Source organism: Leifsonia sp. GW821-FHT13C09 (assembly GCF_058806435.1).
The window spans coordinates 1-55,186 of sequence record NZ_JBXAPS010000001.1; the positions used below are offsets into that span (position 1 = coordinate 1).

The window sequence follows — 55,186 nt, forward strand, 5'->3', positions numbered from 1 at the left end:
CAACCTAGACAGAGCCCACCTCGGCATCGCAGGCCACGCCCCCATCGACCGAATCAACAACGGTCGAGGTCAGTACATCTAGAGCGGACGAGTACCGGCCTGAAGGCCGGGCGGGCCCCTCTGTGTCACTAGATGACGCAGTGGGTTCCGCCCGGCCTTCGTCGTTGTTACTGTGTCTCCACAACCGAAGCGGGCGACCGCTGACGTGGTGCGACAGCCGAGCCCGGCACCCGCCCGCCCCCTCCCTTTTCGACGGCCTCCGCCGGCGGAGCGAGGGCGCCCGTGACGCTGATCGACACCCGAGGGACCATGGACTGTACCGACGCGCGGTTCTCATTCGAGCTGTATCCGCCGCGCAACGAACGCGCCGCCGCCGCACTGCCGGCGACGATCGACCGCCTCGCCGCCGCCGGTCCCGACTTCATCTCGGTGACCTACGGGGCGAACGGCTCGTCGCGCGCGTCGTCGCTGGAGGTGCTGCGCTACATCCTCGAGCGCACCGATGTGAGCCCGATGGCGCACCTGACCTGCGTCGGCTCCACGCACGCCGAGGCGAACCGGCTCATCCGCGAGTTCCTCGACGCCGGGATCCGGCGCTTCCTCGCGATCCGCGGCGACCCGCCCGCGGGGCTGGCGCCGGGGGAGGACGGGCTCGGCGACATCAAGAGCTCCTCCGAGCTCGTCCAGCTCATTCACCGGGTGCAGGCCGAGCGCGTCCCGTACGGCGCCCTGCCGGTGCCCGGGCTCCCGGCTCAGGCCGTGCTCTCGCATCGCGAGCGCGTGCAGATCGCGGTCGCGGCGTTCCCGCACGGGCACCCGTCGCGTACCGTGTCGCAGGACATCGACGCCCTCCTCGCCAAGCAGGCGGCCGGCGCGAACCTGGGGATCACCCAGCTCTTCTTCCACGCCGAGGACTACCTCTCGTTCGCGCAGCGGGCGAAGGACGCCGGTGTGACGTTCCCGATCCTGCCCGGCATCATGCCGGTCACCTCGCCGGCGCGGCTCGCCCGCATGCTGGAGCTCAGCGGCGAGGACCTCCCGAGCGACCTCGCCATCCAGCTCGAGGTCGAACCGGACGACGAGGGCCGCCGCGAGCTCGGCATCGCCTGGACCGCGCGCCTGGCCCAGCGGCTGCTCGACGGCGGCGCTCCGGGTATCCACCTCTACACGTTCAACCAGCACAGCGCCGTCCTCTCGGTCCTCGAGAGGGTGGGGCTGCTGGATCCGACCCCCTCCACCATTTCCACCACCTCCGCCACCTCGCAGAAAGCAGGCGACCCCGCATGACCGACACCACCACCGAACGTCCCGCCTTCCCGGTGGGCACCATCATCGGCTATCCGCGCATCGGCCGGCGCCGCGAGCTCAAGAAGGCCGTCGAGGCGTTCTGGGCCGGGCAGAGCACGGCTGACGAGCTGGAGGCCACGGCCGCCGCGCTGCGCGCCTCCACCCGCGAGCGGCTGGCCGCGCTCGGCCTCGGCCGCGACGACGCCGCGATCCCGGAGAGCTTCAGCTACTACGACCAGGTGCTCGACGCCGCGGTGACCGTCGGGGCCGTCCCGTCCCGGTTCGCCGGCCTCGCCGCGGCCGACGGCTCGGTCGATCTCGCGGGCTACTTCACCATCGCCCGCGGCGAGGGCGACAAGGCGCCGCTGGAGATGACCAAGTGGTTCGACTCCAACTACCACTACCTCGTGCCGGAGATCGGGCCGGAGACGGACTTCCGGCTCGCGTCCGACCGCATCGTCCGCGAGTTCGAGGAGGCCCGCGCCGCCGGGTTCGTCACGCGCCCGGTGATCGTCGGCCCGGTGACCTTCCTGCTGCTGAGCAAGCCGAGCGACGAGGCGCCGGAGGGCTTCCGCCCGCTGTCGCGGCTGGGCGACCTGCTGCCGGTCTACCGCGAGCTGCTGGCCCGCCTCGCCGCCGCCGGCGCGCCGTGGGTGCAGCTGGACGAGCCCGCGCTCGTCTCCGAGAGCATCGAGGAGCCGCGCACGGAGGTCCTCGAGGCCACCCGTGCGGCCTACGCCGAGCTGGGCGGCGCCACCGAGCGCCCGGCGATCTTCGTCGCTGCGCCGTACGGCAGCCTGGACGACGCCCTCCCGGTGCTCGCCGTGGCTCCGGTGGAGGCGATCTCCCTCGACCTGGTGAAGGGCGCCATCCCGACCGGCCTCGACGCAGCCGCCCGAACCGGCCTGGCCGGCAAGACGCTCGTCGGCGGCGTGATCGACGGCCACAACATCTGGCGAGGCGACCTGGAGGCCGCCTTCGGGAAGCTGACCGAGCTGCTCTCGTTGAGCCCCGATGTCGCCGTGTCGACGTCCACGTCGCTGCAGCACGTCCCGCACGATGTCGAGGACGAGCCGGACCTCGACGCCCGGCTGAAGACCTGGCTCGCGTTCGCCGACCAGAAGGTCGGCCAGGTTGCCGTGCTCGCGCGCGGGATCGTGGACGGCCACGAGGCGGTGCAGGACGAGCTGACCGCGGCGACCGCGGCGCTCGCCGACCGTGCCGCCGCACCGGGCGTGCGCGTCGAGGCCGTGCGCACCCGCGAGGCCGCGCTGACCCGCGCGGACTTCCGCCGCGGCGAGTACGGCGACCGGCAGGCCGCGCAGGACGAGGCGCTTCACCTGCCGTTCCTGCCGACCACCACGATCGGGTCGTTCCCGCAGACGGCGGACATCCGCCGCTCGCGCGCGCAGCTGGCCAAGGGCGTCATCGACGAGGCGGAGTACCTGGGCCGCATGCAGGCGGAGATCAAGCGCGTGGTCGACCTCCAGGAGGAGATCGGCCTGGACGTGATCGTGCACGGCGAGCCCGAGCGCAACGACATGGTGCAGTACTTCGCCGAGAACCTGGACGGCTTCGCGGTCACCCAGAACGGCTGGGTGCAGTCGTACGGGTCGCGCTGCACGCGCCCGTCGATCCTGTGGGGCGACGTGTCGCGGCCGAAGCCGATCACGGTGGACTGGTCGACCTACACGCAGACGCTGACCGAGAAGCCGGTCAAGGGCATGCTGACCGGGCCGGTCACGATCCTCGCGTGGTCGTTCGTGCGAGACGACCAGCCGCTCGGCGAGACCGCGCGTCAGGTGGCCCTGGCGCTCCGCGACGAGATCGCGGACCTGGAGGCCGCGGGCATCCGCGTCGTGCAGGTGGACGAGCCGGCCCTGCGCGAGCTGCTGCCGCTCAAGCGCGCCGACCAGCCCGGGTACCTGGAGTGGTCGGTGGGGTCGTTCCGGCTCGCGACCTCCGGGGTGGCGGACGCGACCCAGATCCACACGCACCTCTGCTACTCGGAGTTCGGCGTGGTCATCGACGCGATCCGCAACCTGGACGCGGACGTGACCAGCATCGAGGCCGCCCGCAGCCGCATGGAGGTCGTGCACGACATCCAGCGCTCCGGCTTCGAGCACGGGATCGGCCCGGGCGTCTACGACATCCACTCGCCGCGCGTGCCGTCGGTCGCCGAGGTGACGGAGCTGCTGGAGACGGCGCTCAGCGCCATCCCGGGCCGTCAGCTCTGGGTGAACCCGGACTGCGGGCTCAAGACCCGCGGCTACGACGAGACCGTGGCCTCGCTGCGCAACATCATCGCGGCGACGCGCGACGTGCGGGAGCGCGTGGGCGTGAACGCCTGACCTTCGCGCCGGCCGAGGCCGCGCTACCCCTGTTCCGCTCTCCGCGGACGGGGGAGCGCGGCCTCTGCCGTTCGGGGATGATGAGCGCATGGTGCGCATCGCGGACGACGAGTTCGAGCGGCTCGTGGACGACGTCTTCGACGGTCTGCCTGACGACATGGTGCGGCCGCTGGAGAACGTGGCCTTCATCATCCAGGATCAGCCGCCCGGCGCTCGGCCGCGGCTGTACGGGCTGTACACCGGCCATCCGCTGACGCGGCGCGGGGTCTACGGGTTCGGGGAGCTGCCGGACCGGATCACGCTGTTCCGCAACAACCTCGAGGCGTCATGCGAGACGGTCGAGCAGCTCCGCGAGCGAGTGCGCGTCACCCTCGTGCACGAGATCGGCCACTACTTCGGCCTCACCGACGCCCGCCTCCAGGAACTCGGCTGGGCCTGACCCCACCCCTCCGCAGCCGAGACGTGACTAATCGCGGAAATCGCCGTGGCGATTCCCGCAACTAGTCACGTCTCGGGTCAGACGGCGCGGAGGACGGCGACGACTTTGCCGAGGATTGTGGAGTAGTCGCCGAGGATCGGCTCGAAGTTGGAGTTGCGGGGGAGCAGCCAGGTGTGGCCGTCGCGCTGGCGGAACACCTTGACGGTGGCCTCCTCGTCGAGCATGGCCGCGACGATGTCGCCGTTCTCCGCGGTGTTCTGCGCGCGGACGACCACCCAGTCGCCGTCGCAGATGGCGGCGTCGATCATGGACTCGCCGATCACCTTGAGCATGAAGAGCTCGCCGTTTCCGACGAGCTGGCGGGGGAGCGGGAACACCTCCTCCACCTGCTGCTCGGCGGTGATCGGGACGCCGGCGGCGATGCGGCCGACGAGCGGTACCATCGCGGCGTCGCCGACCGGGGTCTGGCTCTCGAAGTCGGGGGTGGCCGACGGCAGGTCGATGAGGATCTCCAGCGCACGCGGCCGGTTCGGGTCGCGGCGGAGGTAGCCGCTGAGCTCGAGCTGGTTGAGCTGGTGGGTGACGGACGAGAGGCTGGAGAGGCCGACGGCGTCGCCGATCTCGCGCATGCTCGGCGGGTAGCCGCGCTGGCTCACCGACCGCTGGATCACGTCGAGGATGGCGAGCTGCTTCTCGCTGAGGTTCTTGCGGCGCCGCGTGCGCGGAGCCTGGTTCTCGTTCGACACGCTCGTCCCTTCGTGACCGTCGCCGGCACCCGGGGGAACCGAATGTCGGTGGTGCCTGGTTGTCTTACGTCCAGACAATCGAAACTGTATCCACAGTACGGCTGCCCGACAAACATGTGTTCGAGTGTGTCTCGAAATACGTGCGGGTTTTTTCGCCGGCCCGAGGATTGCGGTCTCGAACATTCGAAGATATATTCGGAACAGAGCTTCGACCGGAGCCTTTGGAGGTCACGATGAGCACAGCAGTGATTCACAGCGTTGGTATGAACAACGTCGAGGTGGGTGGCGCGCAGGCGGCCGGGCGTGTTCGGCTGCGGCTCACGCGGCGCGGGCGCGTCGTGCTGACGATGCTCGTGGCGCTGCCGATCGTGATCGGTGCGATGGTGTTCGCGCTCAACGGCGGGGGTGCGGCTGCGACCGGCGAGCAGACGCACGTGACCTTCCACTACGTGACGGTCCAGTCGGGCGACTCGCTGTGGTCGGTGGCGTCGCGGATCGCGCCCAAGGCCGACCCGCGCGATGTGATCGCGGAGCTGGTGAGCCTGAATGGGTTGTCGTCGGCGGTTGTGACGCCGGGGCAGCAGTTGGCGATTCCTACGCGGTACGAGAAGTAGGGGGGGCTCGGGCGCGTCAGAACCGCCGGCGCTGCCGACCAAGGGGGGGAAAGAACGTGGGGGACATCGCCAACCTGCCTAGCGCCGCGTAGCTGCCCCGCGTGAGCGAGGTGGTTACCGCCCCCCACTCCTCACCACCCCAGGCCGCCGCCAAGGCAGGAGATTTGGTGCGACAGGCCGGGCGATTTCCTGCGGAAGGGGGTTCGGCAGGAGATTCGGGCGAGTTTTCCTGCGGGGCGGGGGATACCACCTCCACGGTCCGCCGCGACAGCGCCACCCCTGGGTGAAGGAGATTTGGTGCGACTGGCCGGGCAAACTCCTGCGGAAGGGGGTACGGCAGGAGATTCGGGCCGGTTCTCCCTTTTGCGGGGCGCAGTGGCGCGGCGGGTGTCGGGTCGCGGAGGGGGCGCCCCGGGGCGTCACACGGCGGAAGCGCCCAGCGGCGCTGACTACCATTGAAGGGTGACTTCTCTCTCCGATCTTCCGATCCGTGACGACCTGCGCGGCCGCACTCCGTACGGGGCGCCGCAGAAGGTCGTGCCCGTCGCGTTGAACGTGAACGAGAACACGCATCCGGTTCCGGAGGACGTCGCCGCCGACATCGTCGCGCGGGTCGCCGTCGCGGTGACCGGGGTGAACCGCTACCCCGACCGCGAGTTCACCGAGCTGCGCGAGGCGTTCGCCCGGTACCTCGGGCACGGACTCACGGCCGAGCAGCTCTGGGCCGCGAACGGGTCCAACGAGGTGCTCCAGCACATCCTGCAGGCTTTCGGCGGACCCGGGCGCAGCCTCCTGGGCTTCGCTCCGACGTACTCCATGTACCCGCTGCTCGCCTCCGGCACCGGCACGAGCTGGATCGCTGCCGGACGCGACGACGATTTCGAACTGTCCCCCGAGACCGCGGCGGCCGCCGTGCGCGAGCACGACCCGGACATCGTCATCCTCTGCTCGCCGAACAACCCGACCGGGACCCCGCTGTCGCTCGAGACGGTCGAGGCCGTCTACGCCGCGGCGCGCGGCATCGTGATCGTGGACGAGGCGTACGCGGAGTTCATGCCGGAGGGCGAGCCGTCGGCGCTCACGCTGCTCCCCGGGCGCGAGCGGCTGCTGATCTCGCGGACGATGAGCAAGGCGTTCGCGTTCGCGGGCGCGCGCGTCGGCTACCTGGCCGCCGATCCCGCCGTGGTGGACGCCCTGCGGCTGGTACGCCTGCCGTACCACCTGTCCGCTCTGACGCAGGCGGCAGCGCTCGGCGCGCTCGCGCATGCGGACGAGATGCTCGCGATGGTCGGCGAGATCCGGACGCAGCGTGACCGGCTCGTCGTGGAGCTCGCCGAGCTCGGCTACCTCCCGCACCGCAGCGGCAGCAACTTCGTGCTCTTCGGGGGTGTCGACGACCCGCATGCGGTGTTCGAGGCGCTCCTGGAGCGGGGCGTCCTCATCCGGGACGTCGGCATCCCGAACCACCTGCGCGTCACCGCGGGCACCGAGACCGAGACCACCGCGTTCCTGGAGGCGCTGCGCGCTCTCGGCCGCCCCTCCGGAGCCGCGACGGCCGGCGCCCAGTCGGTAAGCTCGCAGTCATGACGAATCGGACCGCCCAGCTTCAGCGCGCGACCAGCGAGTCGAGCATCGAGCTCAGCCTCGACCTCGACGGCACCGGGAAGTCCGACATCCACACGTCGGTCCCGTTCTACGACCACCTGCTGACCGCGTTCGCCAAGCACTCGCTCACCGACCTGACGGTGCGCGCGAGCGGCGACACCGACATCGACGTGCACCACACGGTGGAGGACGTCGCGATCGTCCTCGGTCAGGCCATCAAGAAGGCGCTCGGCGACAAGTCCAGCATCTCCCGCTACGGCGACGCGCTGGTCCCGCTCGACGAGGCGCTCGTGCAGGCCGTGGTCGACATCTCCGGACGCCCCTACCTCGTGCACGGCGGCGAGCCGACCGGGTTCGAGTTCCACCTGATCGGCGGCCACTTCACCGGGTCGATGGTGCGGCACGTCTTCGAGGCGATCGCGTTCAACGCCGGGCTGACCGTGCACGTCACGGTCGTCGGCGGCCGCGACCCGCACCACATCGCGGAAGCCGAGTTCAAGGCGTTCGCGCGCGCGTTCCGCCAGGCGAAAGCACTCGACCCGCTGGTGTCCGGCATCCCCTCCACCAAGGGCGCGCTGTGAGCGCACCCGACGTCGTCGTCTTCGACTACGGGACCGGCAACGTCCACTCCGCGGTCAAGGCGCTGGAGGCCGCCGGCGCGAACGTCGAGCTCACCGGCAACCGCCGTCGTGCGCAGGAGGCCGACGGACTCCTCGTCCCCGGCGTCGGCGCCTTCGCCGCGGTCATCGACGCGCTGCGCCGCTCGCACGGCGACGAGGTCATCGACCGGCGGCTCGCGGGCGGACGACCGGTGCTCGGCATCTGCGTCGGCATGCAGGTGCTGTTCGAGCGCGGCGTCGAGCACGGCATCGAAAGCGAAGGGCTCGGCGAGTGGCCGGGCACGGTCGACCGGCTGCGCGCCGACGTCGTCCCGCACATGGGCTGGAACACCGTCCAGGCGCCGGAGGACTCCGTGCTGTTCGACGGCATCCGCGACGAGCGCTTCTACTTCGTGCACTCATACGCGGCGCAGGACTGGACGCTGGAGGCCACGGGTCCGTTCCCGCAGCCGCGGGTGACCTGGGCCGAGCACGGCTCGCGTTTCGTGGCGGCGGTGGAGAACGGGCCGCTCACCGCGACCCAGTTCCACCCGGAGAAGTCCGGTGAGGCGGGCCTGAAGCTGCTGCGCAACTGGATCGGCTCGCTCTAGCGCCATCCCCGTCCGTCACGCGGACCCGAACGACCCCGACAGAGGAAACCCACACCGACATGAGCGAACTCACGCAATCTCCCAAGCTCGTACTGCTGCCCGCCGTCGACGTCGCCGACGGCAAGGCCGTCCGACTGACGCAGGGCGAAGCCGGCAGCGAGACCAGCTACGGCGACCCGGTCGACGCCGCCGCCGAATGGGTGGACGCCGGCGCCGAGTGGATCCACCTGGTCGACCTGGACGCCGCGTTCGGCCGCGGCGACAACCGCGACCTCCTGAAGAAGGTCATCGACCAGACCGACGGCGTCAACATCGAGCTCTCCGGCGGCATCCGCGACGACGCGTCGCTGGAGCACGCGCTGGCGATCGGCGCGACCCGCGTCAACCTCGGTACGGCGGCGCTGGAGAACCCGGAGTGGGCGGCCGACGCGATCGCCCGCTACGGCGAGGCGATCGCGGTCGGCCTGGACGTGCGCGGGACGACGCTCGCGGCGCGCGGCTGGACGCGCGAAGGCGGCGACCTGTGGGAGGTGCTGGACCGCCTCGAGCAGGCCGGCTGCGCCCGCTACGTCGTCACCGACGTGACCAAGGACGGCACGCTCAAGGGCCCGAATCTGGACCTGCTGCGCCAGGTGATGGAGCGCACCGAGCGACCGGTGGTGGCCTCCGGCGGCATCTCCAGCCTCGACGACATCGCCGCGCTGCGCGCGCTGGTGCCGCTGGGACTGGAGGGCGCTATCGTCGGCAAGGCGCTCTACTCCGGAGCGTTCACCCTGCCCGAGGCGCTGGATGTCGCCGGCGACTGAGCCCGAGGAGGGCGACCGCGGGCCCGAGGGCGGTCGCAGGGAGCCGTCCTCCGGATCTGCCTCGCCCGGCCCCACCTCCACTGGCGCCGACCGGCTGGCCGGGTTCGCGGCGACGCTCGCCGGATTCGCCGCCTCACCCGGTGACTCCGCAGGGCAGCCCTGGGCGGGCCGCGAGTTCGACGACAACCCGTTCGGTGACGACGACGGGTCCGCGCCTCCCGAACTGCTCGGGGCGCTCGCCGCGTTCCGGGCGGGCGAGGTCGGAGCCGAGGCCGTGGTGGACGCCGTGCGCGCGGTGCGCCTCCTCATCCCGCTCGTCGCCGAGCTGGGCGAGGAGGGCGTCAGCGACGCCGGGCTCGCGGTCGACAAGACCCAGGAGCTGTCCCTCGTCACCGTCGCGGGCCCGGACGGGCGCCGCGTCCTTCCCGTGTTCTCGTCGGTGACGGCGATGCAGGCCTGGAATCCGCTGGCGCGACCGGTCCCGGCCGCCGGTCCGCGCGCAGCGCTCGCCGCCGCGTCGGAGGAGACCGAGCTGCTGGTGCTCGACCCCACCTCCGAGACCGAGTTCGTCCTGCGGCGGCCCGCGGTCTGGGCGCTCGCGCAGGGGCAGCCCTGGCTGCCGAGCCACCGCGACCCCGTCGTGGTGACGGCGTTCCGGGCGTCGATCGCGTCCGAGCTCGGCGTGCTCGACGTGGAGCTGGCGGCGGGCGACCCGGACTACCGCCTCGCCGGTGACGAGCTCGTGGTGCGGCTCACGCTCGCCGCGGGCCTGACCGCCGAGGAGCTGAACGCCATCCTGTCCCGGCTCGCACAGCGCTGGGCCGCCGACGATGCGATCGCGACCCGGGTCGACTCCCTCCGCGTCCAACTCACCGCCGGCCCCTGACACGCGAGTACGCGGATAATCTGGCTACTCGGCGGCTTCTGACCGATTATGCGCGTACTCGATGGGCGGCCACCGGGCGCGAACGGTGGCGGTCGGGCGGGGTCAGGCGGCCGTGGGGAGCATGCGGAGGACGGCGACGACGGACAGAACCGCAACGATCGCGACGAACCCCACCAGCACCGGGACGAGCGGCCAGAGGGTGAGCGCGACGCCGACCAGCAGCACCGGCAACGCCAGCCCGATGTAGGCGATCAGGAAGATCGCCGCCAGCACCTCGCCGCGCCGCTCGGGTGCGGCGAGCGAGCCGGCGACCAGGATGGACGCCCGGAACAGCATCCCGACCCCCGCGCCGGCCAGCACGCCCGCGACCAGGAACACCGGCAGCGAGTCGCCCAGCACGCCGACCGCCAATCCCGCGAGGCCGACGACCACGAGCGGCACGGCGACGATCAGCGTCGTGCGCGACCGCAACGGTGCGAAAACGATCTGCGACACCGCGGACGCCGCGAACACCGAGAACGGCACGACGCCGGCGACGAGGTGCGACGCGACATGGAAGGTCCCGGCCAGGACGCTCGGCGCAAGCGATGTGAACAGGCCGAACACGGCGAAGCCCGCGAAGGCGGCGACGGCGGCGGCGGAGAACGCGCCGCGGGACGCCGCGGGCACCGAGATGCGCTGCGGCCGGTACGCGGGGCGCTCCTCCGCGCGCTCCACCGTCTCCGGCACCAGGGCGACCGCCAGCGCGGCCAGAGCCAGGACCACCAGGAACACGGCGTACGGCAGCAGCAGCGGCGCGGGCAGGAACTGCGCGAACACGCCGCCGATCAACGGTCCGAGCGCCAGGCCGCCGGTGTTGACGACCGTGGAGACCGTGCTCGCCAGCCGCGACCCCTCTGCCGGTCGGGCGACCGACCTCAGCTCGCCGAGATGCGCCGTCGCGCTCGCCGTGAGCGCCCCGACGCCGACGCCGGAGATCAGGCGGGCGACGATCAGGCCGCTCACGTCGTTCCAGACCAGGAACACTGCCGCCGCCACGATCTCCAGCACGATCGCGACGAGCACCATCCGGCGCCGGCCGGCCCAATCGCTCAGGTGGCCGATCAGGAAGAGGCTCGCGATCACGCCGACCGCGTACGCCGCGAAGATCACCGTGACGACCCAGGTCGGGAAGCCGTTCCGCTGCTGGTACAGCGCATACAGCGGGGTGGGGATGGTCGAGAACGCCATGACGGCGAGGAACGCCGCGGCGACGATCCAGAAGCCGGCGCCGTGACGGAGACGCCACGGCCGTGCGGCCGAAGGCGTCGTCGCGGAGCGCGGGAGGGTGGCGGGGGCTTTCATCGACATGCCCACATCCTCCGCCCCGAGCGGCAATCGTGTCCAACGAAGGCAGGCGATGGTTGCGATCGGTCAAGACGATCGAGAACATGGTCGCATGGACACCCGTCAGCTCGAGTACTTCGTGGCCGTTGCCGAGGAGCTCAACTTCACGCGTGCGGCCGCGCGCGTCTTCGCCGCCCAGTCCACCGTCTCGGCCGGGGTGGCCGCCCTGGAGCGCGAGCTCGGCGCCCGGCTGTTCGAGCGCGACGCGCACGGCGTCACCCTCACGAGCACGGGGGAGGCCGCGCTCGCCGAGGCGCGCGTCGGCCTCCAGTCGGTCGAGCGGCTGCGTGACCTCGCGGCCGGCGACGGACCGCTGCGGGGTGTGGTCCGGGTGGGGATCTTCACCAATCTGACCTCCATCGACCTCCCGGGGATCATGGGCGAGTTCCGCCGCAGGCACCCCGCCGTCGACCTCCGGCTCGGACCGTCGCCGAGCGGCTCCACCGGGCTGGCGGACGACGTCCGGCAGGGGCGGCTGGATGTCGCCTTCTACGGTCTCCCTGACCCGGTGCTCGGCGCGACGATGCTGCCGCTCGCCGACGTGCCGTTCGTCGCAGTGCTCCCCGAGGGCCATCCGCTCGCGGCCCGCGCCGCCGTCCCGCTCGCGGAGCTGGCCGCCGAGCGCTGGGTGGACGCGCGCGAGGGCTTCGGCAACCGGGTCGTGCTCGACCGCGCGCTCGCCGCCGCGGGGCTCGGCCGCGAGGTCGCGACGGAGGTGTCCGACCTGGGCGAGATCCCGCGGTTCGTGGCCGCAGGGCTCGGCGTCGGCGCCCTGCCGGAGCTCACGGTCAATCGTGCGGAGGGCGTCGTGATCCGCCCGCTGACGCCGCGCGTGGACTGGCGGCTGAGCGTGCTGGCGCATCCCCGCCCCGGCGCGGCCGCCCGCGCCCTGCTCACGCTCATCGCGGAGCGGTTCGGCCGGCCGGTTCCGCCTACGCTGGAGGGACCATGACCGTCTTCGCCGCCCTCGTCCTGTTCGTCAACGCCGTCTTCAACGTGATCGCCTGGCCGCGCTTCTTCGCCCGGGTGCGTTCCGACCAGCGTGCCAGGGACGCCGCCGGACGCCCCACCGCCTTCCTGCGCGTGCACGCGGTGCTGCTGGGCATCGCCCTCCTGCTCGCGCTGCTCTCGGCGGTCGCCGGGGTGCTGTTGCTCCTCGCCTGAGCCGGATGGGAGCATGAGGGCATGCCCATCACGATCACCGGCGACGCCGAAGCCGACGCCCTCCTCGACCAGTCCCCGTTCGCCCTGCTCGTCGGGATGATGCTCGACCAGCAGATCGCGATGGAGACCGCGTTCACCGGCCCAGCCAAGCTGCGCGACCGTCTGGGCTCGCTCGACCCGGCCGGGATCGCCGCACTCGACCCCGACGAGCTGGTCGCCGTGATGAAGCAGACGCCGTCCGTGCACCGCTTCCCCGGCTCCATGGCCGGCCGGTTGCAGTCGCTGTCCGCCGCGATCGTCGACGACTGGGGCGGCGACACCGCCGCGATCTGGACCCAGGGCGACCCCAGCGGCGCGGAGGTGCTGCGCCGGCTGAAGGCGCTGCCCGGGTTCGGCGAGCAGAAGGCGAAGATCTTCCTGGCGCTCCTCGGCAAGCAGAAGGGCCTCCAGGCGCCCGGCTGGCGGGAGGCCGCGGGCGACTACGGCGCGGAGGGCTACCGCTCGGTCGCCGACATCGTCGACCCGGAGTCGCTGACGAAGGTGCGCGAGCACAAGCGCGCGATGAAGGCGGCGGCGAAGGGCTGACGCCCGCGGGCACGGCGGCGATGTCGGCGGCGGCCGATAGCGTAGCGGTGTGTTCCTACTCGACGGTGTGATCGTCACCAGCGCCAGCGATCTGACCGAGGCGTCCAAGTGCGAGTTCGCCTTCCTGCGGACGCTCGACGTCAAGCTCGGCCGGCTGGAGAAGACCGAAGAGGTCGAGGATCCCATGTACGTGCGCTCGTCGCGGCTGGGCGACGAGCAGGAGCATCACATCCTGGAGCGCTACCGCGAGCGCTTCGGCGACGGGGTCGCGGAGATCGAGCGGCCCGAGTCGCTGACCGCCGAGAGCCTCGCGGAGGCCGTCCGCCGCACCGCCGACGCCTTCGCGCGGGGAAGCGAGGTCGTCTTCCAGGCCACCTTCTTCGACGGGTCGTTCGTCGGCTTCGCGGACTTCATCGTGCGGCTGCCCGACGGCCGCTACCGCGTCCAGGACTCCAAGCTCGCGCGCAGCGCCCGGGTCACCGCGCTGCTGCAGCTCGCGGCCTACGCCGAGCAGCTGCGGCGCACCGGCGTGGAGGTCGACGGCACGGTCGAGCTCCTGCTGGGCGACGGCTCCGTCAGCGAGCACCGGCTGTCCGACATCGAGCCGGTGTACCGCAAGCGCCGCGCCCGGCTGCTCGACATCATCGCCGAGCACGTGGCCGACCCGGGCCCGGTGGAGTGGGGCGACCCGCGGTTCACGGTCTGCGGCCGCTGCGACACCTGCGACGCCGAGGTCACGGCCGCCCGCGACGTGCTGCTGGTCGCGGGGATGCGCGTCACCCAGCGCGAGCGTCTCGCCGCGACGGGCATCACGACCATCGACGCGCTCGCGGCCTCCACCGCGCCGGTCGAGGGCGTCCCGGACGGCACGCTCTCCGGGCTGCGCGAGCAGGCGCGGCTGCAACTGGAGGCGGTGGAGGGCGCCCCGCCGCCGGTGCGCGTCTTCAACGCGCCGGTGCTCGCCGTGCTGCCCGAGCCGAACCCCGGCGACATCTTCTTCGACTTCGAGGGCGACCCGCTCTACACGGAGGGCGCGGGCGAGCGCTGGAACCTCGACTACCTGTTCGGGATGGTCGACCAGGACGCCCGGTTCACCGCGTTCTGGGCGCACGACTTCGCCGAGGAGCGCGTGGCGCTGGAGCGCTTCCTGGAGTTCGTCCGCGAGCGCCGTGCCACGTTCCCCGGCATGCACATCTACCACTACGCCGCCTACGAACAGACCCATCTGCTCTCGATCTCCGCCCGGCACGGCGTCGGCGAGGAGGAGGTCGACGGCCTGCTGCGCGACAACGTGATGGTCGACCTGTACCCGCTGGTGCGCAAGTCGGTGCGTGTCGGCTCGCGGTCCTACTCCATCAAGAAGCTGGAGCCGCTCTACATGGGCTCCGAGCTGCGCCAGAGCGAGGTGACGAACGGCGCGGACTCCATCACCGAGTACGCGAACGCGCGCGACCTGATCGCGCTCGGCCGGTTCGACGAGGCACAGCCGCTGCTCGACGCGCTCGCGGACTACAACCGCTACGACTGCGTCTCCACCCTCCGCCTGCGCGACTGGCTGCTGGCCCGCGCCGCCGAGGCGGGCGTCCCGATCGGCGCCGCGCCGATGGAGGAGCCGGAGCAGGCGCCCGAGGAGTCGCCGCTGCGCGCTGGTCTGCTCGGGTTCGCCGGCGACCCGCTCGACCCCCACCGCACGCCCGACCGGGAGGCGATGGCGCTCGCCGCGGCCGCGATCGACTTCCACCGGCGCGAGCAGAAGAGCTTCTGGCAGAGCCACTTCTCCCGGCTCATCCAGCCGGTGGAGGAGTGGGCCGACACCCGTGACGTGCTGGTCGTTGAGACCGTGCGCGTGGTGCGCGACTGGTATCTGGACGAAGGCCAGCGGGTGGAGCGGCGCGAGCTGCTGCTGTCGGGTCAGTGGGGCGCGGGCAGCGCGGTGCGGGTGAGCGAGAACTCGGGGCCGTTCCTGCTCTACGAGTACCCCGGTCCGTTCCGGCTGCTGCGCGCCCAGCCCGGTGCGCGCACGGTGCGCAGCGCCGCCGTGATCGCGGTCGCCGACGACGGCTCGGTGCTGGTGCGCGAGAACCTGCCGGAGGACGTGGAGGCGTACCCCCACCTGCCGATGGCGCTCACGCCCGCTCCGCCGCCGAACACCCGTCCGCTCGCCGAGGCGGTGCGGGAGTGGGGCACGGACCTGTTGGAAGCCCGCCGCAACGACCGCTGGCCGCGGAACGCGACCGTCGACCTGCTCCGGCGCACGCCGCCGCGCACGCGCTCGGGCACGCTGGCGCCCGAGGGGCCGGAGGACGGCAGTGGGCGCATCGCCGCCGTCACCGCGAGCCTGCTCGACCTGGACGCCTCCTACCTGGCGGTGCAGGGCCCTCCCGGCACCGGCAAGTCCTACCTCGGCGCCCACGTGATCGCCCGGCTCGTGGCCGCGCACGGCTGGCGAGTCGGTGTCGTGGCCCAGTCGCACGCGGTGGTCGAGAACCTGCTCGACCGCGTCGTGGACACCGGCCTCGATCCGGCCCTCGTCGGCAAGGTGCCGAGCGGCGCGGCCGAGGCGCCCCGGTTCACGCCGTTGCGCCGGAACGGCCAGCTCGAGTTCGCCGCCGAGCGCGAGGGTCGCGGCTACGTCCTCGGCGGCACGGCCTGGGACTTCGCCAACGTCGCGCGCATCCCGCGCGGGAGCCTCGACCTGCTCGTGATCGACGAGGCCGGGCAGTTCTCGCTCGCGTCGACCATCGCGGTCGGCGTCGCCGCGCGCAACCTCCTGTTGCTCGGGGACCCGCAGCAGCTCCCGCAGGTCAGCCAGGGCAGCCATCCCGAGCCCGTGGACGGCTCGGCCCTCGGCTGGGTGAGCGACGGCCACGACGTGCTCCCCGCCGAGTTCGGGTACTTCCTCGCGGAGAGCCGCCGGATGCACCCCGCGCTGGCGGAGGCGGTGTCCCGGCTGGCGTACGAGGGGAAGTTGCATGCCCACCCGAGCGCCCGCGACCGCGAGCTCGGCGGCGTCGAGCCCGGCCTCCACCCGGTGCCCGTGGAGCACGTGGGCAACGCGACCGCGTCGCCTCAGGAGGCCGCGGCCGTCGTCCGCATCGTGGACGACCTGATCGGCCGCTCCTGGAGCGACCCCGGTGCGGGCGTCGAGGACGCGCCGCTGGGTCAGGACGACGTCATCGTGGTGACCCCGTACAACGCGCAGCTCGCCGAGGTGCGCGAGCTCCTCGACGCGGCGGGCTTCCCGCAGGTGCGGGTGGGGACCGTCGACAAGTTCCAGGGTCAGGAGGCGGCCGTCGCGATCGTCAGCCTCGCCGCGTCGTCGGCCGCCGACGTGCCGCGAGGGATGTCGTTCCTGCTGATGAAGAACCGGCTCAACGTCGCGATCTCCCGGGCGAAGTGGGCGGCGTACCTGGTGCACTCGCCTGAGCTGACCGAGTTCCTTCCGACGACCCCGGCCGGGGTGGGCGAACTCAGCGCATTCATCCGGCTGGTCGAGCCGGGCGCGCCGGATCGGGCCGCCGTGGCTGCCGGTGAAGCCGCTGGTGAGGCGCGGGCCTGAGAGCTACGGTGGAGGCGTGTCCCCGGAGGAACTGCAGGAGCTCGTCATCCTGCGACGAGCGCGCGACAAGATCGACCGCGAGTACGCCGAGCCGCTCGACGTCCCCACGATGGCCGCGTCGGCCTTCATGTCGCCGTCGCACTTCGCGCGCCGGTTCCGCGCGGTCTACGGCGAGACGCCCTACAGCTACCTGATGACCCGGCGGATCGAGCGTGCGATGGCGCTGCTGCGCGAGGGGATGTCCGTGACCGAGGCGTGCATGGCCGTCGGCTGTACCTCGCTCGGCTCGTTCAGCTCGAAGTTCACCGAGGTGGTGGGGGAGCCGCCGACGAGCTACCGCGCGCGCGAGCACCGCGCGGTGCTCGCGATGCCCAACTGCATCGCGAAGCAGCGGACGCGGCCGGTACGGTCGAAGCCCATCCCCGGGTGAAAGGAACGAGCAGGAATGGAGAAGCGCGGCGCGCGCCGCGTTCCTAGAGTGGCCCTATGACCATTTCGCTTCAGTACTCGCACATCACCGTCACGAACCCCGAGGAGTCCCTCGCGTTCTATCGTGACGCGCTGGGGCTGGACGTCCTCAACGACGTCGAGTCGGGCGGCCACCACTGGATCACCCTCGGTGTCGCGGGTCAGCCGGGAACCGAGATCGTCCTCTCCGACCCGTACGCCGGCCGCTCCCAGGCCGACGGCGACGCCATCCAGGAGCTCGTCGCCAAGGGCGTGCTGACGAACGTCGTCTTCCGCACCGAGGACGACCTCGACGGCGTGTTCGAGCGTGTGCGCGCCAGCGGCGCAGAGGTGCTCCAGGAGCCGAAAGACCAGCCGTGGGGCCCGCGCGACTGCGCCTTCCGCGACCCGTCCGGCAACATGGTGCGCATCCTGCAGTCGGCGGCCCAGCCCGCCTAGGCGGCCCAGCCCGCCGAGACGGCGATCCGGTGTGCGCCGGAGGTCCCCCAATGGCCTCCGGCGCACACGTACGTCCGATTCTTCCGGAGGCGGCCGGCCCTGGCCAGAGTGTTCGCACCTCAGATCGGACATCTGACCGCGGGACGGGCGCCGTCACATTTCGGAACGCGGTTTGCCCTCCCGCTCCTCGCTTGGAAGGCTCGATGTGCCGCCACCCGTTCGCCGGCACATCCCACCCCTTCACAAGAGAGGCACAGCCATGCCCGACGCCACCCCGTCCGGAACCGTCCCCGCGCTCCCCGAGAAGCCGAAGCGCTCGAAGACCCCGTGGATCGTCGGCATCGCCGTTGTCGCGGTCCTCGCCGTCGTCGGCGGCGTCGTCGCGGTCGTCAACGCGAACAGCAGCGGCGCGGCCGGTGCCGCGGGGAAGACTGTCACCGTCAAGATCGGCACGACAGAGCAGGCGGCTCCGTACTGGCCGATCCTCGAGAAGGAGGCCGCGAAGCAGGGCATCGACATCCAGGTCGTGGGCTTCCGCGACTACACCCAGGCCAACCCGGCGCTCGCCGACGGCCAGCTCGACCTGAACCTGTTCCAGCACCTCCAGTTCCTGGCGAACTACAACGTGCAGTCGAAGCAGGACCTCGTGCCGATCGCGTCCACGCTGGTGGTCCCGCTCCCGCTCTACTCGAAGAAGTACACGTCGGTCGACGCGATCCCGCACGGTGCGCAGATCGCCATCCCGAACGACGCGACCAACCAGGCGCGCGCGCTGCTCGTCCTGCAGAAGGCCGGCCTGCTGAAGCTGAAGGACGGCGGCAACACCCTCGCGACCCCCGCGGACATCGTCGCGTCCGAGTCGAAGGTGACCGTCATCGCGGTTGACGCCGCCCAGACCGCGCCGGCGCTCGACTCGGCCGCAGCCGCCATCGTCAACAACAACTTCGCCCTGACGGCCGGGCTCGACCCGAAGTCCGCTCTCTTCCAGGACGACCCGAAGAGCTCCACGGCCGAGCCCTACATCAACGCCTTCGTCGCCCGCGCGAAGGACAAGGACAACGCGACCTACCTCAAGGTCGCCGAGCTCTACCACACCAAGGCCGTGCAGGACGCGGTGCTCGCCGACTCCAAGAACACCGCTGTGATCGTGCAGAAGCCTCAGGCCGACCTCATCGCGATCCTGCACTCGCTGGAGAAGTCCATCAAGGCGGCGAAGTAGGCGTGAGCGCCCTCATCGAGTTCCGCGGCGTCACCAAGAGCTTCCGCTCGGGGGACGCCGCGGTCTCCGCCGTCGCGGACATCGACCTGACCATCGAGCGCGGCGAGATCTTCGGCATCATCGGCTACTCGGGCGCGGGCAAGAGCACGCTGCTGCGGCTGATCAACGCGCTGGAGCACGCGACCTCCGGCTCGGTGATCGTCGACGGCCGCGACCTGACCACACTGCGTGAGCGCGACCTGCGGAGCGTGCGGGCGGGGATCGGGATGATCTTCCAGCAGTTCAACCTGTTCCGCTCGCGCACCGTGTTCGCGAACATCGCCTATCCGTTGAAGGTCGCGGGCTGGCCGGCCGACAAGCGCAAGCAGCGCGTCGCCGAGCTGCTCGCCTTCGTCGGGCTGACCGAGAAGGCGTGGGCGTACCCCGACCAGCTCTCCGGAGGCCAGAAGCAGCGCGTCGGCATCGCCCGCGCGCTGGCGACGAACCCGGCCATCCTGCTCGCCGACGAGGCGACCAGCGCGCTCGACCCGGAGACCACCGCCGACGTGCTGGCGCTGCTCAAGCGGGTCAACGCGGAACTCGGCGTGACCATCGTCGTCATCACGCACGAGATGGAGGTCGTCCGCTCGATCGCCGACCGCGTCGCCGTGCTCGACTCGGGGCGGATCATCGAGCTCGGGACCGTTTTCGACGTGTTCTCGAACCCGCAGACCGCGACGTCGCAGCGCTTCGTCGGCACCGTGCTCCGCAACCAGCCGGGCGAGGCCGACATCGAGCGGCTGCGCGGCAAGCATGCCGGCCGGATCGTCTCGGCGCGCATCCACGACGACGGCCGCCTCGGCGCGGTGCTCTCCGACGCGGTCGGGCGGCACGGCGTGCGGTTCGAGATCGTCTACGGCGGCATCTCGGCGCTGCAGGGCCGGTCGTTCGGGAGCCTCACACTCGAGCTGCTCGGCGAACCGGAGGCGGTGGACGCGCTGGTCGCGGAGCTCCGCACGGTGACCGAGGTCGAGGAGGTGGCGGCATGACGGACTGGTCGACGCTCTGGCCGGTGTACCTGACCGCCATCGGGCAGACGCTCTGGATGGTCGTCGCCACCCTCGTGCTCGGCGGTGTGCTCGGGCTGGCGCTCGGTGTGTTGCTGTACACCACGCGGCCCGGCGGACTGCTGGAGAACCGCGTGCTGTCGGCGGTGCTGAACGTCGTGGTGAACTTCGTCCGCCCGATCCCGTTCATCATCTTCATGACGGCGGTGGCGCCGCTGACGCAGGCGGTGCTGGGGACGTTCCTCGGGACCCCCGCGGCGATCTTCCCGATGACGATCGCGGCGACCTTCGCGATCTCCCGCATCGTCGAGCAGAACCTGGTCACGATCGACCCCGGTGTGATCGAGGCGGCGCGCGCGATGGGGTCGAGCCCGTGGCGGATCATCTCCACGCTGCTCATCCCGGAGGCGCTCGGACCGCTGATCCTCGGCTACACGTTCGTGTTCGTCGCGATCGTGGACCTGTCGGCGGTCGCCGGCAGCCTGGGCGGCGGTGGGCTCGGGGACTTCGCGATCTCGTACGGCTACCAGCGCTACAACTGGGTCGTGACGTGGGTGGCGGTGCTGACGATCGTGGTGCTGGTGCAGCTGGCGCAGTTCGTCGGGAACCGGCTGGCGCGGAAGGCGCTGCGCCGGTGAGTTTTCGGGTCGGCCGTTACGCCTTCGCGGTGTAGCGGCCGACCGGACGGAGGCGAAGCGGGCGCTCGCGGTACTCGGCGAGGGCGTGCACGATCCAGCCGGCGGTGCGGGCGGTAGCGAAGATCACCTCGCCCGCGTCGTCGGCCATCCCGCCCGCGAGGGACAGCGCCGCCAGCGCCAGGTCGACGTTCGGTGCGGCGCCGGTGCGGTCGCGCAGCAGCGCGGTCAGGGCGTGGACGGCCGCGGTCACGGCTTCGGCGCCGGGGACGCCGGCCAGCATCCCGAGCAGGATGCGTCCGCGCGGGTCGCCTGCCGGGTAGAGCGGCTGGCCGAAGCCGGGGACGGGCCCCCGGCCGTCCACCACGGCGTCGGCGACGACCCGGGCGGCCTCCTCCCCGGCGGCGATCCGGGCGAGCATCCGGTGTGCGGCGCGACTGGCGTTGCCGTGCAGCGGGGAGTCGAGGGCGCCGAGGCCGGCAACCACCACGGCGTAGGCGGTCGCGCGCGCGGACGCGGCGGCGCGGGCCGCGAGCGTGGAGACGGCGAGGTCGTGGTCGAGGAGGAGGACCAGGGCGGCGTTCAGGGTGCGCACGGCCTCGGGGGAGCCAGGCAGTGGGGAGAGGCGGGACCAGAGGTCGGCGGCCAGTCCGTCGCTCTGCGGGGGCGATTTCTGAGGCAGTACTCCGACCATCCCCGCGATCAACCGCTCCGCCGCCCCTGCCACCGCCTCCGGGTCCAGCGACGTGCGCAACGGGTCGGCGGCCGCCAGCGCCGTCACCGCAACGAGTTGCCGGTCGCGGTCGCCCGCGCCGGCCGGCAGCGCCGCTGCGACCCGGCGGGCGGCCTCGACGCCGGGACCGGGTGCGAACCGCGCCGTTGCGTCCCAGTCGCCGGTGAGCGCCCAGCGCGCGACGACCTCGAACGGCTCCTGCGCCAGCTCGGCGGCCGGCCGGCCGCGGTAGTACAGCTCGCCGTCGTCGATCAGTGCGAAGTCGGTCTCGATCACCATCAGTGGCCGGCCCTCCGAGCGTGCAGGCGCGGGGGAGGCGCGGCGGCGGCGCGCAGAGGCGAAGGTCTCCACCTCCAGGGCGTCGAAGCTCGACCCTGCCGCGGTTCGCTCGCGGGCGAGCAGGCCGCGCGCGACGTAGGCGTACAGCGTCTCGAGCTTGACCCCGAGGCGCTCGGCGGTCTGTTCGGCGGTGAGCCGCGGGAGGTCGCTCATATTGATCCGATCAACATTGACGTAACTTGCGTCCACGTTCACACTACTGGCATGGACCGCATGAACGACACCCTCATCGACGTCCCGCGCGGACTGACCAACGTCGTCGCCGCCACCACCGCGCTCGGCGACGTCCGGGGGCACGAGGGCTTTTACCACTACCGCCAGTACTCGGCCATCGACCTGGCGCGCGAGCGCACGTTCGAGGACTCCTGGTACCTGCTGCTGTTCGGCGAGCTGCCGTCGGCGCCCGAGCTGGCGGCCTTCCGATCGCGGATCGCCGCGGCGCGCCGCATCCCGGAGCCGGTCGCCGCGCTCCTGCCCGCGATCGCCCGGCTGACCGCCGGCGGGGACGCCCTGGCCGGACTCCGGATGGCGCTCGCGGCGGTCGCCGCCGCCGACGGGATGCGCCCGGTCTACGACGGGGACGCCGAGACGCGCCTGCGCGACGCGATCCGGGTCGCGGCGGTCACGCCGGTGCTGCTCGCGTCGCTCCACGCGTACGCGGAGGGCCGCACGCCGCAGGAGCCGCGCGACGACCTCGGCCACGTCGCCGACTACCTGCGGCTGATCACCGGGCGCACGCCGGACGCCGAGCACGAGCACGCGCTCAGCGCATACCTGACGGCCGCGATCGACCACGGCTTCAACGCCTCCACCTTCACCGCCCGGGTGATCGCGTCCACCGGCGCGGATGTCGCTGCGGCGGTGGACGGCGCGCTCGGCGCCCTCTCCGGCCCGCTGCACGGCGGCGCGCCCAGCCGGGCGCTCGACACCCTCGACGCGATCGGGACGCCCGACCGCATCGACGCGTGGATCACCGACACCGTCCGCTCGGGCGGCCGCGTGATGGGCTTCGGCCACGCGGTCTACCGCACGGAGGACCCGCGGTCGGCGCTGCTGAAGGAGGTCGCCCAGGGCTTCGGCGGCGAGCGGGTGGAGTTCGCGGTGCGGGTGGAGGAGCGCGTCCAGCAGCTCCTCGAGGAGCTGAAACCGGGGCGCGGGCTGCACACCAACGTGGAGTTCTACGCGGGCGTCGTGATGGAGCTGTGCGGCATCCCGCGGGAGCTCTTCACGCCGACGTTCGCGGCGGCGCGCGTCGTCGGCTGGACCGCGCACATCCTGGAGCAGGCGGCGGACGGCAAGATCCTGCGGCCGTCGTCGCGCTACGTCGGGCCGCCGGCGCCCGAGCCGCTCCCTGGGCGGCCGATCGCCGCCTGACCGCGGGCCGCTCCGGGGCGTATCGTGCTGCTCGGGCGGCCCGCAGCGGCCGCACGAGCGACGGAGGACGCGATGCGCGGAACGGTGCGGCACGTGGAGTGGGTCGGGGACGAGGACCCGGAGCGGCTGGAGGCGGCGGTCGTCACCCTCGCGCCCGACCGGCTGGACGCGCTCGGCACCTCGCGCACGACGGACTACGTCACGAGCTGGGCGCTGGAGACCGGGCCGGACTGGGTGACCTCCCGGCTCTCTGTCGCGGTCGACGGCCGCGGTTTCACCCGCTGGCTCGTCCTGACCCGGGACGCCCACGGCCGCTGGGCCGCCGAGTCGTACACCCACGGTGACGACCGCTACCACGACGAGCCGATGGCGGCGCCGGGGATCGCCGATCCCGGGAGCCTGGATGGCGCGCTCGACTGCGACCTGGCGCTGTGCCCGGTGACGAACACGATGCCGATCCTCCGGCTCGGGGCGTTGCGGGGCCTGGAGGAGACCGAGCTCACGATGGCGTGGGTGGACCTGCCATCGCTCGCGGTGGTCGCCAGCCGGCAGGCGTACAGCGCGGCCGAACCCTTCGACGCGGGGGCGGGCCGTTCGGTCGTGCGCTACCGGAGAGTCGGCAGCGGATTCATCGCGGACCTCGGCGTGGACGAGGACGGCCTGGTCATCGACTACCCGCGCCTCGCCCGCCGCATCCGCACGCGCTGAGCCGCCGGCCCGCCGACGCGCTCACCCGCCGGGCGGATCAGGGGGTGGCCGCGAGGGCGTCGTAGTCGCGGAAGCTGCGCCGGACGCGCACGATGGTCGCGACGAGGACCACGATCAGGAGGCCGCCGAGCAGCGGCGGGAACCAGAGCGCCCCGGTCAGCGCGAGCACGCCGATGTAGAGGTCGCCGAGCCGCGGGCCGCCGGTCACGACCACGGTGAACACGCCCTGCAGCCGCCCGCGCATCACGTCGGGCGCCGACGCCTGCAGGATGGTCATCCGGAAGATCGAGCTGACGTTGTCCGCCGCGCCCGAGGCCGCGAGCAGCACGGTGGCCGCGATCAACGCGGGCAGGTTCGCCTGGGCGATGGAGGCCGCGCCTCCGGTCGTTCCGCTGAACGCGACCACCGCCAGGACGATGCCGAAGCCGAGGATCGACGCGCCGTAGACGATGATCGCCCGCTCCACCGCGCGGCCCTGCCACCGGACCCCGCCGAGCCGCCCGGAGAAGACGCTGGACACCAGCGTCCCGACCGCGCCGGCCGCGGTCAGGATGCCGACCGTCACCGGTCCGCCGCCGATGAGCAGGGCGCCGACCGCCGGGAACAGCGCCCGCGGCTGCCCGAAGGTCATAGCGATGATGTCGAGCACGAAGGTCATCGACAGGTTCGGCGCGGACTTCAGGAAGCGCAGCCCCTGCAGCACGGAGGCCAGCCCGGCGCTCTGCCGCTCGCCCTCCGGCACGAGGCTCGGCAGCGTGAAGATCCCGAGGAACGCCGCCGTGAACAGGATGACATCGACCGTGTACGTCCACGGGATGCCGACGCTCGCGACCAGGAGGCCGGCGAGCGCGGGCCCGACGGTGACCATCACGCCCATGCCGATCCCGCCGAGCGCGCTCGCCGCGGGCAGCAGCCGCGCGGGCAGCAGGCGCGGCGTGATCGCCTGCCGGGTGGCGCCGATCATGACCGAGGCGACCGCGTTGATCGTCGTGAGGATGTACAGCGGCCACACGACCGGGACGTGGAGCCAGGCGAACACGGCGATCCCGGCGGTGGAGGCCCACGCGACGACCGCCGTCACGAGCGCGACTGTTCGCCGGTCGAACGCGTCGGCGAGCACGCCGCCGTACAGCCCGAAGACGATCATCGGCACCAGAGCGAACAGGGCGACGAGCGAGACGGCCAGCGTCGAGCGCGTGAGGTCGTAGATGTTGAGGCCGACGGCCACGATCGTCATCTGGCCGCCGATGCCGGAGATGGCGCCGCCGAGCCAGAGCCGGGCGAACGCCGGCGACTCCCTCAGCGGGCTGAGGTCGACGAAGTGCCGGGCGTGCGCGAGCCGAGGCTCGTTCGTATCGTCGGGCTCCTTGGTGCCCGGAGCCTGCCCGGCGCTCAGAAGCGCGGCTTCTTGCTGAGCGACACCGCCGCGAGCGAGAAGACGACGCCGGCGACCATCACCGTGACCGTGACGGCCTGCAGCACGACCTGGAAGAAGGGCAGGAACGGGGTGACCGACACCCAGAGCCAGAGGATGGCGCCGATCAGCGTGATGACGTAGCTGAAGGTGCGGCGCGCGTAGAGGGCGTTGAGCGACACGACGGTGCCGGCGACGGTCACCTGGAACAGCGGCAGGAATGCGTGCGCGTTGCCGGTCCAGGTCGCGACCAGGCTGATGACGCCGAGCACGAGGGTGAGCAGCACGACGAGGGTCGCGAGCGCGTTGCCGACCAGGGGCGGCAGCGTGGCGCTCAGGCTGCGGACGAGCCCGCCGTGCTCGTCGTCGATCTCGTTCTCGGTGCGGGGCTCAGCGATGATGTGCGTGGTCACGACGACGATCCTACCGCCCGCCCGGACGCGGCCGCACACGCTTCCGGCCCGGCGCCGGGCGGGTAGGTTGGAGCCATGTCCGCTGACCGCCGCCGGGGGCCCCGGCTCAGCCTTCCCGACCGCGTCGTCCGCACGGACGAGGAGGTCGCCCGCCGGATCGCCCGTCGAAAGACCGGACCCGGCGTCGACCGGTTCTGGCGCCTGCTCAGCGGCGCGGCCGACCACGGCAAGCTCTGGTTCGCCGTCGCCGCCGTGCTCGTGGCCCTCGGCAAGCCGCGGGCGGCGGCCCGCGGGCTCGTCTCGCTCGGCCTGGCCAGCCTGATCGCCAACGTCGTGGGCAAGCGGCTCGTCGGCGGCGAGCGGCCCGTGCCGGCCTCCATCCCCGTCGCGCGGCGGCTGCACCGTTCGCCGACCTCCCCGTCGTTCCCGTCCGGTCACACCGCGAGCGCGGCTGCCTTCGCGACCGGCGTCGCGCTCGACGCGCCGGCCGCCGGCGCGGCTCTGGCGCCCCTCGCCGCGGGCGTCGGCTACTCCCGGCTGCACACCGGGGCGCACTGGTTCTCGGATGTCGTCGGCGGAGCGGCGATCGGGGCGGGCGCGGCCCTGCTGGTCAGGGCGCTGGGGCCCGCGTTCCGCCGGCTCCGGCCGGCCGCGGAGCGCGGCGCGCCCACCGCGTCGGCCGTCGAGCTCCCGGTGCTCGCGCGCGGCGCTGGCGCGTTCGTCGTCGTCAACCCCGGCTCCGGCGCCGGGCTGGACCGCCCGGACCCGCGGGAGCTCCTCGGCGAGCGGTTCCCCGAGGCGCGTGTCCACGAGCTTCAGGAGGGCGACGACATCGCCGCGCTGGTGCGGGAGCAGCTGGGCTCCGCCGAGCCGCCCCGGGTGCTCGGCGTCTCCGGGGGCGACGGCACGGTGGCGGCGATGGCCCATGAAGCGCGCCTCGCCGACCTCCCCTTGCTCGTGCTCCCCGGCGGCACGTTCAACCACTTCGCGAAGGCGATCGGCGCCGACACCCTGGAGATCGCGCTCGACGCGTTCGCGGCGGGCACGGGACGCCGCGTGGACGTGGCCGAGCTGCGGCTCCCGGCGGGCGACGACGGCGACACCCTGACACGCACGGTCCTCAACACGTCCTCCGTCGGCGTCTACCCGGCCTTCGTCGCCGAGCGGGAGCGGCACGAAGACCGCTGGGGGAAGCCGCTCGCGGCCGTGATCGCGGCCATCCGGGTGGTGCGGAAGAGCACCCCCGTCGAGCTGGAGGTCGACGGGCGGCCGCGAACCATCTGGTCGGTGTTCGTCGGAGTCGACCGCTACTACCCGGTCACCGTCGCGCCGATCGAACGCCGGCGGTTGGACGACGGGCTGCTGGACATCCGCATCCTCGACGCCGGCCGGACCCCGAAGACCCGAGGCGCGGTCGCGCTCGCGTTCGGCGGCCGCACCGACGCGCTGGTGGCGCGACTTCCCTTCGTGCAGGGACCTCCGGTCATCGACGGCTTCACCGCGGAGCGCATCTCGGTGCGGACGCGGAACGAGGACCCGGGCTACGCCCACGACGGCGAGGCCTCCACAACGACGCCCGGTCCCGGCCTGGACCTGCGGATCCTGCCGGCGGGACTCGCCGTGTACGCGCCGGTCAGCTCTCCTTGACGACCTGGTCGACGCGCTTGTCGGGTCGCAGGCCGCGCCAGGACGGCTGACGCAGCCGGTCGGTGCCCGTCCACTCGGCGAACTCGACCTCGCCGACGTACTCCGGCCGCACCCAGTGGGCGCCGCGCGCGTCGAGCGAGGGCACGCCCGTCAGCGGGGGAGTCGTCCGCGGGTGCGCGGCCAGCTTCTTCGCCAGGTCGTCGAGCATCGCGTCGGTGAACCCGGTGCCCACCTTGCCGACGTAGCGGAGCCCGTCGCCGTCCGGGATGCCGAGCAGCAGCGCGCCGATGCCGTTCGCGCGGCGGCCGTTGCCGGTGGTCCAGCCGCCGATGACGACCTCCTGCGTGAGGTGGTGCTTGATCTTGATCCAGGTGCGGGAGCGCCGGCCGGTCGCGTAGGTGCCGTCGCGCTGCTTGGCCATGACGCCCTCCAGGCCCAGTTCCCGGGATGAGGAGATGGCGTGGTCGACGTCGCCCGCGAACGCCGGCGGGACCTGCACCGGGTCGTCCTTCGGCGGCCGGAGGGTCTCCTGCAGAGCTGCGCGGCGCTCGTCGTAGGTCTTCTTCCGGAGGTCCGTCCCGTCGAGCTCGAGCAGGTCGAAGACGAAGTAGTGGGCGGGCGCGCGCTCGGCCGCCGCGCGCACCTCCGCCGGACGGGTGAGGCCCATCCGGGTCTGCAGGAGGCCGAAGTCCGGCCGCCCGTGCGGGGTCAGCGTGACGATCTCGCCGTCGAGCACCAGGCTGTGGTCGCCCGCGAGGTCGACCAGGCCGGCCAGGTCGGGGTAGGTGCCGGTCACGTCGTTGCCGTTCCGGGTGGTCAGCCGGAGGGCGCCGTCGCGCACGACGGCGACCGCGCGGATGCCGTCCCACTTCATCTCGAACGCCCACTCCGACTCGTCGTGGATGTCGGCCCGCGAGCCGAGGGTGGCGAGCATGGGGGAGATGGGGGCATCGGTGATGGGTTCGGGCGACGCCTTCTTCGGCGCAGCCTGCGCCGCCTCCGCCCCCGCGTCCTTCATCAGGTGGATGAGCCAATTCTTCTCGTCGCCGCCCTGCTTCGTGGCGATGAGGGCGAACTTCCGCGGCTCGCCGCCGAGGCCGCCGTCCGGCTGTCCGTGCAGCGTGGCGATCACCTCATCGTCCCGCCACTTCTCCAGCTCGTACTCGCCGTGGTCCCAGATGTCGACGTGGCCCGCGCCGTACTCGCCGTGCGGGATGTCGCCGGCGAACGTGCCGTACTCCAGCGGATGGTCCTCCACGTGCACGGCGAGGTGGTTCTGCTTCGGGTCGGTCGGCGGCCCCTTCGGCAGCGCCCAGCTCACCAGCACGCCGTCGTGCTGCAGCCGGAAGTCCCAGTGCAGCCGGCGGGCGTGGTGCTCCTGGATGACGAACGAACGGCCGTCGACGGCGTCCGGGCTGACCGACGGCACCGGTTCGGGCGTCTTCTCGGCGTCGCGCTTGGAGCGGTAGGTCGTCAGCCGGTCGGTGTCCGCCGCGCTGATCCCCTCGGCCGCCAGGTGCCCGGCCGACAGGTCGGCCAGGGGGTCGCCGCGACGCTTCACCCGCTCCAGCACCTCCGTGTACTCCAGGTGCCGCAGGTCCTTCGACGCCAGCTCCCGCCACGTGCGCGGCGCGGCGACGGTCGGCCGGAACCGCCCGCGCAGCGAGTACGGCGCGATCGTCGTCTTGGCGCCGTTGTTCTGGCTCCAGTCGACCAGCACCTTGCCGGCGCGCAGCGCCTTCTTCATGTCGCTGACCACGAGATCGGGGTGGTCGGCCTCCAGCGCCCGCGCCAGCTCGTGCGCCACCGCGGAGACCTGGTCGCTGGTCTGCGAGCCGTCCAGCGGCGCGTAGAGGTGGATGCCCTTCGACCCGCTGGTCACCGGCAGCGGATCGAGCCCCATGTCCGCCAGGATGGCGCGGGCCAGCCGGGCGACCTCCGCGCAGTCCTGCAGCGTCGCGCCCTCGCCCGGGTCGAGGTCGAGCACCAGGCGGTCCGGGTTGTGCCGCGTGTCGCCGCGGCCGACGCGCCACTGCGGCACGTGCAGCTCCAGCGACGCGATCTGCGCGAGCCAGACGAGCGTCGCACGGTCGTTCACGAGCGGGTAGGTGTTCTCGCTGGTCTTGTGCCGGATGGTGCGCGTCTTCACCCAGCTCGGGGTGGAGGCCGGGTCGAGGTTCTTCTGGAAGAACACCTCGCCGGGTTTCTCGGGTGTCCCGACGCCGTGCACCCAGCGCTTGCGGGTGGCGATGCGGTCGCGGGTGTGCGGGATCATCACGTCGGCGATGGCGCTGTAGTAGCCGATGATGTCGGCTTTGGTGGTCCCGGTCTCCGGGTACATGACCTTGTCGAGGTTCGTCAGCTTGAGCCGGTGCCCGTCGATCGAGACCGTCTCCGTGTCCTCCGCAGCCATGCACACACCGTACGCCGCCCCCAACCCCACCGAGTAGACCCGCGAGTACGCAGAAAATCAGGTGGAAACCGTCGAATCCGCAGATAATTCGCGTACTCGGCGGATGGTTTGTGTTGAAATTGCGGGGCGGCGCGGACACGATGGTCCCATGAGGGCCATATGGACGGGAGCGATCACCTTCGGGCTGGTCAATGTGCCGGTGAAGGTCTACAGCGCGACCGAGGACCACGACGTGGCGCTGCACCAGGTGCACGACGCCGACGGCGGGCGCATCCGGTACAAGCGCGTGTGCGAGATCGACGGCAAGACCATCCCGTACGAGCACATCGCCAAGGCGTACGACGACGGCGAACGGACGGTCATCCTCACCCCGGAGGACCTGGAGTCGCTGCCCGCCGAGCGCAGCCGCGAGATCGACGTCGTCGAGTTCGTGCCCAACGACCAGCTCGACCCGATCATGTTCGACCGCAGCTACTACCTGGAGCCGGACTCCAAGTCGCTCAAGGCCTACGCGCTGCTGCGCAAGACGCTGGAGGACGAGGACCGCACCGCGATCGTCAACTTCGCGCTGCGGCAGAAGACCCGGCTCGGCGCGCTGCGCGTCCGCGGCAACGTCCTGGTGCTCCAGACGATGCTGTGGCATGACGAGATCCGCGCGGCGGACTTCCCCGCGCTGGAGACCACGCCGCGGATCAGCGACCGGGAGCTCACGCTGTCCTCCGCTCTGATGGAGAGCTTCGCTGGTGACTTCGAGCCGGAGAAGTTCAGCGACGAGTACCAGGAGGAGCTGCGCAAGCTGATCGACGCCAAGCTGGAGCAGGGCGAGACCATCGACACAGCCGCGACCTTCGGCGAGGAGCAGGAGGAGGCCAAGAAGGGCGGCGGCGAGGTCATCGACCTGATGGAGGCGCTGCAGCGCAGCGTCGAGCGGAGCAGGGGCGGCGGATCCTCGAAGGCGGCTTCCGAGAGCGCCGCGGAGAAGAAGCCGGCGGCGACGGAGAAGAAGGCTCCCCCCAAGAAGACCGCAACGAAGACCGCAGCGAAGACTCCGGCGAAGACCAAGAAGCCTGCGTGACGCGCCTGCGCCGCAGCGACCCTTCCGGGCCGGGCTATACCCGCCGGCCGTCCGCGAAGGGTCCGGTCTACGAGGACGAGTCGGGCAACCGCATCGTGGACGAGCGCGAGCTGGAGCGCATCCGTTCGCTCGTGATCCCGCCCGCCTGGAAGGACGTCTGGATCTCCCCGGACGCCCGCGGCCACATCCAGGCCGTCGGGACGGACGCGGCCGGGAGGCGGCAGTACCTGTACCACGAGTCCTGGCGGCTGCGTCAGGACCGGATCAAGTTCGAGCGCGCCGTCCAGCTCGCCGAGACGCTGCCCGGCGCTCGCCGCAAGGTCACGATGGACCTGCGCCGGGAGGGCTTCGGGCGCGACCGCATCCTGGCCGCCGCGTTCCGCATCATCGACCTCGGCAGCCTCCGGATCGGCAGCGAGGAGTACCTGCACGCCAACGGCAGCCGTGGACTGACCACGCTGCTCTGCCGGCATGCCGCCATCGACGGCGACGAAGTGACCCTGACCTTCCCGGCCAAGTCGGCGCAGAAGTGGGCCAGCACCATCGAGGACGCCGACCTGGCCGCGCTGCTCGGCGAGATCATCGCCGTGCGCGGTCAGCGCTCCCGGCTGCTGTCGTGGAAGGACGGGACCTGGCACACGATCCGGCCGGCGTCGCTGAACGAGTACATCCAGCGGCAGACCGGCGGCGAGTTCACGGCCAAGGACTTCCGGACGCTGCACGGCACGATCGTCGCGGCCGAAGCGCTCGCCGGGCTCGGGATCGCGGACAAGGAGGCGCAGCGCGCGAAGCGGGTCACGGCGGCGGTCGCCGAGGCCGCGGACGCCCTCGGCAACACTCCGACGATCGCTCGCAACAGCTACATCGACCCGCGGGTGTTCGACCGCTACCGGTCCGGGGAGGTCATCGACACCCGCGGCGGCCGCGCTCCGGAGCCCGCGCTGCTGGAGCTCCTGAGCTGACGGCCGCCGCCGGCCGCTACCGCCCGGGCGGCTACCGCTTCGTCGCCGACTGCGCCGGCGTCCCCGCCGACAGCGGCGCCGCGATGTCCTCCAGCGACTTCCGTTCCGCGTCCACGCCGAGGAAGAGCTCGACCAGGCCGGCCGCGATCATCAGCCCGGCGCCGATGTAGTACCCGACCGCCACCGCCTGCACACCGCCGCCGATGAGCTGGCCGAACAGGATCGGGCCGACGATGCCGCCGGCCGCGGTGCCGACCGCGTAGAAGAACGCGATCGCCATCGCGCGGGTCTCCATCGGGAAGATCTCGCTCACCGTCAGGTACGCCGCGCTCGCTCCCGCCGAGGCGAAGAAGAACACGACCATCCAGCACACCGTCAGCCAGACCGCGTCGAGCGCGCCCGCGGAGAAGAGCAGCGCCGTGCCGATCAGCAGCACCCCGGAGCCGACGTACGACAGCGTGATCATGAACCGGCGGCCGATCGAGTCGAACAGCCGGCCGAGCAGCAGCGGGCCGAGGAAGTTGCCGATCGCGATCGGGATCAGGGACCACGGCGCCAGGTCGGCGGGCACCTTGAGCAGGTTCGTCAGCACCAGTGCGTAGGTGAAGAAGACGGCGTTGTAGAGGAACGCCTGGCCGATGAACAGCGACAGCCCGAGGATCGAGCGCTTCGGGTACTGGTGGATGCCGACCCGGATGATCTCGCCGAATCCGGTGGAGCGGCGCTGGTGGATCTCGATCGCCTTGTCGTCCGCCACGGCCTCGAGGTCGGAGCCGCGCTCCTTCTCGATGTCGCGCTCGATCTCGGAGACCTCCTTCTCGGCCGCCTCGTCGCGGCCGTGGATGAACATCCAGCGCGGCGACTCCGGCACGTTCCTGCGCACCAGGAGGATCACCAGCCCGAGCACCGCGCCCAGGCCGAAGGCGATGCGCCAGCCGATGTTCGCCGGGAAGATCGCCGTGTTGAGAAGGAACACCGTGAGGATGGCGCCGAACGCCGTTCCGAGCCAGTACGACCCGTTGATGGCGAGGTCCACCACGCCGCGGCGGCGGGCCGGGATGAGCTCGTCGATCGCGGAGTTGATCGCCGCGTACTCGCCGCCGATGCCGGCGCCGGTGAAGAAGCGGAACACGAAGAACATCCACGGCGCCACCGAGAACGCGGTGAGCACCGTCGCGAGCAGGTAGAGGCCGAGAGTGATGATGAACAGCTTCTTCCGGCCGTAACGGTCGGTGAGATAGCCGAACACCAGCGACCCCACGCAGGCGCCCGCGACGTAGATCGCGGCGGCGAGGCCGACCTGCGGGGTGGTCAGTCCGAGCCCGGAGGCCTTCTCGGTGAGGCGGCTCGCGATCGCACCGACGATGGTGACCTCGAGCCCGTCGAGGATCCACACCGTGCCGAGCCCGACGACGACGAGCCAGTGGAAGTGCGACCACGGCAGCCGGTCGAGACGGGCGGGAATGGTGGTACGGATGGTCTTGAGGCCCGCCGCGCCCTGGGAATCAGATGAATGCACGCTCATGTTCAGGAGAGTACGAGCCTGCCATTCCGGTGGGAGGCCCTTGACAAGCGGGTATTTGCGAGAGGGCAAACGACACGCCTAGCGAGCCTTACCACCCTTGTCAACCCCTTGTTGGGGTACTGCGCATTCTGACACCGTTGGCTCACGAATCGAGGCAGAAAACACCTGCGCACGATGGAATGGGATGACACGATGACGACGCTCGAAGTGACCAATGATCCAGTCCGCGACTACCTCAATTCCATTGGAAGGACCCGCCTGCTGACGGCGGACGAGGAAGTCGCGCTGGCCAAGCGGATCGAGATCGGCGTGCTCGCCGGCGACCGCCTGGCGACCCGCCCCGGGCTCACCCCGCAGGAGAAGCGGGAGCTGCAGTACCTGGCCGACGACGGCAAGCGCGCCTTCGAGCGCTTCATCGAGGCGAACCTCCGCCTCGTCGTGAGCATCGCCAAGCGCTACGCCGGCCGCGGGCTCGCGGTGATGGACCTGATCCAGGAGGGCAACCTCGGCCTGGTGCGCGCGGTCGAGAAGTTCGACTACCGGACCGGCAACAAGTTCTCCACCTACGCCACCTGGTGGATCCGCCAGTCGATCCTCCGCGGCATCGCCGACACCGCCCGTCTGATCCGCATCCCGGTGCACACCGTCGAGAAGATCGACAAGCTCGACCGCATCCGCCGCGACCTCGGCGGCGAGCTGGGCCGCACGCCCACGCTGGAGGAGATGGCGGAGGCCGCCAATCTAACGCCGGCCGAAGTGCACAAGCTGCAGATGAGCGACTCCGAGACCGTGTCGCTGGCCGTGCCGGTCGGCGAGAACGAGGGCGCCGAGCTCGGCGACCTGATCGAGGACGGTGACGCGCCGGGTCCGTCCGAGTCGGTGGAGGTCGAGTTCCGTCACCGCGACCTGGAGGAGCGCCTGCGCGAGCTCCCGCCCCGCGACGCGAAGGTGGTCCGGATGCGCTTCGGCCTCGACGGTCAGAAGCCGATGACGCTCGACGAGGTCGGCGCGGTCTACGGCATCACCCGCGAGCGCGTGCGCCAGCTGGAGACCCGCAGCCTCAAGCGCCTGCGCTGCCCCGAGCTGCTCGAATACCTGCGCTGACCGCGTCGCGCTGAGCGCAGCGCGCACGCGATGACGGGAACCCCGTGCTCAACCGAGCGCGGGGTTCTCGTGTTCCGCGACCGCCTGGTCGAACGGGATGTCGCCGGGGTGGTCCCCGGAGGCGGCCTCGTCCGCGCCGGCCTCCGCATCTGCGGGGGCGGCGACGGTCTCCGCCACGGGCGCTTCCGCCGGAGCGGCGGCGACCAGCGGGTCTTCTGATTCCTGTGCCATGGCGTGCCTCCGTTCTGCCATGATCACCGCCAGATTAGGGGTGCGGAGGGAGAGCAGCAACGATCGCTGAACTTCTCTCAGCGAGTTGGCGGCAGGCGAGTGGCGGAGCGCTGCCGCCGGGGCGGCCTCAGCGGCCGGGAGGCGAGTCGGCGTTGACCTCGTCGGCGCCGAGCGCGCCGATCTCCTCGGTGAGCTGGAGACCCTGCGCGCTGTTGGAGGACAGTGTGAGCTGCTCCAGCCATTGCTTGTTGATCGACGGCGGCCGGCCGCCGCTGTACCGGAACAGGAGGGGGATGGCGGGGTCCACCCAGATGGCGCTCCGGCCGTCGCCGACGCCCTGCTCATCGCGCCAGGAGAAGAAGAAGCCCTCTTTCCGCCGCAGCTTGAGCCCGACGACGATCTGCAGATGCGCGAGAACCCGGTCTTCGAATCCGATCTCCGTCGTACCGCCGTAAACGAGCTTTCCCATGCGAGAACCGTACCGGAATCCCTGTGGATGCAGGTATTCGGCGCGAGAAAGCGGCGCGGCGCTTTTCCGCGCGCCGGGGGTAAGGTCGCACGGTGGAACCTCGACGCGTCCTCGTCACCGGCGCCACCGGCTACATCGGCGGCCGGCTGGTGCCCCGCCTCCTGGAGCGCGGCTACCGTGTGCGCGTCCTCGTCCGCTCGCCGCTCAAGCTCACCGACGTCCCCTGGGCGCCGGACGTGGAGGTGGTGCAGGGCGACCTCCACGACCGCGGGTCCGTCGCGGAGGCCGTGCGCGGCGTGGACGTCGTCTACTATCTCGTGCACTCGATGCGCGCGACCGGGGACTTCGACGAGGAGGAGGCGGACGGCGCCCGGTCCGTCGCCGAGGCGTCCGCAGCCGCGGGCGTGAGCCGGATCGTCTACCTCGGCGCGCTGCACCCGGACGGCCCGCTGTCCCGGCACCTGCGTTCGCGCGTCGCCGTCGGCCGCATCCTCCTCGACTCCGGCGTGCCCACCGTCGTGCTGCAGGCCGGCGTCGTCATCGGCTCGGGCTCGGCGTCGTTCGAGATGATCCGCCAGCTCACCGATGTCCTGCCGTACATGCCGGCGCCGCGCTGGGTCCGCAACCGCATCCAGCCGATCGCGGTGCGCGACGTGCTGCACTATCTGCTGGAGGCCGCCGAACTCCCAGCGGAGGTGTCGCGCGCCTTCGACATCGGCGGCCCCGACATCCTCCGCTACGGGCAGATGATGAACGGCTACGCGCTGGAGGCCGGGCTGCGGCAGCGGCCGATCGCTTCGCTTCCCGTGTTCACGCCGTGGCTGGCGTCGCAGTGGGTGAACCTGGTCACGCCGATCCCGCGGGCGCTCGCCGTGCCCATCATCGAGTCGCTGCAGTACGACTGCGTGATGCGCGAGCACGACATCGACGCCGTGATCCCTCCGCCGGAGGGCGGTCTGACCGGCTATCGCGCGTCCGTCCGGCTGGCGCTCGCACGACTGCGCGCGGGCACCGTCGAGACGAGCTGGCAGGACGCCTCCGTCTCCGGGGCGCCCAGCGATCCGCTGCCGAGCGATCCGGACTGGTCGGGCCACACCGTCTACACCGACGTGCGCGAGCGGGCCAGCACGGCGCCGCCCCAGGAGCTCTGGCGGGTGATCGAGGGGATCGGCGGCGACCGCGGCTGGTACTCGTTCCCGCTCGCCTGGGCGCTCCGCGGCTGGCTGGACAAGCTGGCCGGCGGGGTGGGCCTGCGCCGGGGCCGGCGCGACGCCGACCGGCTGCAGACCGGCGACGCCCTCGACTGGTGGCGCGTCGAGGCCATCGAACGCGGGTCGGCGCTGCGGCTGCGGGCCGAGATGCGGGTGCCCGGCCTCGCCTGGCTGGAGCTCGGTGTGACACCCGACGGAACAGGTTCCCGGTACCGTCAGCGCGCGGTGTTCTTCCCGCACGGGCTGGCCGGGCGGCTGTACTGGCTGGCCATCCTGCCGTTCCACGGCGTCATCTTCGCCGGGATGGCCGAGCGGATCGTCGTGGAGGCCGAACGCGCTGCGCGCACCGCGCCTCCGGAAGGGGTCACTCCGGCGGAGCGGTGACGAGCGTCGTCGCGCTCAGGTCGTTCAGGAAGCGCGTCACGATCTCGCGCTCCTCGGGGCTGAGCGCCCGCGCCACCTCGAAGCGCCGGGCGTGCTGCAGGCCCATCGTGCGGCGCACCTGGCGGTGGGTCTCCGGGGTGATCTCGACCGTGACGGCGCGCCGGTCGGTGGGGTGCGGCTTGCGCACGATGTGGCCGGCGCGCTCCAGCCGGTCGAGCAGCTTTGTGACGGAGGCGGTGGAGATGTGCAGGTGCTCGGCGAGGGCGCCGGCGGTCACCGCGACATCGGCGTTCGTGGACGCGATGATGTAGCGCAGCGCCCGCATGTCGGTCTCGTTGAGCTGCATCGCCGTGCGCGACTCGAAGCTGAGTCGCTGTTCGGCCTCCCGCCAGCCCCGGACGGCGTCCAGCACGCCGATGACCTGCTTCAGCTCCTCGTCGCTGAGGTCGTCGTGGCGCACGAGCTCCTGCCGCGGGTCGATCACGCGCGGGTCGATCAGCGACCCGGAGATGCGGCGGGCCTCCTCCTTGGAAGTCATGGAGACATCCTATTGCCCAGCGTAAGAAGCGTGCTAAGTTATTTGCTAACCAGGCTAGGTAAAGGAGCTCGGAATGACCCAGCTTCGCCCGGAGCTCGCGCAGCACCGCCCCGAAACACACCGCCCCGCCAGGGGCGTCTCGACCGCCGACGCGGTCGAGACGGACCTGCGCTCCGTCGAGCAGGAGCTGTCCGCCTTCCTCGCCGCACGCGAGAGCGACGCCGCCGGCTACGGCGAGGAGTACACGCGCCTGTGGCAGGCCGTGGCGGAGTCCTCCCGCGGCGGCAAACGGCTGCGACCCCGGCTCGTGCTGTCGGCGTTCCACGGCCTGGCCGGCTCCGGCCACCGCGACGCCGAAGGCCGCGCCGCGGCCGTCCAGACCGCGCTCGCCTTCGAGCTCCTGCACAGCGCCTTCCTGCTGCACGACGACGTGATCGACGGCGACACGGTGCGCCGCGGTCGACCGAACGTCGCCGGCGAGTTCAGCGCCGACGCCCTGTTCCGGGGGGCCGGGACGACCCGCGCCCGACTCTGGGGCGAGTCGGCGGCCATCCTCGCCGGCGACCTGCTGCTGCACGCCGCCGCCCAGCGCGTCGCGCGCCTGACGGTCGCGGAGCCCACGCGCTCCGGGCTGCTCGACCTGATCGATCGCGCCGTCTACGTCACCGCCGCCGGTGAGCTGGCGGATGTCGGACTGGCGACCGGGATGTCCGCGAACGAGCTGCCCGACGTCCTCGCGATGACCGGGTACAAGACAGCGGAGTACTCGGTGTCCGGGCCGCTCGCCGCCGGCGCCCTCCTCGCGGGCGCGGACGACGAGGTCGTGGAGCTGCTGGCCCGCTACGGCCGGCTGGTGGGCGTCGCCTTCCAGCTCGGCGACGACCTGCTCGGGGTGTACGGGGACGCGACCGTGACGGGCAAGACCGTGGTCGGCGACCTCCAGCAGGGCAAGGAGACCACGCTCATCGCCTTCGCCCGGGGCACCGCGCAGTGGCCCGACCTGGAGCCGTTGTTCGGACGGGCAGACCTCGGCCCGGACGGCGCGGCGGAACTCGCCGCGGGCCTGGAACGCTGCGGCGCGCGCCTCTTCGCCGAGCGTCTCCTGGCCGATCACGTGGCCGTGGCCGTCGCCGCCCTGGACACCCCCCTGCTGCCGTCCGCGCTGGCTGCCACGCTGACCGGCATCGCCATCGGCTGTGTCGGGAGGACCGCATGACCCGCACCGAGCCGTCGGCGTCGGAGACCTCGCCTGAGGGGCGTGCCGTCCCCGTCTCCGACACCGACCTCACCCTCTACGGCCGGGCCGCGCACCGCAGCGCCGCCACGATCATCCACGAGTACTCCACCTCGTTCGGGATGGCGACCAGGCTGCTGTCGCCGTCCGTCCGCCCGCAGGTCGAGGACGTCTACGCCCTCGTGAGGGTCGCCGACGAGATCGTCGACGGAGCGGCGGCCGAGGCGGGACTGACCGCGGAGCAGATCAGAGACGTCCTCGCCGCGCTCGAGGACGACACCGAGCAGGCGCTGCGCACCGGGTACAGCGCCAACGTCGTCGTCCACGCGTTCGCCCGCACGGCGCGTTCGGCCGGCTTCGGCGCGGAGCTGACCCGGCCGTTCTTCGCCTCCATGCGCCGCGACCTCGACCCCGTCGACTTCACCGCGGACGAGCTGAGCGCCTACGTCTACGGGTCCGCGGAGGTCGTCGGGCTGATGTGCCTCGCCGTCTTCCTCGCCGACTCGCCCGTGCCCGACGCGACCCGGCGCCGGCTGGAGGCGGGGGCGCGCCGGCTCGGAGCGGCGTTCCAGAAGATCAACTTCCTGCGCGACCTCGCGGTCGACTACGCGGAGCTCGGCCGCAGCTACTTCCCGGGCATCGACCCGGCCCGCCTCACCGAGCGGCAGAAGCTCGCGCTCGTGGTCGACATCGACTGCGACCTGGGCGCGGCGGCGGACGCCATCCCGGAGCTGCCGGAGAACTGCCGGCGCGCGATCGCCGCCGCCCACGGCCTGTTCTCCGAGCTCAGCGACCGGATCCGGCAGACCCCGGCGGCCGAGCTGCTCACGCGCCGGGTGCGGGTGCCCAACGCCATGAAGCTCGCGATCCTGCTCCGGGCCTCCACCGGGTCGCTGCGGTGACGGAGCGACTGGCCGCCGCCGACCGCGGCGCCGACCGCGCCGCCGACCGGGTCGTCATCATCGGGGGAGGGATCGCCGGGCTCGCCACCGCGGCGCTGCTCGCGCGGGACGGCCGCCGCGTCACCCTGCTCGAACAGCAGGACGCGCTGGGCGGCCGGGCCGGACTGTGGGAGGCGGACGGCTTCCGCTTCGACACCGGGCCGTCCTGGTACCTGATGCCGGAGGTGTTCGACCACTTCTTCCGGCTGCTCGGCACGAGCGCCGCCGAGCAGCTGGACCTGGTCACCCTCGACCCCGGCTACCGGCTGTTCGCGGAGTCCGGCGGCGACCCGCTGGATGTCCGGGCGGACGGCCGGAGCAACCGCGCGCTGTTCGAGAGCGTGGAGCCGGGCGCCGGCGCCGCGCTCGACCGCTACCTCGAGAGCGCGGCCGAGACCTACCGGCTGGCGGTGGACCGCTTCCTCTACGCGACCTTCGCGACGCCCGGCCCCCTGCTCGACGGGGCCGTCCTCCGCCGCGCGGGGCGACTGGCGCGCCTCCTGCTCGAACCGCTCGACCGTTACGCCGCCGGGTTCGTGCGCGACACCCGGCTGCGGCAGCTCCTCGGCTACCCGGCGGTCTTCCTCGGCACGTCGCCCGGCCGCGCGCCCAGCATGTATCACCTGATGAGCCACCTCGACCTGGACGACGGCGTGCGCTACCCGCAGGGCGGCTTCGCCGAGCTGATCCGGCGGATCGCGGCGCTCGCCGAGGCCGCCGGAGCGGAGCTGGTGACCGGCGCCCGGGTGACGGCGATCCAGACCGGGCCGGGCCGGGAGCGCCGGGCCCGCGCGACCGGCGTCGAGTACATCGACGCCGCAGGCCGCTCCCGGGTCGCGGAGGCGGGCATCGTGGTCTCCGCCGCCGACCTCCACCACACCGAGACCGAGCTGCTGCCGTCGGCGCTGCGCACGTATCCCGAGCGGACCTGGGACCGCCGCGATCCCGGGCCCGGCGCCGTGCTCGCGATGCTCGGCGTCCGCGGCGCGCTCCCGGAGCTCACCCACCACAACCTGTTCTTCACGACGGACTGGGAGGAGGGCTTCGCCCGCATCTACGGCGCACGGCCCGGCTTCGGGCGCGGCACGGTCATCCCCGACCCGGCGTCGCTCTATGTCTGCAAGCCGAGCGCGACGGACCCCGGCGTCGCACCGGAGGGCTCCGAGAACCTCTTCCTGCTGGTCCCGGTCGCCGCCGACGTTTCGATCGGCCGCGGCGGCGTCGACGGCGCCGGCGACCGGCTGGTGGAGAAGACGGTGGACGCGGCAGTCGCGCAGGTCGGCGCCTGGGCGGGCGTCCCCGACCTCGCCGACCGGATCGTCGTGCGCCGCACGGTCGGCCCGGACGATTTCGCCCACGACGTGAACGCGTGGATGGGCGGCGCGCTCGGGCTCGCGCACACGCTGCGGCAGAGCGCGTTCTTCCGTCCGGGGAACGCGTCGAAGAAGGTCGACGGCCTGCTCTACGCCGGATCGTCGACCATCCCCGGCATCGGCCTGCCCATGTGCCTGATCAGCGCCGAGCTCGTGCTCAAGCGGCTGCGCGGCGACGACAGCGCGGCCCCGCTTCCGGAGCCGCTGCGCCCGGCGGCAGCCTCGGGTGCTGTGCACACGGGGGAGCGCGTCCCGTGATCCTCGCCTACCTCGCCTGCCTGCTCGGCGCGCTCGGCGCGCTGGCGCTGCTCGACAGGCGGTTCCACCTGGTCTTCTGGCGCGGCGCCGCCCCGCGCCGCGCCGGCCTGGTGCTCGCGGGCGGGCTGGTCTTCTTCCTGGCCTGGGACGCGCTCGGCATCGTGCTCGGCGTCTTCGCCCGCGGCCGGTCGCCGTTCATGACCGGCATCGAGCTCGCGCCGCAGCTCCCTCTGGAGGAGCCGGTGTTCCTGGCGTTCCTCTGCTACCTGACGCTGGTCCTGCTGTTCGGGACGCGCGCGCTGCTCGACCGGCGGGAGCGCGGATGACCTACCCGCTGCTCAGCGCCGCCTTCCTCGCGCTCGCCGCGGCCGTCCTGGTCGTCGGCCTCGTGCGCGCGCCGGACGGCGCCGGCCTCGTGCGGCGCTGGATCGTCCCTGCCGTCGTCACCGGCGTCGTACTGGTGGTGCTGACCGCCGTCTTCGACAACCTCATGATCGCGGCGGGACTGATGACTTATGCGCCCGCGGCGATCTCCGGTGTGCGCCTCGGCCTCGTCCCGATCGAGGACCTCGCCTATCCGATCGCCGGGCTGATGCTCCTCCCGGGGCTCTGGCTGCTGCTGCGGCCGGGGCCGGACGGGTCGGTCGGCGCTCATGAGTCGACGACGGAGCACCGCACGCACGATCGGAGCCGCAGTTGACCACGACCGTCGCGCCCTCCGCCGCCCGCCAGCTCCTCCTCGCCTCCCGCCCGCTGAGCTGGATCAACACCGCCTTCCCGTTCGCCGCGGCGTACCTGGTGACGACCGGCCGCGTGGACACCGTGCTGATCGTCGGCACTCTCTACTTCCTCGTCCCGTACAACCTGGCGATGTACGGGGTGAACGACGTGTTCGACTACGAGTCGGATCTGCGCAACCCGCGCAAAGGCGGCGCGGAGGGTGCGCTGCTCGACCGGGACATGCACCGGCGCACGCTGATCGCCGCCGCCGCGACGAACGTGCCGTTCCTGGTCTTCCTCGTCGCGGTCGGCTCGCCGCTGTCGTGGCTGGTGCTGGCCGCGAGCGTCTTCGCCGTGCTGGCCTACTCGGGGAAGGGGCTGCGGTTCAAGGAGGTCCCGTTCCTCGACTCGGCGACGTCGAGCTTCCACTTCGTCAGCCCGGCGCTCTACGGTCTGGTGCTCGCGGGCGCCGTCTTCACCCCCGCGCTCTGGCTGCTGCTGCTGGCGTTCTTCCTGTGGGGCGTCGGCAGCCACGCGTTCGGCGCGGTGCAGGACGTCGTGCCCGACCGGGAGGCCGACATCGCCTCCATCGCCACCGTGCTCGGCGCCGCGCGCACCACGCGGCTCGCCGTCCTCGCCTGGACCGCCGCGGGCCTCGCGATGCTCGGCACCGCCTGGCCCGGCCCGGTCGCCGCCGTGCTCGCCGTCCCGTACATCCTCACCGCCGCGCCGTACTGGTCGGTCCCGGACGCACGCGCGGGCGCCGCCAACCGGGGCTGGCGGCGCTTCCTCTGGATCAACTACGCGTGCGGCTTCGTGGTGACGCTGCTGCTGATCGGCTACGCGTTCTCGTCGCCCGGCTAGCGGTTCTGCGGCACCAGCTGCTGGAGGCTCCAGCCGTTGCCGTCCGGGTCGGTGTAGGAGACGAACCGTCCCCAGGCCTGCTCGTCGACGCCCTGCGCCTCGATGCCGTTGGTTCGCAGGTGCTCCAGCGCCGCGTCCGCGTCGGGGATGACGATCTGCAGCCCCTTCATCGTGCCGGGCTCCATGTCGGTCAGCCCCTCGCCGAAAGCGATCGAGCAGGCCGAGCCTGGCGGCGTCACCTGCACGAACCGGAGCGTGTCGGAGACCCGCTGGTCGAAGTCCGCGTGCCAGCCGAGCGCGTCCACGTAGAACGCCTTGGCCCGGTCCACGTCGCTGACGGGGACGATGATGAGCTCGATACGCCAGTCGCTGATGGTCATGATTCCTGCCTTTCCGGTTGCTGTGATCCCAGGCTATGGCGGCATGCGGTCACATTCCGTCCTCAATGAAAATCGAGCGAATCCACGGATCCGCCCGCTACTCTCGGGAACCATGAGTGACAGTCCCGCCGCGCCGAGCGCCTACGAGGTGCTCGGCGTCAGCGCGACCGTCAGCCAGGACGAGCTGCGGCGCGCCTACCGACGGCTCGCGCGCCTGACGCACCCGGACACCGGCGGCAGCGCGGCGGCGTTCCAGGCCGTGCAGTTCGCCTGGGAGCAGGTCGGCGACCCGGAGGACCGGGCGCGTTACGACCGCGGCGAGTCCTTGGTGGTGGACGCCGTGTCCGGCGAGTCCGGCGGCGGAGGCTTCAGCGCCACCGTGCACCCCACCCGCTCGTCCGGCAGGGGCCCGACCGTGCGCGCCCGCAGCTACGGCCACCCCGGCGGCCGTGCCCGCGAGCGCTTCCTCACCCTGATGCGGGAGTGGATGGGCCGCGGCACCGACCTCGCCGACCCGTACGACCCCGCGCTGGTGCGCTCGGCGCCGCGCGAGATCCGGATGCTGCTGGCGGAGGCGCTCGCCGAGGAGGCGACCGCCCGCGCCGTCTCCGGCCTCGGCATCGGCTTCACGATCTGGAACGACGTGGCCGTGCACCCGGCCACCGACGCCAAGCTGGACCACATCGTCCTCGGCCCCGCCGGCTTGTTCGCCATCCGCTCCGCCGATTGGGGCGCGCCGGTCAAGCTGGCCAAGGGCGAGCTGGTCGGCTCCGGGATCGCGCACGACGAGGAGCCCTTCCACGCGCTCTACAACTCGGCCAAGAGCTTCGGCCGCCAGGCCGGGGTCCGCTTCACCGGCCTGATCGTGGTCGTCCCCGACGACGCGCTGGCGGTGCCGCTCGACGTCGTCCAGCGCGGCCGGCTGGCCGGGGCGACGGTGGTGCGCCGGTCGCTGCTGCCCCGGATCCTCCGCGACGGCGCGGACGCGGCGGGCCGGGCGAGCGTCGACCGCGCCTTCGAACTGCGGCCGCGGTTGCAGGAGGCCGTGCGCTTCGTCTAGACGTCGCCGGGATCGCGGAGCAGAGTTGGCGCCATGGTCAACGCAATCGACATCTTCAGCGGCTTCAGCGTGAACGACATCGACGCGGCCCGCGACTTCTACCGCGACACCCTCGGCCTGGAGGTGACCGAGGGGCCGATGGGCAACCTCGACATCGCGCTCCCCGGCGGCGGCCACGTCTTCGTCTACCCGAAGCCGGATCACACCCCGGCGAGCTTCACCATCCTGAACCTCGCGGTCGAGGACATCGACGCCGCCGTCGACGACCTCAACGCCAAGGGCGTGGTCACCAAGATCTACGACGACGACGAGCTGCACACCGACGAGAAGGGCGTCGCCCGAGGCCGCGCGGCGAACCGCGGGCCGGACATCGCCTGGTTCCGCGACCCGGCCGGCAACGTGATGTCGGTGCTCGCGGGCTAGGTCAGCCGCTCCAGCAGCCCCATCGCGTCGTACGGCGCGCGCACCTTCATGTCGTTGTCGAAGTACGCGTACACGTCGAGTCCCGCGTCCAGGTGCGCACGCAGCTCGGCGGCCCAGCGGTCCAGCGCCTCGTCGCTGTACCCGCTCGCGTACAGTTCGACATCGCCGTGCAGCCGCACGTAGACGAAGTCCGCGGTCGTCTCGCGCAGCACCGGATAGCGTCCTGCGGTGTCGGCGAGCACCACCGCGACCCCGTGCGCGCGGCAGATGCGCGGGAACGCGGGATCGGTGAAGCTCGCGTGCCGGGCCTCCACCGCGTGCCGGAGCGGACGGTCGTCCGTGCCGGAGTAGTCGGTCCGGCCCTCCTCCAGAGCCGTGTCCGCGGCCAGTGCGCGGGCCTCCGCCGTGGTCCTCGGCAGCATCCCGAGGAAAGCCTCCAGCGCCTGCGGGTCGAACTGCAGGGTCGGCGGGAGCTGCCAGAGCAGCGGGCCGAGCTTGGGGCCGAGCGTGAGCACGCCAGACGCGAACAGGTTGGCGACGGCGACGCGCGCGTTCTTCAGCCGCAGGATGTGCGTGATGTAGCGGCCGCCCTTCACAGAGAACACGAAGTCGTCCGGGGTGCTCGCCGCCCAGTTGCGGTAGCTGGTGGGCTTCTGCAGTGCGTAGAAACTGCCGTTGATCTCGATCGAGTTCAGCCGCTCGGACGCGTACTCGAGCTCGGCGCGGTGCGGCAGGCCCTTCGGATAGAACACGCCGCGCCAGGGCGCGTACGTCCACCCCGAGATGCCCACCCGCGCCTGCGCCATCAGCGGCCCCGGAGCTGGTCCAGGAGGCGGCGGTCGCGCTTGGTGGGGCGCCCGGCGCCGCGCTCGCGCGTGACGTCCGAGGGCGTCTCGGCCTTCGGCGGCGGGGGAGGCGTGCGGTCCTCGAAGCACTCCGCCGCGATCGCGGCGCCGACGCGCTTCACGATCAGCCTGCGGGCGATGTAGATCTTCTCCGAGCCGCCGACGTAGGCGCGCACCTCGTCGCCGACCTTCACCTGCTGCGACGGCTTCGCGCGGTCGCCGTTCACCTTGAGGTGGCCGGCCTTGCAGGCGTCGGAGGCCGCCGAGCGGGTCTTGTACAGCCGCACCGCCCAGGCCCAGGCGTCGACCCGGACCACGGTCGGGCCACCGGACGGCGTCCCGCTCATCGGGAGAGGACGGCCTGCTCCGCCCCGGCCTCCTCGGCGAGCGACGCCTTCCACTTCACCAGGCTGCGCACCGTCTTGCTGCGGTCGGTCGCCAGCGCCGCCATCACATCGGCGGGCACGTAGTAGTTCACCGCCACCCAGCCGCGCACGGTCTCCGAGCGGTCGGTCGCCAGCGAGCGCAGGATGTCGCACGGCGTCGCCTCGTTCTTCGCGACGCAGCCGCGCACGCCCTCGTCGGGGTCCTTCGCCAGCGTCTCGAACAGGTCGGCCGGCGTGTTGTAGCTGGAGGCCACGGCCTCCCGGATCTTGGGATTCGGGTCGGCGGCCAGCAGCCGGAGCCTGCGCAGCTTGCTCTCGGTCACCTCCGGCGCCGGGTGCAGCGCGGCGGCCTCCTCGGCCGTGAGCATCGCCGGGCGGTGATCGCGCATCGCCTGGCGCTGGGCGGGGGTGTTGAACCGGATGCACGACATGCCTCCACGGTACGCGCTGGATCCATCGAATGATGGAAGCGGCTCCCAGCCGCGTCGGGATAACGTGAATACATGGATTCACTGCTCCGACGGCTCGACCGGATCGCGGGCGGACGCCACGCCGGTTACACCGTCCCGGAGGAGGGGCGCGACCACCCGCGGACGCGCCGCGCGTTCGTCGTCATCGCCTGGCTGCTCGTGGCCGAGCTCGTCGTCGGCACCACAGCCGTCGTCATCGCCTCGGTCCTGACCCTCGACGGCGCGCAGGTGCCGTTCGCCGTCTGGATGCGTTCCGTCGTCGTGCTCGGCATGACCGTCACTCTGTTCTACTTCGCCTGGCGCGCGCAGAAGGGCTACTACTGGGCCTACTCCCGGCTGCGGCTGTTCGCCAAGATCTTCCCCGTCGTCACCCTCGTCATCGCTGCGATCCCCGGCCTCTACCCGTTCTGGATGGTCACCGAGCAGATCGTCTTCAGCCTGATCCTGATCGGCGTGGCCGACTACCTCGACTCCGACCACATGCGGGAGGCCTTCCCTCGTCCTGCCCGCGCGGTCACGAGCGCGCCGTGACGGCATCCCCGCCCCGCCGCGGGAACCACGGCACGATCGGCGACGTGCGCCGCTGGTACTCCGCGTACTCCGGGTAGCGCGAGCGCGAGATGCTCTCGGTGAAGACCGTCGAGCCGATGAAGAGCCCGGTCAGCAGCAGTGGCCCGATCACGGTCCACTGCAGCAGAGAGCCGGCCGCGGCGCAGCCGAACAGGAACACCACCCACCACTGGGCCTGTTCGCAGAAGAAGTTCGGGTGCCGCGAGTAGCGGAACAGCCCGGCCTGCAGGAAGCGCGGGCTCGGCTCGCGCCCGGCCGAGACCTCCGCCCTCTTCCACTGCTGGAACGCCCACTGCTGCTGGTCGGCGATCGTCTCGCCCGCGAGCAGCACCAGGAAAAGGACGGCGCAGACCACGTCGAACCCGTTCAACGGCGTCCGGTGCTGGAACGCGGTCCAGGCCGGGAGGGCGATCAGCAGGAGCAGGACGTTCTGGTAGATCACGATGAAGAACAGGTTGAACAGCGCGAACGCGCCCTGGCTCATCCGGCCGCGCAGCACCTCCCAGCGGTAGTCCTCGCCGCCCGGCGCGTAGCCGCCCTTGCGTGCGAAGTTGAAGGTCAGCCGCGCGCCCCACAGCGTTACGAGGCCGGCCATCAGGTCGAGCCGGGCGTCCTGGAGGCCGGCCGCGATCGCGAACACCCACACGTAGACGACCGGCACGATCGACCAGATCCGGTCCACCCAGGAGTGCTCGCCCGTGACCAGCGACAGCACCCAGGTCGCGGCGCACACGCCGGCGAGGATCCAGAGGCACACGAAGAAGGGCTCCACGACCCACATCCTAGGATCGCGTCCGAGGATCGCAAGCCGCCCTCGACGGGAGGATCACGGTCAGTAGAGTGGAATCGTGGATGGTGTCGGCGCGGTGAGCTCGCGCGTGTGGACGATCCCGAACGTCCTCAGCTTCTTCCGGCTGGCTCTGGTGCCGGTGTTCCTGGCGTTCGTGATCACGGGGGAGGACGCGCTCGCCCTCCTGGTCCTCGTCGTCTCCAGCGTCACCGACTTCCTGGACGGCTGGCTCGCCAGGAAGCTGAACCAGGTCTCCCGGCTCGGGCAGCTTCTCGACCCGGCCGCCGACCGGCTCTACATCTTCGCCGCCCTCATCGGCCTGGCGTGGCGGGAGGTCATCCCCTGGTGGCTGGTGGCGGTCATCGTCGCGCGCGACGTCATGCTGGCGGTCCTCGGGGTGATCCTGGCGAACCACGGCTACGGACCGCTGCCGGTCCACCACCTCGGCAAGGTCGCGACCTTCTGCCTGTTCTGGGCCCTCCCGCTGCTCATGCTCGGCGAGGCGTTCGCCCCGCTCGCGCCGTATTCGCTGCCCCTCGGCTGGGCCTTCGCGCTGTGGGGCGCCTTCCTCTACTGGTGGGCCGGGATCGTCTACATTCGGGAGACCGCGCGGGTCATCCGCCTTCCGGCCGATGACAGTGGGCCACATTCCGATAGGCTGGACCACGAGGAGGTTGACGGTGCCTGACGAGAACTACCCTGGATGGGCTTCTGCTGCTGACGACGACGGCCGCGACGCCGAGAACCCCCTGCGCGAAGCCGCGACGGGGAACGAGGACACGACTGCGCGCTTCGGCGAGGAGTTCATCTCCAAGATGTTCCCCATGGACGGCGAGATCAGCCCGGAGGAGCAGGAGGCGATCGCGGCGCTGCCGTCCGGCTCGGCGCTGCTCATCGTGCGGCGCGGTCCGAACACGGGCGCGCGGTTCCTGCTCGACGCGGACGTGACGAGCGCGGGCCGCCACCCGAACGCCGACATCTTCCTCGACGACGTGACCGTCTCGCGCCGGCACGCGGAGTTCACTCGCCGCGGCACGGCCTTCGAGGTCCGCGACCTGGGCTCGCTCAACGGCACGTACTACGACGGCGTGCGCATCGAGAGCGCGCTGCTCAGCGACTCGTCCGAGGTCCAGATCGGCAAGTTCCGGCTCACGTTCTACGCCTCGCGCCAAGACCTCGCCGCCGCGGCGAAGAACTAGCCAGTGGCCCGGCAAGCAGCGAGGGCGCAGGCCTCCTCGCCTGCTCTGCTCTCCATCGGCCAGGTGCTGGCGCGGCTGACCCCCGAGTTCCCGGACCTGTCGTCGTCCAAGCTGCGCTTCCTGGAGGAGCGCGGGCTCATCTCGCCGTCCCGAACGGCGTCGGGCTACCGCAAGTTCTCGCCCGCCGACGTCGAACGGCTGCACACCGTGCTGGCGATGCAGCGGGACAACTACCTCCCGCTCAAGGTCATCAAGAAGTACCTCGCCGCGGTCGACGCGGGCGAGGACCCGCCGCTGCCCGGCGGCGTGCGCGAGGGTTCGGGGTCGATGCTGCCGGCCGGCCGTCGGTTCCAGCGCGACGAACTGCTGCGCGAGGCCGGCGCGACGCCCGAACTGCTGCAGGAGGCCGTCAGCGCGTCGCTGATCGTGCCCGCCGAGGTCTACGGCGAGGAGACGCTGACCGTGCTCCGCGCGCTCGCCGAGCTGTCCCGCACCGGCATCGGCCCGCGCCACCTGCGCGGCTTCCGCGCGGCGGCGGAGCGCGAGATCGGGCTGATCGAGACCGCCCTGGTGCCGCTCGCGCGCCGCAAGGACGTGACGGCCGGCCCGCAGACGGCGGAACTCGCCCGCGAGATCGCCGGTCAGCTCGACGTGGTCCGGGGCAGCATCATCCGCGCCGCCCTGACCCGTCTGCAGCCCTGACCGGCTCGACACGCCGAGCGCGTTTTCCGGATGTCGTTGCCCGGCGACCGGGGGATGGGTACCGTGGTTGAAGCGCCTCATCACGAAGTGCGCGATCCGTCAACCGAGGGGCTGTCATCATGAGCGAACCGAGTCGTGACAACGACGCCGCCCGGTACGACCTGGGCCTGTTGTTCACCGACGGCCTGCCCGAGATGGACGACGCCAACGGCTACCGCGGCGCCGTCGCGGCCCGCGCGGCCGGCATCTCCTATCGCCAGCTCGACTACTGGGCGCGCACCGGCCTCGTGGAGCCCACGGTCCGCGGCGCGGCCGGCTCCGGTTCGCAGCGCCTCTACGGCTTCCGCGACATCCTCGTGCTCAAGCTGGTCAAGCGCCTCCTCGACACCGGCATCTCGCTCCAGCAGATCCGCACGGCGGTCAACCAGCTCCGCGAGGCGGGCGTCAACGACCTGGCGCAGACCACACTGATGAGCGACGGAGCGAGCGTCTACCTGTGCACGTCGAACGACGAGGTCATCGACCTGGTCAGCCGCGGCCAGGGCGTCTTCGGCATTGCCGTCGGCAAGGTCCTCCGCGAGGTGGAGTCCTCCCTCGTCGAGCTCGACACCGCCGGCGACGACCTCGACGAGCTCGCCGCCCGCCGCGCGGCGAAGTCCAAGGCCTCCTGAGCGCGCGTCGCTGACTCCGGAGATTCGGCCGGTTCGGGGCCGGAAAACCGTGGGAACGGACATTATCCGGGGTGCTTGCGTGTGCCTTCCGGATTTAGTCGCGCGTTTGGTAACTCCGGAGATTTGACGCGACACGCCCTGGGGAAGCCCGTTCAAACGGAGTCCTCGAGCGATTCCTCATAGTTTTTCCGGAGTTACGGTCCGGAGGGCGGGTGCGCTCGTGTCAGTTGCCGGCGACGGCGTACTCGCCGATCTTGGCGGTGCGCAGCACCCGCTCCAGGAGGAGGTCGAAGTTGTGCGCCATCTCCTGCGCACTTTCACCCGGCCAGACATGCAGCGGCTTCGCCGCGCCCTGCGCCTGCTGCAGGGAGGTGCGCTCGGGGAGCTGGGGAGACAGCACCAGCGGGCCGAACATGTCGCGCAGCTCCTTGATCCGGAACTGGTGCTCCAGCGACTGGACGCGGGCGCGGTTGACGATGATGCCCAGCGGCTGGAGGCGGGGCGAGAGGCCGCGGCGGATCTCCTCGATCGCGCGCAGGGCGCGGTCGGCGGCGGCCACCGAGAACAGGCCGGGCTCGGTCACGACGGCCACGCGGTCGCTGGCCGCCCACGCCGTGCGGGTGAGCGCGTTGAGCGACGGGGCGCAGTCGATCAGCACCAGGTCGTAGTCGTGCTCGACGTTGGCCAGGGCCTCTTCGAGCTTCCAGATGTCGCGGATGCTCGGGTGCGGGCCGTCGAAGTTGATCGCCGACGGGCTGCCGATCATGACATCGACCTTGCCCGGGCGTCCCTTCATCCACCCGGACGGCGCGATCGCCGCGCGGACGATCTTCTCCTTGGGGGAGGCGAGCACGTCGGCGACGTTGAGGTGACCGGCGACCTGGATGTCCATGCCGGTCGAGACGTCGGACTGCGGGTCGAGGTCGACGACCAGCGTACGGAGCCCTTTGGCGAACGCCGCCGAGGCCAGACCGAGCGTCACCGTGGTCTTTCCGACACCGCCCTTGAGGGAACTAACGCTGAGTACGTGCACGACAGCCACGTTACCTTCACTAGTCTTGGAGTACCTAACCGTTTGCTGTGTGGTGCCGACCCCTGCTCGAAAGGTCCCCATGTTCCGTAAGATCCTCGTTGCCAACCGCGGTGAAATCGCCATCAGGGCCTTCCGCGCCGCGTACGAACTGGGCGCCGCCACGGTCGCCGTCTTCCCCTACGAAGACCGCAACTCGATGCACCGGCTGAAGGCGGACGAGGCTTACCAGATCGGAGAGCCCGGCCACCCGGTGCGCGCGTACCTGGATGTGCAGGAGATCATCAGGGTCGCCAAGGAGTCCGGCGCCGACGCGATCTACCCCGGCTACGGCTTCCTGTCCGAGAACCCGGAGCTGGCCGAGTCCGCCCGCGCTGCGGGCATCGCGTTCATCGGCCCGCGCGCCGAGGTGCTCGAGATGGCCGGCAACAAGGTGACGGCGAAGGAGCACGCGATCGCCGCGGGCGTCCCCGTCCTGAAGTCCACCCCGCCGTCGCGCGACATCGAGGAGCTGCTCGCGGGCGCCGACGAGATCGGGTTCCCGATCTTCGCCAAGGCGGTCGCCGGCGGCGGCGGCCGCGGCATGCGCCGGGTCGCACGCAAGGAGGACCTGCGCGCGTCGCTGGAGGAGGCGATGCGCGAGGCCGACAGCGCGTTCGGCGACCCGACCATGTTCCTGGAGCAGGCCGTGCTGCGCCCCCGGCACATCGAGGTCCAGATCCTCGCGGACGGCCAGGGGAACACTATCCACCTGTTCGAGCGCGACTGCTCGGTGCAGCGCCGCCACCAGAAGGTGGTCGAGATCGCGCCGGCTCCGAACCTCTCCGACGAGATCCGCCAGTCGCTCTACCGCGACGCCGTGGCCTTCGCGAAGTCGATCGGCTACGAGAACGCCGGAACCGTCGAGTTCCTGCTCGACACCGCGGGTGAGCGTGCGGGTGAGCACGTCTTCATCGAGATGAACCCGCGCATCCAGGTGGAGCACACGGTCACCGAGGAGATCACCGACGTCGACCTCGTGCAGTCGCAGATCCGCATCGCGGCGGGGGAGACCCTCGCCGACCTCGGGCTCAGCCAGGACACGGTGCAGATGCGCGGCGCCGCCCTGCAGTGCCGCATCACCACCGAGGACCCGACGGCCGGCTTCCGCCCCGACACCGGCAAGATCACCACCTACCGCTCGCCGGGCGGCGCGGGCATCCGCCTCGACGGCGGCACGATCAACCCGGGCGCGCAGATCAGCCCGCACTTCGACTCCATGCTGGCCAAGCTCATCACCCGCGGCCGCGACTTCCCGGCCGCCGTGCTGCGAGCGCGGCGCGCGCTGGCCGAGTTCCGCGTGCGCGGTGTGGCCACGAACATCCCGTTCCTGCAGGCGGTCATGGAGGACCCGGACTTCATCGCCGGCAACGTCTCCACCTCCTTCATCGAGGAGCGCCCGGAGCTGTTCAAGGGCCGCGAGTCCAAGGACCGCGGCACCAAGGTGCTCAACTGGCTGGCCGACGTCACGGTCAACCAGCCGAACGGCCCGCGCCCCGAGGTCGCCGACCCAGTGGAGAAGCTCCCGCGGATCGACCTGAGCGTGCCCGCGCCGGCCGGCTCGCGCCAGAAGCTGCTGGAGCTGGGCCCGAAGGGCTTCGCGGAGGCCCTGCGCGCGCAGACCGCCCTCGCGGTCACCGAGACCACCTTCCGCGACGCCCACCAGTCGCTGCTCGCCACCCGCGTGCGCACCAAGGACCTCCTGGCCGTCGCGCCTTACGTCGCGCGGCTCACCCCCGAGCTGCTGTCGGTGGAGGCCTGGGGCGGCGCGACCTACGACGTCGCGCTGCGCTTCCTCGGCGAGGACCCGTGGGAGCGGCTCGCCTCCCTGCGCGAGGCGCTGCCGAACATCAACATCCAGATGCTGCTGCGCGGTCGCAACACCGTCGGCTACACGCCCTACCCGACGCAGGTGACCGACGCGTTCGTGCGGGAGGCCGCCGCCACCGGCGTCGACATCTTCCGCATCTTCGACGCGCTCAACGACGTGTCGCAGATGCGCCCGGCGATCGAGTCGGTGCTCGCCACCGGCTCCGCCATCGCGGAGGTCGCGGTCTGCTACACGGCCGACCTGCTCGACCCGGCAGAGGAGCTCTACACGCTCGACTACTACCTGCGCCTCGCGGAGCAGATCGTGGAGTCCGGCGCGCACATCCTCGCGATCAAGGACATGGCCGGCCTGCTGCGCCCGGCCGCCGCCGAGAAGCTGGTGGGCGCGTTCCGCGAGCGCTTCGACCTCCCGGTGCACGTCCACACCCACGACACCCCGGGCGGCCAGCTCGCGACGCTGCTCGCGGCCTCGCGCGCCGGCGCCGACGCGGTCGACGTCGCGAGCGCCCCGATGGCCGGCACCACGAGCCAGCCGAGCGCGTCCGCCCTCGTCGCGGCCCTCGCGCACACCGAGCGCGACACCGGGATCTCGCTCTCCGCGGTCGAGGACCTCGAACCGTACTGGGAGGCGGTGCGCCAGGTCTACCGCCCCTTCGAGTCGGGCCTGCCCGGCCCCACCGGTCGCGTCTACAAGCACGAGATCCCCGGCGGCCAGCTGTCCAACCTGCGCCAGCAGGCCAAGGCGCTGGGCCTCGCGGAGGACTTCGAGCTGGTCGAGGACATGTACGCAGCGGCCAACCGGATCCTGGGCCGCATCCCGAAGGTCACGCCGTCGTCCAAGGTCGTCGGCGACCTCGCCCTGCACCTGGCCGCGGTCCGCGCCGACCCGGACGATTTCGCCGAGAACCCGCAGAACTACGACATCCCGGACTCGGTCGTCGGCTTCATGGCCGGCGAGCTGGGCGAGTTGCCCGGCGGCTGGCCGGAGCCGTTCCGCACCAAGGTGCTCGCGGGCAAGACCGTCAAGGTCGGCGTCGAAGACCTGCCGCCCGCCGACGCGGAGGCGCTGGAGGGCTCCAGCGCCGAGCGCCGCGCGACGCTCAACCGTCTGCTGTTCCCGGCTCCCACGCGGATCTACGAGCAGATGCGCGAACTGTTCGGCGACCTCTCCGTCGTGGACTCGATCGACTACCTCTACGGGCTTTCCCCGGTCGAGGAGCACGTCATCGAGTTCAGCAAGGGCGTCCGGCTGTACATCGGCTTGGAGGCCATCGGCGAGGCCGACGAGAAGGGCATGCGCACGGTCATGACCACGCTCAACGGCCAGCTCCGGCCGGTGTTCGTGCGCGACCGCAGCATCGTGGTCGAGACGAAGGCGGCCGAGAAGGCTGACTCCGCCAAGCCCGGGCACGTGGCCGCGCCGTTCTCGGGCGTCGTGACGCTGCACGTGGTCCCCGGCGACGTCGTCGCAGCGGGCCAGGCCGTGGCGTCGATCGAGGCCATGAAGATGGAGGCGGCGATCACCGCGCCCGTCGCGGGCACGATCGAGCGCCTCGCCATCCCGAAGACCCAGCAGGTGGACGCCGGCGACCTCCTGGTCGTCATCACCCCCGCCTGACCGGTTCCGTCCGCAGCGCTCCCCACCGCAGTGCTCTTCGCTGTCGTGGGGAGCGCTGCGGCGTTCGCGGGCGCCCGCGCTGTCGACGCGGGCGGCCCGCCCGGTAAACTGTCGCAGTGCCGCCGTCGCGCGGCAGGAGGAGTGCAAGCGTGGCAGAAAAGCCGGAGGAGCCGGAGCGCGGCGACCTCGCGCCGCGGGATGAGGAGTCGGTGTTCCGGCCGTCCCCGCTCGAGATCGACACGAAGCTGAGCATCGCCGTCGACCTGCCGCCCGCCCCGCCCCAGGAAGTCCCGGAGGACGAGGCCGCCGTCGCGATCGACGACATCCCGGTCGACCCGGGCTTCGTCGCGTCGCCGACCGAGCCGACCACGACCTCCGTCGCGATCGTCGCCTCGCGGCTGGCGACCGGCCCGACGCCGACGCAGGACGTCGACACCGGCGACGGCGCAGTTCCGCTGCCCGGCCACGACGCCTACGCGCAGTCCCGCCGCGACCGCCTGCGCGGCGAGCACTCGCCGCAGCCCGAGCCCGCCGCGATGCTGACCGCCGACCGCCTGCTGGAGGTCAACCGCAAGACGCGCCCCGGCCCCGAGGGTCCCTGGCAGCGGTTCGTCTACAACACGACCTTCCGCACGGTGAACCTGGGGGACTCCGCCAAGGTGCGCGCCCGCAAGGAGCTCGACCACCGCATCCAGAAGCAGTTCGAGGGCGGCACCCGCTTCGTCCCGGTGCTCACCCGCAAGGGCGGCGTCGGCAAGACCACCATCACGACGCTGCTCGGGATGGCGCTCGCCGACGC

Annotated in this window: 56 protein-coding genes (1 of these 56 cut by a window edge); 40 read left to right on the plus strand and 16 right to left on the minus strand. The window is 71.8% G+C overall.

The genetic code is table 11. The features are described 5' to 3' along the window. Positions 1–309 precede the first annotated feature (309 nt). From AC1ROW_RS00005 to AC1ROW_RS00015, 3 genes are all read left to right on the plus strand, one after another. Positions 310–1,287: a methylenetetrahydrofolate reductase gene (locus tag AC1ROW_RS00005; protein WP_493016845.1), complete on the plus strand. Its 978-nt coding sequence runs from the start codon at positions 310–312 to the stop codon at positions 1,285–1,287. Then, the gene (gene metE / locus AC1ROW_RS00010) at positions 1,284–3,638 is read left to right on the plus strand and encodes a 5-methyltetrahydropteroyltriglutamate--homocysteine S-methyltransferase (protein ID WP_493016846.1); all 2,355 of its coding nucleotides are present in this window, start codon (positions 1,284–1,286) and stop codon (positions 3,636–3,638) included. Before AC1ROW_RS00005 ends, metE begins: the two co-directional genes overlap by 4 nt. An 88-nt stretch (positions 3,639–3,726) precedes the next feature. After that, entirely contained in the window at positions 3,727–4,077 is a 351-nt protein-coding gene (locus AC1ROW_RS00015) for a metallopeptidase family protein (RefSeq protein WP_179605547.1), read from the plus strand. Positions 4,078–4,154: 77 nt separating this feature from the next. Here AC1ROW_RS00015 and lexA read toward each other — a convergent pair whose 3' ends face one another. Next, the gene (lexA, locus tag AC1ROW_RS00020) at positions 4,155–4,823 is read right to left on the minus strand and encodes a transcriptional repressor LexA (protein WP_493016847.1); all 669 of its coding nucleotides are present in this window, start codon (positions 4,821–4,823) and stop codon (positions 4,155–4,157) included. A 263-nt stretch (positions 4,824–5,086) separates the two neighbouring features. On the opposite strand from lexA, the gene AC1ROW_RS00025 reads away from it, so the two are divergent. From AC1ROW_RS00025 to AC1ROW_RS00050, 6 genes are all read left to right on the plus strand, one after another. Beyond that, positions 5,087–5,437, plus strand: a complete 351-nt coding sequence (locus AC1ROW_RS00025; protein WP_493016848.1) for a LysM peptidoglycan-binding domain-containing protein — start codon at positions 5,087–5,089, stop codon at positions 5,435–5,437. Positions 5,438–5,899: 462 nt separating this feature from the next. Beyond that, complete coding sequence (locus AC1ROW_RS00030; RefSeq protein ID WP_493016849.1) at positions 5,900–7,024, plus strand: histidinol-phosphate transaminase; 1,125 nt, start codon at positions 5,900–5,902, stop codon at positions 7,022–7,024. Further along, positions 7,021–7,623: an imidazoleglycerol-phosphate dehydratase HisB gene (gene hisB / locus AC1ROW_RS00035; RefSeq protein WP_493016850.1), complete on the plus strand. Its 603-nt coding sequence runs from the start codon at positions 7,021–7,023 to the stop codon at positions 7,621–7,623. The genes AC1ROW_RS00030 and hisB overlap by 4 nt, the downstream gene beginning before the upstream one ends. Continuing rightward, complete coding sequence (gene hisH, locus AC1ROW_RS00040) at positions 7,620–8,252, plus strand: imidazole glycerol phosphate synthase subunit HisH (RefSeq protein ID WP_493016851.1); 633 nt, start codon at positions 7,620–7,622, stop codon at positions 8,250–8,252. The genes hisB and hisH overlap by 4 nt, the downstream gene beginning before the upstream one ends. Positions 8,253–8,311: 59 nt before the next feature. Continuing rightward, positions 8,312–9,058: a bifunctional 1-(5-phosphoribosyl)-5-((5-phosphoribosylamino)methylideneamino)imidazole-4-carboxamide isomerase/phosphoribosylanthranilate isomerase PriA gene (gene priA / locus AC1ROW_RS00045; RefSeq protein WP_493016852.1), complete on the plus strand. Its 747-nt coding sequence runs from the start codon at positions 8,312–8,314 to the stop codon at positions 9,056–9,058. Continuing rightward, positions 9,042–9,944 carry an SseB family protein gene (locus AC1ROW_RS00050; protein WP_493016853.1) on the plus strand — a complete coding sequence of 301 codons (903 nt, stop codon included), beginning with the start codon at positions 9,042–9,044 and terminating at the stop codon, positions 9,942–9,944. Before priA ends, AC1ROW_RS00050 begins: the two co-directional genes overlap by 17 nt. A gap of 102 nt (positions 9,945–10,046) precedes the next feature. Here the strand turns inward: AC1ROW_RS00050 and AC1ROW_RS00055 are convergent, their stop codons facing one another. Next, positions 10,047–11,294 carry an MFS transporter gene (locus AC1ROW_RS00055; RefSeq protein ID WP_493016854.1) on the minus strand — a complete coding sequence of 416 codons (1,248 nt, stop codon included), beginning with the start codon at positions 11,292–11,294 and terminating at the stop codon, positions 10,047–10,049. A gap of 88 nt (positions 11,295–11,382) precedes the next feature. Here AC1ROW_RS00055 and AC1ROW_RS00060 point away from each other — a divergent pair, with 88 nt between their 5' ends. From AC1ROW_RS00060 to AC1ROW_RS00100, 9 genes are all read left to right on the plus strand, one after another. Beyond that, positions 11,383–12,282, plus strand: coding sequence for a LysR family transcriptional regulator (locus tag AC1ROW_RS00060; RefSeq protein ID WP_493016855.1), 900 nt, complete (start codon positions 11,383–11,385; stop codon positions 12,280–12,282). Continuing rightward, positions 12,279–12,494, plus strand: coding sequence for an SCO4848 family membrane protein (locus AC1ROW_RS00065; protein ID WP_493016856.1), 216 nt, complete (start codon positions 12,279–12,281; stop codon positions 12,492–12,494). The genes AC1ROW_RS00060 and AC1ROW_RS00065 overlap by 4 nt, the downstream gene beginning before the upstream one ends. Positions 12,495–12,515: 21 nt before the next feature. Then, positions 12,516–13,079, plus strand: a complete 564-nt coding sequence (locus tag AC1ROW_RS00070; RefSeq protein WP_493016857.1) for an HhH-GPD-type base excision DNA repair protein — start codon at positions 12,516–12,518, stop codon at positions 13,077–13,079. Between the two features lie 49 nt (positions 13,080–13,128). Next, entirely contained in the window at positions 13,129–16,638 is a 3,510-nt protein-coding gene (locus AC1ROW_RS00075; RefSeq protein ID WP_493016858.1) for a TM0106 family RecB-like putative nuclease, read from the plus strand. 16 nt (positions 16,639–16,654) lie between these two features. Continuing rightward, positions 16,655–17,068 carry a helix-turn-helix transcriptional regulator gene (locus AC1ROW_RS00080; protein ID WP_493016859.1) on the plus strand — a complete coding sequence of 138 codons (414 nt, stop codon included), beginning with the start codon at positions 16,655–16,657 and terminating at the stop codon, positions 17,066–17,068. 56 nt (positions 17,069–17,124) lie between these two features. Beyond that, on the plus strand, positions 17,125–17,544 hold the full coding sequence (locus AC1ROW_RS00085) for a VOC family protein (RefSeq protein ID WP_369962927.1): 420 nt from the start codon (positions 17,125–17,127) through the stop codon (positions 17,542–17,544). 259 nt (positions 17,545–17,803) lie between these two features. Beyond that, complete coding sequence (locus AC1ROW_RS00090) at positions 17,804–18,763, plus strand: MetQ/NlpA family ABC transporter substrate-binding protein (protein WP_493016860.1); 960 nt, start codon at positions 17,804–17,806, stop codon at positions 18,761–18,763. Positions 18,764–18,765: 2 nt separating this feature from the next. Next, positions 18,766–19,791, plus strand: coding sequence for a methionine ABC transporter ATP-binding protein (locus AC1ROW_RS00095; RefSeq protein ID WP_493016861.1), 1,026 nt, complete (start codon positions 18,766–18,768; stop codon positions 19,789–19,791). Continuing rightward, positions 19,788–20,447 carry a methionine ABC transporter permease gene (locus AC1ROW_RS00100; RefSeq protein WP_493016862.1) on the plus strand — a complete coding sequence of 220 codons (660 nt, stop codon included), beginning with the start codon at positions 19,788–19,790 and terminating at the stop codon, positions 20,445–20,447. Before AC1ROW_RS00095 ends, AC1ROW_RS00100 begins: the two co-directional genes overlap by 4 nt. A gap of 16 nt (positions 20,448–20,463) precedes the next feature. On the opposite strand, the gene AC1ROW_RS00105 is transcribed toward AC1ROW_RS00100, so the two are convergent. Next, positions 20,464–21,669, minus strand: coding sequence for a citrate/2-methylcitrate synthase (locus AC1ROW_RS00105; protein ID WP_493016863.1), 1,206 nt, complete (start codon positions 21,667–21,669; stop codon positions 20,464–20,466). A 51-nt stretch (positions 21,670–21,720) separates the two neighbouring features. Between AC1ROW_RS00105 and AC1ROW_RS00110 the strand changes: the two genes are divergently transcribed. Beyond that, positions 21,721–22,890 carry a citrate synthase gene (locus tag AC1ROW_RS00110; protein ID WP_493016864.1) on the plus strand — a complete coding sequence of 390 codons (1,170 nt, stop codon included), beginning with the start codon at positions 21,721–21,723 and terminating at the stop codon, positions 22,888–22,890. Between the two features lie 72 nt (positions 22,891–22,962). Beyond that, complete coding sequence (locus AC1ROW_RS00115) at positions 22,963–23,598, plus strand: putative glycolipid-binding domain-containing protein (protein WP_493016865.1); 636 nt, start codon at positions 22,963–22,965, stop codon at positions 23,596–23,598. Positions 23,599–23,635: 37 nt separating this feature from the next. Here the strand turns inward: AC1ROW_RS00115 and AC1ROW_RS00120 are convergent, their stop codons facing one another. Then, complete coding sequence (locus AC1ROW_RS00120) at positions 23,636–24,901, minus strand: MFS transporter (RefSeq protein ID WP_493018323.1); 1,266 nt, start codon at positions 24,899–24,901, stop codon at positions 23,636–23,638. Positions 24,902–24,990: 89 nt separating this feature from the next. Further along, positions 24,991–25,425, minus strand: a complete 435-nt coding sequence (locus AC1ROW_RS00125; protein ID WP_493016866.1) for a hypothetical protein — start codon at positions 25,423–25,425, stop codon at positions 24,991–24,993. Positions 25,426–25,500: 75 nt separating this feature from the next. Here AC1ROW_RS00125 and AC1ROW_RS00130 point away from each other — a divergent pair, with 75 nt between their 5' ends. Next, the gene (locus AC1ROW_RS00130) at positions 25,501–27,072 is read left to right on the plus strand and encodes a bifunctional phosphatase PAP2/diacylglycerol kinase family protein (RefSeq protein ID WP_493016867.1); all 1,572 of its coding nucleotides are present in this window, start codon (positions 25,501–25,503) and stop codon (positions 27,070–27,072) included. On the opposite strand, the gene AC1ROW_RS00135 is transcribed toward AC1ROW_RS00130, so the two are convergent. Then, positions 27,059–29,485, minus strand: a complete 2,427-nt coding sequence (locus AC1ROW_RS00135) for an ATP-dependent DNA ligase (RefSeq protein ID WP_493016868.1) — start codon at positions 29,483–29,485, stop codon at positions 27,059–27,061. The genes AC1ROW_RS00130 and AC1ROW_RS00135 overlap by 14 nt on opposite strands. Positions 29,486–29,633: 148 nt before the next feature. Here AC1ROW_RS00135 and ku point away from each other — a divergent pair, with 148 nt between their 5' ends. Together ku and AC1ROW_RS00145 are read left to right on the plus strand one after the other, a co-directional pair. Next, positions 29,634–30,560: a non-homologous end joining protein Ku gene (gene ku, locus AC1ROW_RS00140; protein WP_493016869.1), complete on the plus strand. Its 927-nt coding sequence runs from the start codon at positions 29,634–29,636 to the stop codon at positions 30,558–30,560. Then, complete coding sequence (locus AC1ROW_RS00145) at positions 30,557–31,522, plus strand: DNA topoisomerase IB (protein WP_493016870.1); 966 nt, start codon at positions 30,557–30,559, stop codon at positions 31,520–31,522. Before ku ends, AC1ROW_RS00145 begins: the two co-directional genes overlap by 4 nt. Before the next feature lie 31 nt (positions 31,523–31,553). Here the strand turns inward: AC1ROW_RS00145 and AC1ROW_RS00150 are convergent, their stop codons facing one another. Then, the gene (locus tag AC1ROW_RS00150) at positions 31,554–33,047 is read right to left on the minus strand and encodes an MFS transporter (protein WP_493016871.1); all 1,494 of its coding nucleotides are present in this window, start codon (positions 33,045–33,047) and stop codon (positions 31,554–31,556) included. 192 nt (positions 33,048–33,239) lie between these two features. On the opposite strand from AC1ROW_RS00150, the gene AC1ROW_RS00155 reads away from it, so the two are divergent. Then, positions 33,240–34,151 carry a sigma-70 family RNA polymerase sigma factor gene (locus AC1ROW_RS00155; protein WP_493016872.1) on the plus strand — a complete coding sequence of 304 codons (912 nt, stop codon included), beginning with the start codon at positions 33,240–33,242 and terminating at the stop codon, positions 34,149–34,151. A 48-nt stretch (positions 34,152–34,199) separates the two neighbouring features. Here the strand turns inward: AC1ROW_RS00155 and AC1ROW_RS00160 are convergent, their stop codons facing one another. Both AC1ROW_RS00160 and AC1ROW_RS00165 read right to left on the minus strand, forming a co-directional pair. Continuing rightward, the gene (locus tag AC1ROW_RS00160) at positions 34,200–34,382 is read right to left on the minus strand and encodes a hypothetical protein (protein WP_493016873.1); all 183 of its coding nucleotides are present in this window, start codon (positions 34,380–34,382) and stop codon (positions 34,200–34,202) included. 127 nt (positions 34,383–34,509) lie between these two features. Beyond that, the gene (locus AC1ROW_RS00165; RefSeq protein ID WP_493016874.1) at positions 34,510–34,851 is read right to left on the minus strand and encodes a DUF7882 family protein; all 342 of its coding nucleotides are present in this window, start codon (positions 34,849–34,851) and stop codon (positions 34,510–34,512) included. A gap of 92 nt (positions 34,852–34,943) precedes the next feature. On the opposite strand from AC1ROW_RS00165, the gene AC1ROW_RS00170 reads away from it, so the two are divergent. After that, positions 34,944–36,446, plus strand: coding sequence for an SDR family oxidoreductase (locus AC1ROW_RS00170; protein WP_493016875.1), 1,503 nt, complete (start codon positions 34,944–34,946; stop codon positions 36,444–36,446). On the opposite strand, the gene AC1ROW_RS00175 is transcribed toward AC1ROW_RS00170, so the two are convergent. After that, positions 36,427–36,984: a MarR family winged helix-turn-helix transcriptional regulator gene (locus tag AC1ROW_RS00175; protein ID WP_493016876.1), complete on the minus strand. Its 558-nt coding sequence runs from the start codon at positions 36,982–36,984 to the stop codon at positions 36,427–36,429. The two genes, AC1ROW_RS00170 and AC1ROW_RS00175, sit on opposite strands and share 20 nt — an antisense overlap. Positions 36,985–37,057: 73 nt before the next feature. Between AC1ROW_RS00175 and AC1ROW_RS00180 the strand changes: the two genes are divergently transcribed. The 6 genes from AC1ROW_RS00180 to AC1ROW_RS00205 are packed head-to-tail and all read left to right on the plus strand — an operon-like array spanning position 37,058 to position 42,374. Beyond that, positions 37,058–38,200, plus strand: a complete 1,143-nt coding sequence (locus tag AC1ROW_RS00180; RefSeq protein ID WP_493016877.1) for a polyprenyl synthetase family protein — start codon at positions 37,058–37,060, stop codon at positions 38,198–38,200. Then, positions 38,197–39,120: a phytoene/squalene synthase family protein gene (locus AC1ROW_RS00185; RefSeq protein ID WP_493016878.1), complete on the plus strand. Its 924-nt coding sequence runs from the start codon at positions 38,197–38,199 to the stop codon at positions 39,118–39,120. The genes AC1ROW_RS00180 and AC1ROW_RS00185 overlap by 4 nt, the downstream gene beginning before the upstream one ends. After that, the gene (gene crtI / locus AC1ROW_RS00190; RefSeq protein ID WP_493016879.1) at positions 39,117–40,790 is read left to right on the plus strand and encodes a phytoene desaturase family protein; all 1,674 of its coding nucleotides are present in this window, start codon (positions 39,117–39,119) and stop codon (positions 40,788–40,790) included. Before AC1ROW_RS00185 ends, crtI begins: the two co-directional genes overlap by 4 nt. Continuing rightward, entirely contained in the window at positions 40,787–41,116 is a 330-nt protein-coding gene (locus AC1ROW_RS00195; RefSeq protein WP_493016880.1) for a lycopene cyclase domain-containing protein, read from the plus strand. Before crtI ends, AC1ROW_RS00195 begins: the two co-directional genes overlap by 4 nt. Next, positions 41,113–41,490, plus strand: coding sequence for a lycopene cyclase domain-containing protein (locus AC1ROW_RS00200; protein WP_493016881.1), 378 nt, complete (start codon positions 41,113–41,115; stop codon positions 41,488–41,490). Before AC1ROW_RS00195 ends, AC1ROW_RS00200 begins: the two co-directional genes overlap by 4 nt. Then, complete coding sequence (locus tag AC1ROW_RS00205) at positions 41,487–42,374, plus strand: prenyltransferase (RefSeq protein WP_493016882.1); 888 nt, start codon at positions 41,487–41,489, stop codon at positions 42,372–42,374. Before AC1ROW_RS00200 ends, AC1ROW_RS00205 begins: the two co-directional genes overlap by 4 nt. On the opposite strand, the gene AC1ROW_RS00210 is transcribed toward AC1ROW_RS00205, so the two are convergent. Continuing rightward, entirely contained in the window at positions 42,371–42,754 is a 384-nt protein-coding gene (locus AC1ROW_RS00210) for a glyoxalase superfamily protein (protein ID WP_493016883.1), read from the minus strand. The genes AC1ROW_RS00205 and AC1ROW_RS00210 overlap by 4 nt on opposite strands. Positions 42,755–42,866: 112 nt before the next feature. On the opposite strand from AC1ROW_RS00210, the gene AC1ROW_RS00215 reads away from it, so the two are divergent. Next, positions 42,867–43,814, plus strand: a complete 948-nt coding sequence (locus AC1ROW_RS00215) for a DnaJ domain-containing protein (RefSeq protein ID WP_493016884.1) — start codon at positions 42,867–42,869, stop codon at positions 43,812–43,814. 33 nt (positions 43,815–43,847) lie between these two features. Further along, positions 43,848–44,237 carry a VOC family protein gene (locus tag AC1ROW_RS00220; protein WP_493016885.1) on the plus strand — a complete coding sequence of 130 codons (390 nt, stop codon included), beginning with the start codon at positions 43,848–43,850 and terminating at the stop codon, positions 44,235–44,237. Here AC1ROW_RS00220 and AC1ROW_RS00225 read toward each other — a convergent pair. Genes AC1ROW_RS00225 through AC1ROW_RS00235 form a run of 3 tightly spaced genes read right to left on the minus strand, consistent with a single transcriptional unit; the run spans position 44,234 to position 45,899 of the window. Then, a complete protein-coding gene (locus tag AC1ROW_RS00225) occupies positions 44,234–45,043 on the minus strand; it encodes a DUF72 domain-containing protein (protein ID WP_493016886.1) in 810 nt (269 codons plus the stop codon). The two genes, AC1ROW_RS00220 and AC1ROW_RS00225, sit on opposite strands and share 4 nt — an antisense overlap. Continuing rightward, the gene (locus AC1ROW_RS00230) at positions 45,043–45,429 is read right to left on the minus strand and encodes an RNA-binding S4 domain-containing protein (RefSeq protein WP_493016887.1); all 387 of its coding nucleotides are present in this window, start codon (positions 45,427–45,429) and stop codon (positions 45,043–45,045) included. The genes AC1ROW_RS00225 and AC1ROW_RS00230 overlap by 1 nt, the downstream gene beginning before the upstream one ends. Continuing rightward, positions 45,426–45,899, minus strand: a complete 474-nt coding sequence (locus AC1ROW_RS00235) for a hypothetical protein (protein WP_493016888.1) — start codon at positions 45,897–45,899, stop codon at positions 45,426–45,428. Before AC1ROW_RS00235 ends, AC1ROW_RS00230 begins: the two co-directional genes overlap by 4 nt. A gap of 72 nt (positions 45,900–45,971) precedes the next feature. On the opposite strand from AC1ROW_RS00235, the gene AC1ROW_RS00240 reads away from it, so the two are divergent. Continuing rightward, positions 45,972–46,469 carry a hypothetical protein gene (locus AC1ROW_RS00240; protein ID WP_493016889.1) on the plus strand — a complete coding sequence of 166 codons (498 nt, stop codon included), beginning with the start codon at positions 45,972–45,974 and terminating at the stop codon, positions 46,467–46,469. On the opposite strand, the gene AC1ROW_RS00245 is transcribed toward AC1ROW_RS00240, so the two are convergent. Beyond that, positions 46,453–47,280 (minus strand): DUF1295 domain-containing protein, encoded by an 828-nt coding sequence (locus tag AC1ROW_RS00245; protein ID WP_493016890.1) that lies wholly within the window; start codon positions 47,278–47,280, stop codon positions 46,453–46,455. The genes AC1ROW_RS00240 and AC1ROW_RS00245 overlap by 17 nt on opposite strands. A gap of 76 nt (positions 47,281–47,356) precedes the next feature. Here AC1ROW_RS00245 and AC1ROW_RS00250 point away from each other — a divergent pair, with 76 nt between their 5' ends. The 4 genes from AC1ROW_RS00250 to AC1ROW_RS00265 all read left to right on the plus strand — a co-directional run bounded on the left by AC1ROW_RS00250 (position 47,357) and on the right by AC1ROW_RS00265 (position 49,870). Next, on the plus strand, positions 47,357–47,986 hold the full coding sequence (locus AC1ROW_RS00250) for a CDP-alcohol phosphatidyltransferase family protein (RefSeq protein ID WP_493016891.1): 630 nt from the start codon (positions 47,357–47,359) through the stop codon (positions 47,984–47,986). A 61-nt stretch (positions 47,987–48,047) separates the two neighbouring features. After that, positions 48,048–48,497 (plus strand): FHA domain-containing protein, encoded by a 450-nt coding sequence (locus tag AC1ROW_RS00255; protein WP_493018324.1) that lies wholly within the window; start codon positions 48,048–48,050, stop codon positions 48,495–48,497. Between the two features lie 3 nt (positions 48,498–48,500). After that, on the plus strand, positions 48,501–49,199 hold the full coding sequence (gene ftsR, locus AC1ROW_RS00260) for a transcriptional regulator FtsR (protein ID WP_493016892.1): 699 nt from the start codon (positions 48,501–48,503) through the stop codon (positions 49,197–49,199). Positions 49,200–49,318: 119 nt separating this feature from the next. Then, entirely contained in the window at positions 49,319–49,870 is a 552-nt protein-coding gene (locus tag AC1ROW_RS00265) for a MerR family transcriptional regulator (RefSeq protein WP_493016893.1), read from the plus strand. Between the two features lie 223 nt (positions 49,871–50,093). Here AC1ROW_RS00265 and AC1ROW_RS00270 read toward each other — a convergent pair whose 3' ends face one another. Next, positions 50,094–50,903 carry a ParA family protein gene (locus AC1ROW_RS00270; protein ID WP_493016894.1) on the minus strand — a complete coding sequence of 270 codons (810 nt, stop codon included), beginning with the start codon at positions 50,901–50,903 and terminating at the stop codon, positions 50,094–50,096. 79 nt (positions 50,904–50,982) lie between these two features. Between AC1ROW_RS00270 and AC1ROW_RS00275 the strand changes: the two genes are divergently transcribed. After that, entirely contained in the window at positions 50,983–54,387 is a 3,405-nt protein-coding gene (locus tag AC1ROW_RS00275; protein WP_493016895.1) for a pyruvate carboxylase, read from the plus strand. 149 nt (positions 54,388–54,536) lie between these two features. Further along, positions 54,537–55,186: the 5' end (the start) of a MinD/ParA family ATP-binding protein gene (locus AC1ROW_RS00280; RefSeq protein WP_493016896.1), read on the plus strand. 664 nt of this gene lie beyond the right edge of the window; 650 of the gene's 1,314 nt are visible here — the first part of the coding sequence; it begins with the start codon at positions 54,537–54,539; the stop codon falls past the right edge of the window.

Excerpts from the sequence above, each read along its gene's own strand:
- AC1ROW_RS00005 (WP_493016845.1), top strand. The coding sequence starts at position 310 with ATGGACTGTACCGACGCGCGGTTCTCATTCGAGCTGTATCCGCCGCGC.
- metE (WP_493016846.1), top strand. The coding sequence starts at position 1,284 with ATGACCGACACCACCACCGAACGTCCCGCCTTCCCGGTGGGCACCATC.
- AC1ROW_RS00015 (WP_179605547.1), top strand. The coding sequence starts at position 3,727 with ATGGTGCGCATCGCGGACGACGAGTTCGAGCGGCTCGTGGACGACGTC.
- AC1ROW_RS00025 (WP_493016848.1), top strand. The coding sequence starts at position 5,087 with ATGAACAACGTCGAGGTGGGTGGCGCGCAGGCGGCCGGGCGTGTTCGG.
- hisB (WP_493016850.1), top strand. The coding sequence starts at position 7,021 with ATGACGAATCGGACCGCCCAGCTTCAGCGCGCGACCAGCGAGTCGAGC.
- priA (WP_493016852.1), top strand. The coding sequence starts at position 8,312 with ATGAGCGAACTCACGCAATCTCCCAAGCTCGTACTGCTGCCCGCCGTC.
- AC1ROW_RS00050 (WP_493016853.1), top strand. The coding sequence starts at position 9,042 with ATGTCGCCGGCGACTGAGCCCGAGGAGGGCGACCGCGGGCCCGAGGGC.
- AC1ROW_RS00055 (WP_493016854.1), bottom strand. The coding sequence starts at position 11,294 with ATGTCGATGAAAGCCCCCGCCACCCTCCCGCGCTCCGCGACGACGCCT.
- AC1ROW_RS00060 (WP_493016855.1), top strand. The coding sequence starts at position 11,383 with ATGGACACCCGTCAGCTCGAGTACTTCGTGGCCGTTGCCGAGGAGCTC.
- AC1ROW_RS00065 (WP_493016856.1), top strand. The coding sequence starts at position 12,279 with ATGACCGTCTTCGCCGCCCTCGTCCTGTTCGTCAACGCCGTCTTCAAC.
- AC1ROW_RS00070 (WP_493016857.1), top strand. The coding sequence starts at position 12,516 with ATGCCCATCACGATCACCGGCGACGCCGAAGCCGACGCCCTCCTCGAC.
- AC1ROW_RS00085 (WP_369962927.1), top strand. The coding sequence starts at position 17,125 with ATGACCATTTCGCTTCAGTACTCGCACATCACCGTCACGAACCCCGAG.
- AC1ROW_RS00090 (WP_493016860.1), top strand. The coding sequence starts at position 17,804 with ATGCCCGACGCCACCCCGTCCGGAACCGTCCCCGCGCTCCCCGAGAAG.
- AC1ROW_RS00100 (WP_493016862.1), top strand. The coding sequence starts at position 19,788 with ATGACGGACTGGTCGACGCTCTGGCCGGTGTACCTGACCGCCATCGGG.
- AC1ROW_RS00105 (WP_493016863.1), bottom strand. The coding sequence starts at position 21,669 with ATGAGCGACCTCCCGCGGCTCACCGCCGAACAGACCGCCGAGCGCCTC.
- AC1ROW_RS00110 (WP_493016864.1), top strand. The coding sequence starts at position 21,721 with ATGGACCGCATGAACGACACCCTCATCGACGTCCCGCGCGGACTGACC.
- AC1ROW_RS00115 (WP_493016865.1), top strand. The coding sequence starts at position 22,963 with ATGCGCGGAACGGTGCGGCACGTGGAGTGGGTCGGGGACGAGGACCCG.
- AC1ROW_RS00130 (WP_493016867.1), top strand. The coding sequence starts at position 25,501 with ATGTCCGCTGACCGCCGCCGGGGGCCCCGGCTCAGCCTTCCCGACCGC.
- AC1ROW_RS00135 (WP_493016868.1), bottom strand. The coding sequence starts at position 29,485 with ATGGCTGCGGAGGACACGGAGACGGTCTCGATCGACGGGCACCGGCTC.
- ku (WP_493016869.1), top strand. The coding sequence starts at position 29,634 with ATGAGGGCCATATGGACGGGAGCGATCACCTTCGGGCTGGTCAATGTG.
- AC1ROW_RS00150 (WP_493016871.1), bottom strand. The coding sequence starts at position 33,047 with ATGAGCGTGCATTCATCTGATTCCCAGGGCGCGGCGGGCCTCAAGACC.
- AC1ROW_RS00155 (WP_493016872.1), top strand. The coding sequence starts at position 33,240 with ATGACGACGCTCGAAGTGACCAATGATCCAGTCCGCGACTACCTCAAT.
- AC1ROW_RS00160 (WP_493016873.1), bottom strand. The coding sequence starts at position 34,382 with ATGGCACAGGAATCAGAAGACCCGCTGGTCGCCGCCGCTCCGGCGGAA.
- AC1ROW_RS00165 (WP_493016874.1), bottom strand. The coding sequence starts at position 34,851 with ATGGGAAAGCTCGTTTACGGCGGTACGACGGAGATCGGATTCGAAGAC.
- AC1ROW_RS00175 (WP_493016876.1), bottom strand. The coding sequence starts at position 36,984 with ATGACTTCCAAGGAGGAGGCCCGCCGCATCTCCGGGTCGCTGATCGAC.
- AC1ROW_RS00180 (WP_493016877.1), top strand. The coding sequence starts at position 37,058 with ATGACCCAGCTTCGCCCGGAGCTCGCGCAGCACCGCCCCGAAACACAC.
- AC1ROW_RS00185 (WP_493016878.1), top strand. The coding sequence starts at position 38,197 with ATGACCCGCACCGAGCCGTCGGCGTCGGAGACCTCGCCTGAGGGGCGT.
- AC1ROW_RS00200 (WP_493016881.1), top strand. The coding sequence starts at position 41,113 with ATGACCTACCCGCTGCTCAGCGCCGCCTTCCTCGCGCTCGCCGCGGCC.
- AC1ROW_RS00210 (WP_493016883.1), bottom strand. The coding sequence starts at position 42,754 with ATGACCATCAGCGACTGGCGTATCGAGCTCATCATCGTCCCCGTCAGC.
- AC1ROW_RS00215 (WP_493016884.1), top strand. The coding sequence starts at position 42,867 with ATGAGTGACAGTCCCGCCGCGCCGAGCGCCTACGAGGTGCTCGGCGTC.
- AC1ROW_RS00220 (WP_493016885.1), top strand. The coding sequence starts at position 43,848 with ATGGTCAACGCAATCGACATCTTCAGCGGCTTCAGCGTGAACGACATC.
- AC1ROW_RS00225 (WP_493016886.1), bottom strand. The coding sequence starts at position 45,043 with ATGGCGCAGGCGCGGGTGGGCATCTCGGGGTGGACGTACGCGCCCTGG.
- AC1ROW_RS00230 (WP_493016887.1), bottom strand. The coding sequence starts at position 45,429 with ATGAGCGGGACGCCGTCCGGTGGCCCGACCGTGGTCCGGGTCGACGCC.
- AC1ROW_RS00235 (WP_493016888.1), bottom strand. The coding sequence starts at position 45,899 with ATGTCGTGCATCCGGTTCAACACCCCCGCCCAGCGCCAGGCGATGCGC.
- AC1ROW_RS00240 (WP_493016889.1), top strand. The coding sequence starts at position 45,972 with ATGGATTCACTGCTCCGACGGCTCGACCGGATCGCGGGCGGACGCCAC.
- AC1ROW_RS00265 (WP_493016893.1), top strand. The coding sequence starts at position 49,319 with ATGAGCGAACCGAGTCGTGACAACGACGCCGCCCGGTACGACCTGGGC.
- AC1ROW_RS00275 (WP_493016895.1), top strand. The coding sequence starts at position 50,983 with ATGTTCCGTAAGATCCTCGTTGCCAACCGCGGTGAAATCGCCATCAGG.